This window comes from Pseudomonas sp. NPDC087804 (assembly GCF_044742965.1).
In the GTDB taxonomy this organism is placed as follows: domain Bacteria; phylum Pseudomonadota; class Gammaproteobacteria; order Pseudomonadales; family Pseudomonadaceae; genus Aquipseudomonas; species Aquipseudomonas rustica.
On the sequence record NZ_JBIUVN010000009.1, the window covers coordinates 112,007 to 169,677 of the forward strand.

Sequence of the window (57,671 nt, forward strand, 5' to 3'; positions counted from 1 at the left end):
GCTGTTCAGGCACGCGTGATCGCTGAAATGCTGCGCGATAAATGCCGTGCTGAATTCCCCGCTGATGAACTGCGGATGTTGCAGCAGGCTGACCAGCAACCGCTGATTGCTTTGCACACCCAGCAACACTGTGTCCTGCACCGCGCGCAGGAGTTTGCGTCGAGCCTCCTCGCGAGTAGCGCCGTGGGCGATCAGTTTGCCCAGCATCGGGTCATAGAACGGGCTGATCAATTGCCTTTCGCGCAGACCATGATCGATACGCGCGCCGTGTTGCAGCGCGGGCTCCCACGCCTCTACACAACCGGTTTGCGGCAAGAAATCCTGCGCAGGGTCTTCGGCGTAGAGGCGCACTTCCATCGCATGACCATTGAGTTGCACCTGATCCTGAGTCAGCGGTAACGGCTGACCTTCGGCGACCCATAATTGCCAGGCGACCAGATCCAGCCCGGTGATCAGCTCTGTCACCGGATGCTCGACCTGCAAGCGAGTGTTCATTTCCAAAAAGTAGAACTGCCCGCGTGCATCGAGCAAGAACTCCACGGTGCCAGCGCCGACATAATTCACCGCGCGCCCAGCCTTGAGAGCCGCTTCACCCATGGCCTGACGCAACTCGGCGGTCATCACCGGGCAGGGCGCTTCTTCGATGACTTTCTGATGGCGGCGCTGCACCGAGCAATCGCGCTCGCCGAGGTAGATCAGGTTGCCGTGTTGGTCGCCGAACAGTTGCACTTCGACATGCCGTGGTTCGATCAACGCCTGTTCAAGAATCAATTCGTCGCTGCCAAAACCGTTCAACGCTTCCGACCGCGCGGTACGCAGTTGCGCCGGTAAATCAGAGCCATCGTGTACCAGACGCATGCCGCGACCGCCGCCACCGGCGCTGGCCTTGATCATCAATGGATAGCCGATACGCTCGGCCTCGCGCAGCAGGGTCGCGTCGTCCTGCTCGGCGCCTTGGTAGCCGGCGATGCACGGTACACCGGCGTCGAGCATGGCGATTTTCGAGCGGCGTTTGCTGCCCATCAATTCGATGGCTGCGACGCTCGGGCCGATGAACGTCAGGCCGGCCTGTTCGCAGGCGCGAGCGAACTCGGCGTTTTCCGAGAGAAAACCATAGCCAGGATGGATGGCGTCGGCACCGCTGCGGCGGGCGGCGTCGATGATCGCCGGGATGTTCAGGTAGGACTGCTGCACGGCGGCGGGGCCGATGTGCACGGCTTGATCGGCGATTTGCACGTGCAGGGCGTCGGCGTCGGCGTCGCTGTAGACGGCGACGGTTCGGTAGCCGAGGGCTTGGGCGGTGCGCTGGATGCGGCAGGCGATTTCACCGCGGTTGGCGATCAGGATTTTGTTGAGGGTGGGCATGGTGGGTTTCCTGAGGTTTTTGCGGTGGGTTGGATGGCCTCTTCGCGAGCAAGCCCGCTCCCACATTTGGAATGCATTTCACCTTGTGGGAGCGGGCTTGCTCGCGAAGCTCTTTCAGGTGGCCCACCGCGGTTTACGCTTCTGCACAAAAGCCATGGTGCCCTCGATCCCTTCTTCTCCCGTCACCGCTTCGCTAAACCACTGCGCCGCCTCATCAAGCAATTCACTCGAAGGCTGCCCGGCACTCGCCAGCAACAATTTCTTGGTCACGGCATTCGCCTCCGGCGCACAACACAGCACGTGTTGCAGCACCTCATCCAGACGCTCAGCCAGCGCTTGCGGATCCTGCTCGACAAAATGCACCAGCCCCAAACGGCGTGCCTGATGCCCGTCAAAACGTGCGGCGGTCAGCGCCAGTCGCCGCGCCTCGGTCAGGCCAATGCGCTGCACCACAAACGGCGCGATCTGCGCCGGCAGCAGACCAAGGCTGGTTTCCGGCAAACCGAACTGCGCCTGATGATCGGCAATCGCAATGTCACTGACACACGCCAGCCCAAAACCACCGCCGAGCACCGCGCCTTGCAGCACCGTGATCAGCACTTGCGGCGCGTACTGCGCTTCTTCCAGCAAAGCCCCGAACGCGCGATTCAAATCACGGTAAGCATCGGCACCCTGAGCACGGGCACTGGCCATGTCCTTGATATCGCCACCGGCACAGAAATGCCCGCCGGCGCCGCTGAGCACCAGAGCGCGAACACTGCGGTCATCGCGTACCGACGCCAGCACCGCACGCAATTCGCTGACCATTTGCAGGCTCATTGCATTGCGGCTGTCCGGGCGATTGAGGGTGATGTGCAGCACGCCGCCATGCAGTTCCAGCAACAGCGTCTGGCATTCCGGCAGGCTGCTCATTTCTTTTTCCCCGGCAGGATGCCCATCAGTTTGCAGATGATCCCCAGCATGATTTCATCGGCGCCGCCGCCAATCGACACCAGCCGCACATCGCGATAAGCGCGGGCCACCGGGTTGTCCCACATGAAGCCCATGCCACCCCAATATTGCAGGCAACTGTCGCTGACTTCGCGCCCGAGGCGCCCGGCCTTGAGCTTGGCCATCGACGCCAGGCGCGTGACGTCCTGGCCTTTGATGTACTGCTCGGTGGCCTGATAGACCAGCGCGCGCAGGCATTCGATTTCGGTTTGCAGTTCGGCGAGGCGGAAGTGGATCACCTGGTTGTCGATCAGCGCATTGCCGAAGGTCTTGCGCTCCTTGCAGTACTCGATGGTGCTGTCGACGCAATATTCCAGGCCCTTGATCATGTTCGCCGCACCGAACAGGCGTTCTTCCTGAAACTGCAGCATCTGCATCATGAACCCGGCGCCTTCATGGCCGACGCGGTTGCGCTGCGGCACGCGCACGTCGTCGAAAAACACCTGCGCAGTTTCCGAGCTGCGCATGCCGAGCTTGTCGAGGTGCGAACTGAGACTGATGCCCGGGGTGGTCATCGGCACCATGATCAGCGACTTGTTGATGTGCGGTTTATCGTCGGAAGTGTTCGCCAGCAAACAGATGAAATCAGCACTCGGCGAGTTGGTGATCCACATCTTGCTGCCGTTGATCACGTAGTCGTCGCCGTCCTTGCGCGCGGTGGTTTTCAGCCCGGCGACGTCGGAGCCAGCGCCGACCTCGGAAACGCCGATGCAGCCAACCTGCTCGCCGGTGATCGCCGGACGCAGAAACTCTTCGCGCAATTCATCGGAGCCGAAACGGGCGAGGGCGGGCGTACACATGTCGGTCTGCACGCCGATCGACATCGGAATGCCGCCGCAATGAATGGTGCCGAACTCTTCAGCGGCGACAATCGAATAGCTGTAATCGAGACCCATGCCGCCGAATTTTTCCGGTTTGGAAATACCAAGCAAACCGAGGTCGCCGGCCTTGCGGAAAATCTCGTGGATGGGAAAGCGTCCGGCCTTTTCCCATTCATCGACGTGCGGATTGATCTCGTGCTCGACGAACTGGCGGACGGTACGGCGCAGGGCTTCGTGTTCCGGGGTGAAGATCATTTTTTATTGTTCTCCGTAAGATCCGTGGCGGTCAGAACCGGCTGACGCCGAAGCTGTTGGGTTGCAGCGTGCGAATGTCGGCTTCGTGGCAAATGTCCAGCAAGTAGCCGAGCAGCGTGCGCGTGTCGCGTGGATCGATCAGCCCGTCATCCCACAGGTTGGCGCTGCCGTAGAGCGCGGTGGATTGGCTGTCGAGTTTCTGCGCGGTGACCTGTTCGAGCATGTCGAGCATTTTCGGATCCGGCGTCAAACCGTCCTTGAGCTGTTTGGCTTCGGTAACGATGCGCAAGACTTTGCCGGCCTGCGCGCCGCCCATTACAGCGGTGCGGCTGTTCGGCCAGGCAAAGATAAAGCGCGGATCGAGACCGCGTCCGCACATCGCATAGTTACCGGCGCCGTAAGAGCCGCCGACGACGATGGTCAGTTTAGGCACCCGCGCGTTGGCCACCGCTTGAATCAGTTTCGAGCCGTGTTTGATCACGCCTTGCTGTTCCGATTCGGTACCGACCATGAAACCGGTGGTGTTGTGGAAAAACAGCAACGGCGTCTGGCTCTGATCGCACAGCTGAATGAACTGCGCCGCTTTGCTCGCCCCGTTCGGCGTGATCGGACCGTTGTTGCCGATGAAACCGCAGGCGCGACCCTGAATCTTCAATTGCCCGCAAAGGGTTTGCTGATCGAACTCGCCCTTGAATTCGAGAAAGCAGGATTCGTCGGCGATGCGCGCGATGATTTCACGCACGTCGTAGGGTTTTTTCGCATCGTCCGGGATTAGCCCGAGGAGTTCTTCGATGGGGTAGAGCGGTTCTTTGTATTGCGGCTCCGGCAGCCATGGCAGTTGTTCATTCCACGGCAGCATTCGCAGAACTTCACGCACCTGACGCACGCCGTCGGCATCGTTTTCCGCCAGGTATTCAGCCGTGCCGGCGACCTGCGCGTGCATCTCGGCGCCGCCGAGTTCTTCATCGGTGGCGACTTCGCCGGTGGCTGCTTTGAGCAAAGGCGGGCCGGCCAAAAACAGCTTGGCCTTGCCGCGCACCACCACCACGTAATCCGACAGCCCCGGCTGATAAGCGCCGCCCGCCGTGGCTGAGCCGTGCACCACGGTGATCTGTGGCAAACCCATCGCCGACATCCGCGCCTGGTTGGCAAAACTGCGCGCACCTTCGACAAAAATATCCGCCGCGTAATTGAGGTTGGCACCGCCGCTTTCGGCGAGGGTAATCACCGGCAGTTTGTTTTCCTGAGCGATCTGTTGCAGGCGCAGGGATTTTTTCAAACCGCTCGGTGAGATCGTGCCGCCCTTGATCGCACTGTTGTTGGCCACGACCATGGCGCGGATGCCGCAGACATAACCGATACCGGCGATTAGCCCGCCGCCTGCCGAGCTGCCGTCCTTGTCGTCATGCAACTTGTAGCCAGCGAGACTGGCAAGTTCGAGAAACGGCGCGCCGGGATCGAGCAACAGATTCAGGCGTTCGCGCGGCAATAGTTGCCCGCGTTTATCGAACTTCTCTTTCGCTTCGGCAGCTTTATTCAGCAAGTTTTGTTCGAGTTGCTGCACTTGCTCGATGGCCACGAGCATTGCCGCACGATTGCGCGCAAACGCCTCACTGTGCGGATCGAGTTGGGACTGGATCTGCGGCATGGCTTACTCCTTGTCCTTCAGCACGTCCGGAAGGTAGGCGCGATGGAAGCCATTGAACGACTCGCTGTAAGTCGCCTTGTGCAACGGCCAGGCACGGCTACCGAGGCTGGCCGCGCCATCGATTTTCAATGTGCTGCCACTGATGAATGCCGCCGCCGGGCTGAGCAGAAACACAATCGCCGCGCTGACTTCCGATTCGGTGCCGATGCGCTTGAGCGGCACATGCTCGCGCAGGGTCGGAATCACCGCTTTGAACGCGCCTTCGTAAGTGTCCATGCCGCTGGAGGCGATCCAGCCCGGCGCCACCGCATTGACCCGCACCCCGGCATAACCCCATTCAAACGCGGCGGTTTTGGTGAAGTTGTCCATGCCCGAACGCGCCGCGCCGGAGTGGCCCATGCCGGGCATGCCGCCCCACATGTCGGCGAGCATGTTGACGATGCTGCCGCCGTGCTTGCTCATCGACTGGTTGAACACTTCCCGCGCCATCAGAAAACCGCCGACCAGATTGGTACGCAGCACGGTTTCGAAACCTTTCTGATTGATCGAAGCCAGCGGCGACGGGTATTGGCCACCGGCATTGTTGACCAGACCATGGATCGGCCCGTGCTCGGCGATCAGTTCCTTGACCAGTTGTTTTACCGCTTCTTCATCACGAATATCGCAGACCTGCCAATGCGCGCGGCCGCCGTCCTCGGCAATTTCGGCGGCGACTTTTTCCAGTTTTTCCGGTTTGCGCCCGACCAGCAGCACGTTGGCGCCGAGCGCTGCCAGTTCATGCGCGGTGCAACGGCCGATGCCGCTGCCGCCACCGGTGACGATGATGGTCTGGCCGCTGAACAGCTCGGCATTGAAAATCGACGCGTAAGCCATGCACACCATCCTCTAGTCGAGCTGTTCGGCGATGCTCTGCGGCACCGGGATCTGGATTTCCAATAATTGCTGGGCGAAGGCTTTGCCTTGCGGGTCGATGCGCAGACTGGCCACGCCGCCACCGCCGAGAGCGTTTTCCAATAGAAAGTTGAGACTGTGGGTGCCGGGCAGATACCAGCGTTCGACGCGGCCGTGGATCGGGTCGAGCACGTGGCTCATCCAGTCGACGATCACTGCCGGAGTCAGCGCTTCGGCGATCCACGGCAAGTATTCGGGTTTGCGCGGCAGCACGCCGATGTTGCTGTGATTGCCCTTGTCACCGGAGCGCGCCACGGCCAGTTTCACCAGTGCCACGCTGGCATCGGCGCGGCCCTGAGGTTTCGGCGGTTGCTGGGCAATCGGCAAATCTTCACTGTCGAGGGCGACCAACGAGGGCAGGGCGCAAGGATGGCGTTCACCGGCAAGATCGATCTGCAAGGTGCAGGCGTTTTTATCGATCAGGAATGAAAACAAACGGATCAGCGGATACACGGTTGGCCGTCCGCCAACGATACCGGTCAGCCCGGGCGCCATGCCGGTCGCGGCCTGGGCGATTTCTCGGGAGAACAGAATCAGCGCCTGTTTGCTCGGGTGCCGCACGGCGAGTTTGATCACCACTTCGCGGCTGTCACGGCGTTGCCCGTGCGGGCCGTAAGTGGCTTCGCTGCCGAGCAGTTCGATGTGGGTTTCGCTGTAGGGCGCCCAGCCACGCTGGCTGAACATTTCCGCGGTCTTGTCGATGATTGCCTGACTGACGCGCTGCGCTTTTTCAACGGCATCGATACCGGCGATCAGGCAACTGGCGGTGCAGCGAAAGCCGTCCGGCCAGGTGGCGCTGACCTTGTATTTATCCGTCGGCGGCAGGCCTTTGGCGCCGTGTACGTGCACCGCGTTTTTGCCTTGCTGCTGAAGTTTGACCTCGGTGAAATCGCAGACGACGTCGGGCAATAGATAGGCCTGCGGATCGCCGATTTCGTAAAGCATTTGCTCGCCAACGGTCAGTGGCGTGACCAGTCCACCGGAACCTTCCGGTTTGCTGACGATAAATTGGCTGTCGGCGCTGACTTCGACGATTGGAAAACCGATGTGCTCGTAATCCGGCACGTCGCGCCAGTCGGTGAAATTGCCGCCGGTGCATTGCGCGCCACATTCGATGATGTGCCCGGCCAGTGCGGCTTGGGCGAGTTTGTCGTAGTCGTGCCACGACCAGCCGAATTCGTGCACCAGCGCGGCGCTGACCACGGCGCTGTCGACCACGCGGCCGGTGATGACGATATCGGCGCCCAGTCGCAACGCTTCGACAATGCCCGGCGCACCGAGGTAGGCATTGGTCGAGACGCACATTGGCGGCAACGGGGCGCCGCTGAACATTTCAGTGATGCCGCTGAGTTGTTTGAATTGCGGTTGCAGGTCATCGCCGAGCAACACGGCGATTTTCAGTGGGATGCCGGCCTTGTCGCAGGCCGCTTGCAGGGCAGCGGCGCAGGCTTGCGGGTTGACCCCGCCAGCGTTGCTGATGACGCGGATATTTTGCTCGGCCAGTTGTGGCAGCAGCGGTGTAAGGACTTCGATAAAGTCCCCGGCGAACCCGGCCTGCGGGTCTTTCATGCGCGCGCCGGCCATGATCGACATGGTGATTTCGGCCAGATAGTCGAAGACCAGATAATCCAGTTTGCCGCCGTCGACTAACTGCGCGGCGGCGGTCGACGTGTCTCCCCAGAATGCACTGGCGCATCCGATGCGAACGGTGGTGGGCATTTTTATCTCCGACTCAGCAACCTGCGACAGAAGTGTCTGGAGGCTACCAAGCAAGCGCTTGGTTTGTAAACAGCGAAACACTATCTTCTGCCCAAGCGCTTGCTTGGTTGCCGTTGGCGGCTTAAATTGCGCGCAACCCTGCGGTTTCAGGGGGCAACAGACTGATCGACTGTAGGAGAGAACGGGTGGACGAGCAAAAAGCCCTGAGGGTCATGCGCGAATTGGTCGACGACGGCCAGTTGACCGACCCGGACAGCGCGCGCGGCAAACTGCTGCAAGTGGCGGCTCACCTGTTCCGTAATAAAGGCTACGAACGCACCACGGTGCGCGATCTGGCCGGTGCGGTGGGGATTCAATCGGGGAGTATTTTTCATCACTTTAAAAGCAAGGACGAAATTCTCCGGGCGGTGATGGAAGAAACCATCCGTTACAACACGGCACTGATGCGCGCCGCGCTCGCCGATGCGAACAATGTGCGTGAGCGGGTGCTGGCGCTGATTCGCTGTGAATTGCAGTCGATCATGGGCGGCAGCGGCGAAGCGATGGCGGTGCTGGTGTATGAATGGCGTTCGTTGTCCGAAGACGGCCAGGCCAAAGTGCTGGCGTTGCGCGATGTCTACGAAGACCTTTGGCTAGAGGTGCTCGGCGAAGCAAAAAAGGCCGGATTTATTCGCGGCGACGTATTTGTCACTCGACGTTTTCTCACCGGTGCGTTGTCCTGGACGACCACCTGGTTCCGTGCCGGCGGCAGTCTGAGCCTCGATCAACTGGCGGATGAGGCGCTGATTCTGGTGCTTGAAGAGCGCTGAGACGCTTTCTATCAGGCGGTGAAACTGGCTAACTGGGCGAAACCGCCTAGCTTGAATGCATTGATCGGTATTTTTCGGGGAGTGGGGTGTTTTGAAGTCTTCGCCAATTCGGACGGCGTCGGGCGTGATGCTCGCAGCGCTGGCGGCATTCTGGTTGTTGCCTGCGCAAGCAGCGCAACTGGTTCGAGTGGGCGCCGCGCACTTTCCGCCGTACACCATCCGCCCGGAAAACGGTGCCGACACCGGTCTGCTGCCACAATTGGTCGAGTCGCTGAACCGCCTGCAAAAAGACTATCAATTCGTCCTCGTGCCGACTTCGATCCCGCGACGTTTCGGTGATTTCAAGCAAGGCCGGATCGACATGGCGATCTTCGAGAACCCTGATTGGGGCTGGAAGGAAATCCCTCACACCGACGTCGACATGGGCCTTGAAGACGCCGAGATTTTCGTCGCGCAACGTGAAGACGGTCGCCAGCAGAACTATTTCGCTGACCTTAAAGGCAAGCGTCTGGCGTTGTTCAGCGGCTATCACTATGAGTTCGCCAACTTCAACGCCGACCCGAAATTCCTCGCGCAGAATTTCAATGCAACGTTGACCTATTCCCACGACAGCAACCTGCTGATGGTGCTGCGCGGGCGCGCCGACATTGCTCTGGTGACGCGCTCCTATCTGAGCGATTACCTGCTGCGCAACGAGAAGGTTCGCGACGAGTTGCTGGTGTCGCAGCGCATTGATCAGGTTTACCACCACTACGCGATTCTGCGTCCCGCCGCGCCGATCACCGGCGAGGCGTTCGGCAAGCTGTTGCAAGGCCTGCGCGACAACGGCGAGATGCTGAAAATCTTCGATCCGTACAAGATTGCCGTGGTGCCAGTGCCGCATCACTGAGGCACTGATTTCTCTGCCAAGCCTAAATTTCCCCTGCCGGATCACGTCCCATCGTTGAACTGTCGACGATTATCGTGAGCCCGACCCATGTCCAATCTGAATGACCTGACTGCCTTGTCTTTGCCTTCGGGCAGCCAACTGGTAGCCGATGCCACCGAAAGCCGTCTGAGCCTGAGCCTGGACGGGCAACCATTAATTCGCCTGCGCCTCGATCGCGAGGCCAAAGGGCCGATCCAGATCGATGAGCGTTTCGCCTTGCCGCCGGGGCAAGCGCTGTGGGCAGCCTGTTATTGGCTATTCGCCCGCGATCCCGAATGCCAGCAATTGACCTGGCAACTCGATCAACCGCCGACCGAAGCCTTGCTCAGCGGTTTGCTGGTGAGCACCGAGGTGGCCGGTGAATATCGCTGCGAGCGCACGTTGTTCTGGCAACTGCCGCAACCGTGGCTCGGTACGTCGCTGACCGGCAGCTATCCGCAGCAAATGGTCATCAGCGCTGGCAAGCGCCATCCACTGCGACCGGTGAAACCGCGCGGTGAAGTCTATCGGCGTTTCGATGCGCGGCTGGGCGCGTGGATTTCCCTGCGCACCGTGGAAATCGAAGAGGATCTGCCGCGCTTCAACCGTTGGCAGAACAGCCCGCGTGTCGCCAGTTTCTGGCAGGAAGAGGGCAGCATCGAGAAGCATCGCGAATACCTGAGCAAACTCGACGCCGACCCGCACACACTGACCTTGATCGGCTGTTTTGATGATCAGCCGTTCGCCTATTTCGAAGCTTATTGGGCCAAGGAAGATCGTATCGCGCCGTTCTACGATGCCGACGATTACGACCGGGGCATTCACATGCTGGTGGGGGAGGAGGATCACCGTGGCCCGCACAAAGTCGCGAGCTGGTTATCGGCGCTGGTGCATTACTTGTTTCTGGATGATCCGCGCACCCAGCGCGTGGTCGCCGAACCGCGTGCCGATAACGCGAAGATGATTGGCCACATGCAGAACCAGTGCTTCCACTGCGAGAAGGAATTCGACTTCCCGCATAAGCGTGCGGCGCTGATGATTCTGGGGCGTGAGCGGTTTTTTGATCGGTGCAAGTTGGCTTGAGGTGATCTGAAAGCAAAAGATCGCAGCCTTCGGCAGCTCCTACATTTGGAATGCGTTCCCCTGTAGGAGCTGCCGAAGGCTGCGATCTTTTTCTATCTGTCGACCCGGTCTCAGCGACGCCCCGCAATCACCACATCCCGACGACTGCTCGACACTTTGCGGCAGTGCACCAGCGCATCGCGAATCATGAAGTTGACCAGGGTCGGCGAAACACCGAGTTCCTTGGCGATGTCCTTTTGCGGCACGCCGTGCAAGCGGTACATCTCGAACGCGTAGCGAGTGCGGCTGGGCAGCTCGGTCAGTGCGTCGGCGATGTGCTCCAGGGTGGAGAAGTTGATGTGCGAGGTTTCCGGCGAAGCACCTTGAATGACCACGTTCAGCCCTTCCTCTTCAGGGCCGGAGTATTTCTGCTCCAGCGCCTGTTTGCGGTAGTGATCGATGGCCAGGTTGCGCACGATCTGGAACAGATAACTCAGTTGTGCCTTGATCGACGACGTGATCGGTGGCGCCGATTGCAGTCGGAAAAACGCATCCTGCACCACGTCTTCGGCACGTGACCGGCAGCCGGTAATGCGGGCTGCAATCTTGACCAGAATCAGTCGATTGTCGACGAATGCCTGAAGTAGCGGTGAATCGCACCTGCTTGTGGATACTGGTTCCGTCATGGAAATCACCTTGCTGCCAAATAGGTTAGTGGGACGCCTCGGGGGGACGGGGCCGTCCTACACATCGAGCGACAAATTATGTTGAATGATAATGATTGTCAATTGAGAAAGAGAACTAATGATACAAATTGGTGCGTTGTGAGAACTGCGACACGCCGCCGCATCCCAGCCCCGTTGGCGATCCAGCCTGCCGACTAATTATTTCAAGACGTCATCCGTTCTCATTGGTGAATGGTTCCGGGTACCGAACCCCGACCAGACAGCATTCCGCAGCCTTGCGCGGTCGGCACAGACCGCGCCCTGCATGCCCTTGAGGGCGTGACGCAGCAACCCGATTCCACTCAGCAAGCCGACTTCAGGCAGGAAACCTCATGACCGACGCGTTCGACATCCCCAGCACTCTGGTCCAAGCCCTCCAGCGCCGCGCGGCCCTGACGCCGGATCAACTGGCCTTGCGTTTTCTTGCCGAAAACGAAGAACAGGCTGTGGTGCTCAGCTATCGCGAACTCGATCAACGCGCGCGCACGATTGCTGCCGCATTGCAGGCTGAGGCGGGATTTGGTGATCGCGCGGTGTTGTTGTTCCCCAGCGGCCCGGATTACGTCGCGGCGTTTTTTGGTTGCCTGTACGCGGGCGTGATCGCAGTGCCGGCGTATCCGCCGGAATCGGCGCGCCGTCACCATCAGGAACGTTTGCTGTCGATCATCGCCGACGCCGAACCGCGTCTGCTGCTGACCAGCGCCGACCTGTGCGACGCCTTGCAGCAGATCGAAGGCGCGCCGCCGCTGTTGTGCGTCGACACACTCGACAATGCGCTGGCCGAAAACTGGGTTGAACCGAACCTGCCGCCAGAGCACATCGCCTTCCTGCAATACACCTCCGGCTCGACCGCGTTACCCAAAGGCGTGCAGGTCAGCCACGGTAATCTGGTCGCCAACGAACTGTTGATCCGCCACGGTTTCGGCATCGATGTGAACCCGGATGATGTGATCGTCAGTTGGCTGCCGCTGTATCACGACATGGGGTTGATCGGCGGTCTGCTGCAACCGATCTTTAGCGGCGTGCCGTGCATTCTGATGTCGCCGGCGTACTTCCTCGGTCGGCCCCTTCGCTGGCTCGAAGCGATCAGCCAATACGGCGGCACCATCAGCGGCGGGCCGGATTTTGCCTATCGCTTGTGCAGCGAACGGGTCAGCGAATCGGCGCTGGAGCGTCTCGACCTGAGCCGCTGGCGCGTGGCTTATTCCGGTTCCGAACCGATCCGCCTCGACACCCTGGAACGCTTCGCCGACAAGTTCGCCGCGAGCGGTTTCAGCGATAACAGTTTCATGGCCTCGTACGGTCTGGCCGAGGCCACGCTGTTCGTCGCCGGCACCCCACGCGGCACCGGCATTCCTGCACTGCGCGTGGACGATCAAGCGCTGGCGCAAAATCGTGCCGAGCCGGGCGATGGTTCCCCGATCATGAGTTGCGGTATCAGCCAGCCTGAGCACGCGGTGCTGATCGTTGAGCCCAATACGCTCGTAGAACTCGCCGACAATGCCGTCGGCGAAGTCTGGGCGACCGGCCCGAGCATTGCCCTCGGTTACTGGCGCAACCCCGAAGCCAGCGCCAAAACCTTCGTGCAGCACGCTGGCCGCACCTGGCTGCGCACTGGCGACCTGGGTTTTATCCGCAACGGTGAACTGTTCATCACCGGTCGCCTGAAAGACATGCTCATCGTGCGCGGCCACAACCTCTATCCGCAGGACATCGAGCAAACCGTTGAACGTGAAGTGGAAGTGGTGCGCAAGGGCCGCGTTGCTGCATTCGCGATCAATCAGAATGGCGAAGAGGGTATTGGCATCGCTGCAGAAATCAGCCGCAGCGTGCAGAAAATCCTGCCGCCGGAAGCGTTGATCAAAGCCATTCGCCAAGCCGTGGCCGAGGCGTATCAAGAAGCGCCGAGCGTGGTCGTGTTGCTCAATCCCGGCGCACTGCCGAAAACCTCCAGCGGCAAATTGCAGCGCTCGGCGTGCCGCAATCGCTTGGCCGATGGCAGCCTCGACAGTTACGCGGTGTTCCCGTCGAGCGCCACTGAAACTCAAGAATCGATAGCCAGCGCCTCCGAACTTGAAACGCTGATCGGCAAAATCTGGGCTGAGCAACTCAACGTCAAACAGGTCAACGCCGACGATCACTTCTTCCTGCTTGGCGGCAACTCGATCGCCGCCACGCAAGTGATCGCCCGTGTTCGCGAAGTACTCGGTCTGGAGCTGAGCCTTCGCCTGCTGTTCGAAGCGCCGACCCTCTCCGCGTTTGCCGCCGCAGTCGCCCAGCAACAACAGGACGGCGGCAGCGCGCAAGGTGAAATCACCGCGCTGTCACGTTCCGAGCCGATGCCGCAATCGCTGGCGCAAAACCGCTTGTGGATCACCTGGCAACTCGACCCGCACAGCAGCGCCTATAACATTCCCGGCGGCCTGCGCTTGCGTGGCGAACTCGATGAAGACGCACTGCGCGCCAGCTTCCAGCAATTGATCGAGCGCCACGAATCCCTGCGCACGCGTTTCTTTGAACGTGACGGCGTAGCGCTGCAACATGTCGATGCGGCTGCCGATTTCAACCTGCAATTGATCGACATCAGTGACCTGCCAGCCGATGAACGCGAAGCCCGCGCGCAGCAGATCCGCGACGACGAAGCCCGCACTCAGTTCGATCTGGAGAAAGGCCCGCTGCTGTGGGTGACGCTGGTGCGCCTTAACGACGAAGATCACCAATTGCTGGTGACGATGCACCACATCATCGCTGACGGTTGGTCGCTGAACGTGTTGATCGACGAATTCTCGCGCCTGTACGCCGCTGCCTCGCAAGGCGCAACGGCCAACCTCGCGCCGCTGCCAACCCAATACGCTGACTACGGCAGCTGGCAGCGCCAATGGCTGGGGCAAGGAGAGGGCGAGCGGCAACTGGCTTACTGGAAAGCGCAGTTGGGCGACGAGCATCCAGTGCTGGAGCTGGCCACCGATCATCCGCGCTCGGCGCAACACAAACACAGCGCTGCACGTCACACCGTGCGTCTGGACGGCAGCCTCAGCGAGGCGATTCGCAACACGGCGCTAGCGCATCAATCGACACCGTTCATGCTGTTGCTCTCGGCGTTCCAGAGTTTGCTGCATCGCTACAGCGGTCAGCGTGATATTCGCATCGGCGTGCCCAACGCCAACCGTCCGCGCCTGGAAACTCAAGGCCTGATCGGCTTCTTCATCAACACCCAAGTGCTGCGCGCCGAGATCGATTCGCGCCTGCCATTCGTTGAGCTGCTGGCGCAAACCCGCCAAGCCACACTCGGCGCGCAGGCGAATCAGGATCTGCCGTTCGAACAACTGCTCGAAGCTTTCCCGCAGGCCCGCGAACAAGGTCTGTTCCAGATCATGTTCAACCACCAGCAGCGCGACCTCAGTGCGCTCAAACGCCTGCCGGGTTTGCTCGCCGAAGAGTTGCCGTGGCACAGCCGCGAAGCCAAGTTCGACCTGCAATTGCACAGCGAAGAAGACCGTAATGGTCGCCTGACGTTGTCCTTCGACTACGCCAACGAACTGTTCGACGCCGCGACTATCGCGCGACTGGCCGAGCATTTCAGCAACCTGCTGCGCGCCGTCTGTGAACGTCCAAAACAAGCCATCGGCGATCTGCAACTGCTCACCGTCGGCGAGCACGATCAGCAGACAAACTGGAGCGTCGCACCGTGCGCCCCGGCACAACAATGGCTGCCCGAACTGCTCGCCGAACAAGCGCGGCAAACCCCGCAACGCACCGCGCTGGTGTGGGAGGGCGGTAGCCTCGATTTTGCCGAACTGCACACGCAAGCCAACCGCCTCGCGCACTATCTGCGCGACAAAGGCGTCGGCCCGGACGTTTGCGTGGCCATCGCCGCCGAGCGTTCGCCACAACTGTTGATCGGCCTGTTGGCGATCATCAAGGCCGGCGGCGCTTACGTGCCGCTGGATCCGGAATACCCGGCTGATCGCCTGGCTTACATGCTCAGCGACAGCGGCGTCGAATTGCTCCTGACTCAAACCGAACTGCTCGGCCGTTTACCGGCCAGCGACGGCGTCAGCGTGATCGCCATGGACGCCCTGCACCTGGAAAACTGGCCGAGCCAGGCACCGGGTCTGCACTTGCACGGCGACAACCTTGCGTACGTGATCTACACCTCGGGCTCCACCGGCCAGCCGAAAGGCGTCGGCAATACGCATGCGGCACTGGCCGAACGTCTGCAATGGATGCAGAGCGCTTACGCGTTGAATGAAACCGATGTGCTGATGCAAAAGGCGCCGATCAGTTTCGACGTCTCGGTGTGGGAATGCTTCTGGCCGCTGATCACTGGCGCGCGCTTGCTGATTGCCGGCCCCGGTGAACACCGCGATCCGCGTCGCATCGCGCAACTGGTGCAAGAGCATGGCGTGACCACGTTGCACTTCGTACCGCCGCTGCTTTCGCTGTTCATCGACGAACCGCTGAGCGCCGAATGCACCAGCCTGCGCCGCGTTTTTTCCGGTGGTGAAGCGCTGGCTGCTGAACTGCGCAATCGCGTGTTGGCGCAACTGCCGGCGGTGCAATTGCACAACCGTTACGGCCCGACTGAAACTGCGATCAACGTCACGCACTGGCATTGCAGCACCGCCGATGGCGAGCGTTCGCCGATTGGCCGACCGCTGGGCAACGTGATTTGCCGCGTGCTCGACGCTGATCTCAATCCCGTACCGGCCGGTGTGCCGGGTGAGTTGTGCATCAGCGGCATTGGTCTGGCTCGCGGTTACCTCGGTCGTCCATCGTTGACCGCTGAACGCTTTGTGGTTGATCCATTGGGCGAGCGGGGCGCCCGTTTGTACCGCACCGGCGACCGTGCACGCTGGACATCTGACGGCGTGCTCGAATACCTCGGTCGCCTCGATCAGCAGGTCAAACTGCGTGGTTTCCGTGTCGAACCGGAAGAAATCGAAGCGCGGTTACTCGCTCAGGACGGCGTCGCTCAAGCCGTGGTGCTGGTGCGCGAAACCGCTGCCGGCGCGCAACTGATCGGCTACTTCACCGCGACCGATGCCAGTGAACATCACGACAAACAAATTGCTCGTCTGAAAACCGCACTCGCCGCCGAACTGCCGGAATACATGGTGCCGGCACAACTGATGCGCCTCGACGCTATGCCGCTCAGCCCCAGCGGCAAACTCGACCGCCGCGCCTTGCCCGAGCCGCAATGGCAAGTGCGTGAACACGTCGAACCGGTGACCGAACTGGAACAACGGATCGCCGCGATCTGGCGCGAAGTCCTTGGCCTCAGCCTGGTCGGTCTGCGCGACGACTTCTTCGCCCTCGGCGGCCACTCGCTGCTGGCCACGCAAATCATCTCGCGCACCCGTCAGGCCTGCGACGTCGAGCTGCCGTTGCGCGCGTTGTTCGAGCACAGCGAACTCGGTGATTTCGCCGAACAGATTCGCTTGATCCAAGTCAGCGGCCGCACCAACAAACAGCCGCCAATCGCCAAAGTCGACCGCAGTAAACCAGTGCCGCTGTCGTACTCGCAACAGCGCATGTGGTTCCTCTGGCAGATGGAACCGGACAGCCCGGCGTACAACGTCGGTGGCATGGCGCGCCTGCGTGGCGTGTTGCACGTCGAGCGTTTCGAGGCCGCATTGCAAGCGCTGATTCTGCGCCACGAAACCCTGCGCACGACGTTCCCGAGCGTCGATGGCATCGCCCGTCAACAGGTGCATGCCGAGACCGGCGTGCGCATGGGCTGGAAGGATTTCTCGAAAATTGCCGCCGATCAGCGCGAGCAACAGGTTCAGCAATTCGCCGATGAAGAAGCGCATCGGCCGTTCGATCTGGAAACTGGCCCGCTGCTGCGCGCCTGTCTGGTGAAGACCGCCGAGCACGAGCATTACTTCGTGCTGACCCTGCACCACATCGTCACCGAAGGCTGGGCGATGGACATCTTCGCCCGCGAACTCAGCGCACTGTACGAAGCGTTTGTCGATGATCGCGATTCGCCGCTGCAACCGCTGCCGGTGCAGTACCTCGACTACAGCGTCTGGCAGCGCAACTGGCTGGAATCCGGTGAGCGTCAACGCCAACTCGATTACTGGACGGCGCAACTCGGTCGCGAACATCCGCTGCTGGAATTGCCCGGCGACCGCCCGCGTCCGCCGGTGCAAAGCCACCAGGGCGAGCTGTTCCGTTTTGACCTCAGCGACGACCTCGCGACGCGGGTTCGTGCATTCAATGCGCAAAACGGTCTGACCCTGTTCATGACCATGACCGCCGCGCTCGCCACGCTGCTTTACCGCTACAGCGGGCAGACCGATCTGCGCATCGGCGCGCCGGTGGCCAACCGTATTCGTCCGGAAAGTGAAGGGCTGATCGGTGCGTTCCTCAACACCCAAGTGCTGCGTTGCCAGCTCGACGGCATGATGTCGGTCGGCGAATTGTTCGAGCAGGTTCGCCACACGGTGATCGAAGGGCAATCGCACCAGGATCTGCCGTTCGATCATCTGGTTGAAGCCTTGCAGCCGCCGCGCAGTGCCGCGTACAACCCGCTGTTCCAGGTGATGTGCAACGTGCAGCGCTGGGAATTTCAGCAGAGCCGCATGCTCGCCGGGATGACCGTCGAATATCTGGCCAACGATGCGCGGGCGACCAAGTTCGACCTCAACCTGGAAGTCACCGAACTCGACCATCGTCTCGGTTGCTGCCTGACGTACAGCACCGATTTGTTCGACGAACCGACCATCGCGCGCATGGCCAAACATTGGCGCAATTTGCTCGAAGCGCTGATCGCCGATCCGCAACAGCGCCTCAGTGAATTGCCGCTGCTTGACGCGCCCGAGCAACAGCAGCTGCGCGACAGCCTCGGCATCGAGCCGGGCGAGCATCGTCTCGACCAGTGTATTCATCACCTGTTCGCCGAACAGGCACTGGCGCGCAAAGACGCACCGGCCCTGACTTTCGCCGGGCAGACTTTGAGCTACGCCGAACTCGACGCCCGCGCCAATCGTCTGGCCTGGGCGTTGCGGGCGCGTGGCGTCGGCCCGCAAGTGCGGGTCGGTCTGGCGCTGGAGCGTTCGCTGGAAATGGTCATCGGCCTGCTGGCGATTCTCAAGGCCGGCGGCGCGTATGTGCCGCTGGATCCGGAATACCCGCTCGACCGTCTGCATTACATGATTGAAGACAGCCGCATTGGGCTGCTGCTCAGTGATCGCGCGATGTTTAAAGCGCTCGGCGATCTACCGTCGAGTGTGGCGCGTTGGTGCCTGGAAGACGACAGTGCAGCGCTCGCCGATTACCCGGCCACTGAGCTGCCGTTTATCAGCCTGCCGCAACATCAGGCTTACCTGATTTACACCTCGGGTTCGACCGGTAAGCCGAAGGGCGTGGTGGTTTCCCACGGCGAAATCGCCATGCACTGTCAGGCCGTGATTGAGCGGTTTGGCATGCGCCCGGACGACTGCGAACTGCACTTCTATTCGATCAACTTTGATGCGGCGACTGAGCGTTTGTTGGTGCCGCTGCTCAGCGGCGCGCAAGTGGTGTTGCGTGCGCAAGGTCAGTGGGACGCGGAAGAAATCTGCGGTTTGATCCGCACGCATAAAATCAACGTGCTCGGTTTCACCCCGAGCTACGGCAGCCAGTTGGCGCAGTTCCTCTCGACGCAAAACGAGATCCTGCCGGTGCGGATGATCATCACCGGCGGTGAAGCGCTGACCGGTGAACACCTGCAACGGATTCGTGCAGCGTTTAAACCGGCGATGTTTTTCAACGCTTACGGCCCGACGGAAACCGTGGTCATGCCACTGGCCAGTCTGGCGCCGGAGGTGCTGGAAGAGGGCGCCGGCAGCGTGCCGATCGGCAGCGTGATTGGCGCGCGTGTCGCGTACATTCTCGACGCCGATCTGGCGCTGGTGCCACAGGGCGCGACCGGTGAATTGTTCGTCGGCGGCGCGGGTCTGGCGCAGGCGTATCACGATCGTCCGGGCATCACTGCTGAGCGTTTTGTCGCGGATCCGTTTGCCGCTGACGGCGGACGCATGTACCGCACCGGCGACCTGGTACGCCAGCGTGGCGATGGCTTGGTTGAATACCTGGGCCGGATCGACCATCAAGTGAAAATTCGTGGTTTCCGCATCGAGTTGGGCGAAATCGAAACCCGTCTGCTTGATCACGCTTCGATCCGCGAAGCCGTGGTGCTCGCCCTTGATGCGCCAAGCGGCAAACAACTGGTGGGCTATCTGGTGACTGAAGTCGCCGAGCAAAGCGAAGCCAGACAGGCTGAACTGCGCGAAGCCCTCAAGTCGCACCTCAAGACACAACTGCCGGATTACATGGTGCCGACGCACCTGATTCTGCTGGCGAGCATGCCGCTGACCGCCAACGGCAAACTCGATCGTCGTGCTTTGCCGGCGCCGGATCCGGAGCTCAATCGCCAGGATTACGTGGCGCCGAGCAACGAATTGGAACAGACCCTGGCGCAGATCTGGTGCGCAGTGCTCAATGTCGAACAGGTCGGCCTCAACGACAATTTCTTCGAACTCGGTGGCGACTCGATTCTGTCGATTCAAGTGGTCAGCCGCGCGCGTCAGCAAGGCATTCATTTCAGCCCGCGTGATCTGTTCCAGCATCAAACCGTGCGAACCCTCGCCGCCGTGGCCAGTCGCAGCGAACAAGTGACAGCGGAGCAAGGCTTGGTGACCGGTGAATCGCGTCTGACGCCGATTCAGCATTGGTTCTTCGACACGGAAATTCCGGAGCGTCAGCACTGGAATCAGGCGCTGTTGCTGGAGCCAACCGTGGCGCTGCAACCGCATCGTCTGGAGCAAGCGCTGCTGGCGGTGATCGAGCAGCATGATGCCCTGCGTCTGCGCTTCACCGAGGCCAACGGCGTGTGGCAAGCGACGCACCAACCGGTGTCGGATGCGGCGGTGTTGTGGCAAGTGCGCGTGCCGTCGATGGAAAAGTGTGAAGCGCTGTTCGCCGATGCGCAGCGCAGCCTCGACCTTGCGCAAGGCCCGCTGCTGCGTGCCGTGCTGGTCGACGGCCCGGAAGCTCAGCAACGCCTGTTTATCGCGATTCATCACTTGGTGGTCGATGGCGTGTCGTGGCGCGTGATGCTCGACGATTTGCAAACCGTGTACCGCCAACTCGACGCCGAGCAAGCGGTGAAACTGCCAGCAAAAACCAGTGCCTTCAAAGACTGGACCGCACGCTTGCAGGCCTACGCCGGTAGCGAATCCCTGCGCGAAGAACTCAACTGGTGGCAAACCCAGTTGGCCGGTCAGAACGCCGATCTGCCTTGCGAAAACCCGCAGGGCGGCCAGCAGAATCGTCATGCACAAACCGTCAGCGTGCGCCTCGATGCCGAGCACACCAAACAGCTGCTGCAACAGGCGCCTAGCGCTTATCGCACGCAGGTCAACGATCTGCTGCTGACGGCACTGGCCCGCGTGCTGTGCCGCTGGAGCGGTCAGCCATCGGCGCTGATTCAACTGGAAGGCCACGGTCGCGAAACCCTGTTCGACGAAATCGACCTGACCCGTACCGTCGGCTGGTTCACCAGTGCTTACCCGCTGCGCCTGACCCCGCACAACATCGAAGAGGCCGCAGGGCAGGGCGCTTCGATCAAGGCAATCAAAGAGCAACTGCGCGCGATACCGCACAAAGGTCTGGGCTATGGCGTGCTGCGTTATCTGGCCGATGATTTCACTCAGCGCAGCATGGAGGCGCTGCCGCATGCACCGGTCACCTTCAACTACCTCGGCCAGTTCGACCAGAGCTTCACCAGCGATGCACTGTTCCGTCCGCTGGATGAGCCGGTTGGCGCTGCCCACGATCCGCAGGCGCCATTGCCGAATGAATTGAGCGTCGACAGTCAGGTGTATGGCGGTGAATTGCTCTTGCGCTGGACGTTCAGCGCCGAGCGTTACGACGCGCAAACCATCCACGATCTGGCCGATGCCTATCTCGGTGAGCTGCAAAGCCTGATCGGCCATTGCCTGCAAGACGAGGCCGGGGGCCTGACGCCGTCGGACTTCCCGCTGGCCAAACTGACTCAGGCGCAACTCGATGCCTTGCCGGTGCCAGTCGCGCACATCGAAGACGTCTATCCGTTGACGCCGATGCAGGAAGGCATGTTGCTGCACACCTTGCTCGAACCGGGCACCGGTCTGTACTACATGCAGGATCGCTACCGCATCAACAGCGAACTCGATGCCGAGTGTTTCGCTAATGCATGGCAAGCGGTGATCGCCCGTCACGAAGCGTTGCGCGCTTCGTTCTGCTGGAACGTTGGCGAAGACATGCTGCAAGTGATTCACACACCAGGTCGCACGCCAATCGAATATCTGGACTGGAGCGAAATCGCCGAAACCGAGCAGGAACCAAAGCTGCAAGCGCTGCTGAAAAACGAGCGTGAGGCCGGGTTCGATCTACTCAATCAGGCGCCATTCCATCTGCGCCTGATCAAGGTCGGCGCGGCGCGTTACTGGTTCATGATGAGCAATCACCACATCCTTATCGATGCCTGGTGCCGCTCGTTGCTGATGAACGATTTCTTCGAGATCTATACCGCTCTGGGTGAAGGTCGCGAAGCGCAATTGAGCACGCCGCCGCGTTATCGCGATTACATCGGCTGGCTGCAACGCCAGAGCCTCGCCGAAGCGCGGCAGTGGTGGCAGCAGAACCTGCAAGGGTTCGAGCGCACCACGCCGATCCCGAGCGACCGGCCGTTCCTGCGCGAACATGCCGGCGAAAGCGGCGGCATGATCGTCGGCGACCGCTACACCCGCCTCAATGTCGAGGACGGAGTGCGTCTGCGTGAACTGGCGCAGGCGCATCAGTTGACCATCAACACCTTCGCCCAAGCGGCGTGGGCCTTGGTGCTGCGACGCCTGAGTGGTGATCGCGACGTGCTCTTCGGCGTGACCGTGGCCGGGCGGCCGGTGGACATGCCGGAGATGCAACGCACCGTCGGTCTGTTCATCAACAGCATCGCGCTGCGGGTGCAGATGCCGGCAGACGATGAACGCAGCAGCGTGCGGCAGTGGCTCAGCGCTTTGCTCGACAGCAACATGCAACTGCGCGAGTACGAATATCTGCCGCTGGTGAACATTCAGGAACAAAGCGAATTGCCGAAAGGCCAGCCGCTGTTCGACAGCCTGTTCGTCTTCGAAAATGCCCCGGTGGAAGTCTCGGTGCTGGATCGCGCGCAGAGCCTGAACGCGACCTCGGACTCCGGACGAACCCACACTAACTTCCCGTTGACGGCGGTGTGCTACCCGGGCGATGACCTAGGTCTGCACCTGTCGTATGACCAGCGTTATTTCGACGAATTGACCATCGAGCGCATGCTCGGCGAGTTCAAGCGTCTGCTGCTGGCGCTGGTCGAGGGCTTCCATGGCGACATGGCTGATCTGCCGCTGTTGGGCGCTGAGGAGCAGGATTTCCTGCTGCACGGTTGCAACCAGAGTGCCCACGATTATCCGCTGGAGCAGAGCTATGTGGCGCTGTTCGAAACGCAGGTTACCGCGCATCCGCAACGCATCGCCGCGACGTGCCTTGATCAGCAACAGAGCTACGCCGAGCTGAACCACAACGCCAACCGTCTCGGCCATGCACTGGTCGCGGCGGGTGTGCATATGGATCAACCGGTGGCGTTGCTCGCCGAGCGCAATCTCGACCTGCTCGGCATGATCATCGGCAGTTTCAAGGCGGGCGCGGGTTATCTGCCGCTGGATCCGGGTCTGCCGAGTCAGCGTTTGCAACGCATCATCGAGCTGAGCCGCACGCCGCTGCTGGTGTGCAGCGAGGCGTGTCGCGAACAGGCGCAGACCTTGCTGGATGAATTCAGCTGCGCCAATCGTCCACGGCTTCTGGTTTGGGAAGAAGTGCAGGCTTTGGCGTTATCGTCAGCGAATCCTGGCATTTACAGCGGCCCGGACAACCTCGCTTACGTGATCTACACCTCGGGCTCCACCGGCCTGCCGAAAGGCGTGATGGTCGAACAGCGCGGCATGCTCAATAACCAGTTGAGCAAGGTGCCGTACCTGAATTTGAGTGACGCCGATGTGATCGCTCAGACCGCTTCGCAAAGCTTCGATATTTCGGTCTGGCAGTTCCTTGCCGCGCCGCTGTTCGGCGCGCGAGTGGACATTGTGCCGAATACGATTGCCCACGATCCGCAAGGTCTGCTGAAGCATGTGCAAGCGCAAGGCATCACCGTGCTGGAGAGCGTGCCGTCGCTGATTCAGGGCATGCTCGCCGCGGATCGCCTGAGTCTCGATGGCTTGCGCTGGATGTTGCCGACCGGTGAGGCGATGCCGCCGGAGCTGGCGCATCAGTGGTTGCTGCGTTATCCGCAGATTGGTCTGGTCAACGCGTATGGTCCGGCGGAATGTTCCGACGACGTGGCGTTCTTCCGGGTCGACATGGCTTCGACGCGCGGCAGTTATTTGCCAATCGGCACGCCGACCGACAACAACTTGCTGTATCTGCTCGATGGCGCGCTGGAACTGGTGCCGTTGGGTGCGGTGGGTGAGTTGTGTGTGGCGGGCACGGGCGTCGGTCGCGGCTATGTCAGCGATCCGCTGCGCACGGCGCCGGTGTTTGTACCGAACCCGTTCGGTGCGCCGGGCGAGCGTCTGTATCGCACCGGAGACCTGGCGCGGCGGCGTAGCGACGGGGTGTTGGAGTACATTGGCCGCGTCGACCATCAGGTGAAAATTCGTGGTTACCGGATTGAGCTGGGTGAGATCGAAGCGCGTCTGCATGAACAGCCGGAAGTGCGCGATGGCGCGGTCGGTGTGCAGGAGGGCGTCAACGGCAAGCATTTGGTTGGTTATCTGGTGGCGGCCGATTCGGCGTTGAATTCGAGCGAACGCCTTGAGCGGATCAAGCAGCGTCTGCGCGCCGAACTGCCGGAATACATGGTGCCGTTGCACTGGTTGTGGCTCGATCAACTGCCGCTGAATGCCAACGGCAAACTTGATCGCAAAGCCTTGCCGGCGCTGGAGATCGGTCAACTGCAGAGTCAGGATTACCTGGCGCCGCGCAATGAGCTGGAGCAGACGCTGGCGGACATTTGGGCCGAGGTGTTGAAGGTTGAGCAGGTCGGTGTGCGCGATAACTTCTTCGAACTGGGCGGGCATTCGTTGCTGGCCACGCAGATCGCTTCGCGTGTGCAGAAATCCTTGCAACGAGACGTGCCGCTGCGAGCGATGTTCGAGTGCAGCACGGTGGAGGAGTTGGCCGAGTACATTGACGGGCTGGCGGCGAGTGACATTACCGAGGAGAAGGTGGATCGGTTGAATGATCTGATGGCGGAGCTGGAGGGACTGTAAAGATCAAAAGATCGCAGCCTGCGGCAGCTCCTACAGAGAACATCGCGTTTCCTTGTAGGAGCTGCCGCAGGCTGCGATCTTTTTGCTTTCCGGCGTCAGCGACTTCAACACAAACCGCATCATTTCCCCGATTGACGACAACCAGCCGGCAGCTCAGTCTGCCGGTTCTGTTTTTTACCGCGCAGGTGAATCGATGCCCTTCTTTACGGTTGACGGACAAGCGCTGCATTACATTGATCAAGGCACCGGCCCGGCGGTACTGCTCGCCGGCAGTTATCTGTGGGATCAGGCCATGTGGGCGCCGCAGATCGCCGCGCTATCGCCACACTATCGGGTGATCGCCCTCGATCTGTGGGGCCACGGCGAGTCAGGCCGGCTACCGGAAGGCACCCCCTCCCTCGATGACATCGCCCGGCAGGCGCAGGCCTTGCTCGATCATCTACAGATTGGGCAGGTCACTCTCGTCGGATTGTCGGTCGGCGGAATGTGGGGCGCACGTCTCGCGCTGGCGGCACCGCAGCGGATCAACGGGCTGGTGCTGATGGACACCTACCTCGGCGTCGAACCGGAACCTACCCGCCAGTACTATTTCTCGCTGTTCAAGCAAATCGAAGACACCGGCGAAATCTCCGAGCAACTGCTCGACATCGTCGTACCGATCTTCTTCCGCCCGGGCATCGATCCGCAGTCGCCGCTGTATCAAGCATTTCGCGCGAAACTGGCGGCGTACAGCGCAGATCGCCTGCGCGAAAGCATCGTGCCGATGGGGCGCATCACCTTTGGCCGCGAAAATTTGTTGCCGCGTCTGAGCGAATTGGACGCTGCCAGCACGCTGGTGCTGTGCGGCGATCAGGACAAACCGCGACCACCGTCAGAGGCAAAGGAAATGGCCGAGTTGATTGGTTGCCCGTGGGCGCTGGTGCCGGAAGCGGGGCATATCTCCAATCTGGAGAATGCGCAGTTTGTGACGGAGGTGTTGTTTGCCTTTTTGTCTGAACAGAACCGTTCCGTCGCCTGAACCACCTTTCTGCATCCCGCGCTACTGTCAACTCTGACAGTAGCGCGGCTCTCTCGAACAGGCATCAAATGGCTTCGCCCGGTGTGGGCTGAATCGTGTGATCGCCGACAGGAGAGTCGTCATGTCAAATCAATCAGCAAATGATCCTGAACTTCCGGTTCCATTGGTAGTAGATGCGTCGTACAACTCGACTTTGTCCCCTGGCAAGGCGTTGAGCGGTACAACTGTACGAATTGATTTTCCGGGGCTCAGTACCGCACATACTGTCCGGCTCTTTTGGGCACGGCCCGGCCATATCGAGGAATTTACCACCCAGTCGAAGGGCGCTTCACTTCCCGCAGAGGTGTTTATTTCAGCGTCGCTCGTTGGTCTATCTGTCGGTAAAACCGTGCAGGTTTGGTATGAGGCAAGTTCGGGCGGGGACGTGATGCTTTCTCACAAACTCGATCTGACCGTAGAACACATTCCCCCCGCCGATTTGCCGGAACCGCGGTTACCCGATGTCGTCATGATCGAAGGTACTGTATTTCTGGACATGCGCAGGTTCTCAGGTAACGCGCGTGTGCAGCTTGCCCCTTGGTGGCTCATCGAACTGGGGCAGCAGATGTGGATCAGCGTAGTCGGGCAACGCAATTATCCTACCCATGAAACGCTGGAGTTGGTCACTGCGCGGCAAGTGACCTCCGAGGAGGTCAGCAACGGTCTGGAATTGACCATTGATCGAAGCTGGTTGAGTGGACTCGACGATAAATCGGCTTTGACGCTGAAGACGTTTGTTACGTACGACAAAGGCTCGAACATTGACACCGCGCATGAATTGCCACGCTGGACCAATATTTTGCTGAAGTCAGATACCGATTTACCGGCACCTACCGTCGAACAGACGTTGAACGGTGTGCTGAACCCGGAACTGGTCTCGGAAAAAGTGACCATCGTTATCAAGTACGACGGCATGCTTTCCAATGACAGGATCAAGCCGCTATGGCGTGGCACTTCTGGTGAAGGATCTCCTGAGCTGGACGTGGTTGATGGCAAAACTGCAGGAACTGTCGAAGTCGCCGTCAGCGCATCGGCAGTGGCCGCCAATGAGGGTAAGACAGTCGAAGTGAGCTACACGGTTGAGCGCGATGGCATCGAGCGACCGTCACCGATCACTCGAGTAACGGTGCAGAAGCAGCGCTATGTTCATGTAGAAAATTTTGATGATCAGGAAGTGAAACTTGTCAGTGCCGCTGACAATTACACTTTTACCCTTCCCACAATGTCGATCAAGTTGCTTGAGGGCGCAGGATCGGCAGGCATCATGCGTTTTGGTTACACCACTGTTGGGTTCATTGAAGAACTTTCTTTTGGCATGTGCATCAACTCGAGCATGACAGCGCCACCCCAACGTATTCAGTTTGACTTTCCGGCAGATTACGAGCGGATTTCGTTCACGTGGGCCCATCTGCACCATAAAGGTATCGTCGAATACTTCGATGCCAATGGTGCATCCCTAGGGAGGGATGAATACCACGGCGTCAATGAGGGTGGTGCCCTGCATCAATTGATCGACTTCGTCGCGCCTGCACAGTCACGTATCAAGTCCATGAGAGTGACGTGCGAGGACTTTAGCTTTCTCGACTTCTTCACAAAGTGCGGTTGATCGTTCCTGCCACAATCGAAGCCCGCTGTTTATAGTGGGCTTTTCTCATTACTTAGGCCCGAGAATCTGCGCCAATTTGTCCGGTGAAGGCGCACCTTGCTGTTGTTGCAGCTCGCCCTTGGCATCCATGTAGAAAATCGCCGGGGTGGCCTGCAAATCCAGGTCTTCCATCAACTGCATGTTCGCCGCCAGTTTGGTTTGCACGGCTGCGGGAATATCTTTCAAGGCTTTGAGCGAGCTGCCCTTGCCAGCCTTTTCGTGATCTTCCAGGGCTTTGGCCGGGTCTTTTGCGGCCAGCAGTGCAGCGGATTTACCCGGGCTGTCTTCGCGGATGATCCCGACCATGATGTGGCGCAATTGCACCTTGCCGGATTTCACCCAGGGCCGCGCCTGTTCCCAGAACATGTTGCAGTACGGGCAGTTCGGGTCGCTGAACAGATACACGGTACGCGGTGCATCTTTGTTGCCGTCCTGAATCCAGTTGCTCGCCTCGAACTTGGCCCAGACTTCCTTGGCCATTGGCGCATAGACCAGTTTCTGCAACGGTTCGCTGCTCAAGTCCTTGCCGTCGGCGTCGTACATATTGCCGAGAATCACGTGTTTGCCGTCCGCGGTCAGGTACAGCGCCATGCCGCGATTCTGGTATTGCGCTGCATAGCCGCGCAAACCGTCGGGGGCATCGAACTGGCCGACGATTTTCGCGCCTTTGGCTTCGATCTGTTTGATCGCGGCCGGCAGTTCTTCAGCGGCCTGCACGGTCGGCAGGTGCAACAGGGCAGTGCCCAGAGTCAGCGTCAGCAGGTGGCGGAGGCGGGGCATGGCAGTTTCCTTGCAGAGTTGACCGTCGCTGCGGCCGGATTGGGACTTGAAGGCGCGGTGTCGAAGTTTTCCAGCGCGCGCGCCAGGCTGGCATTGGACAATTCACCCAAGTGGCTGCCCAGCAGGCGGCCATCAGGGCTATAGAACAGCGTAGTCGGCAAAGCCATGGAACCCACGGCTTGGCCGAGTCGGCCGCCGCGATCGAACAACACGTTGTTCAAACTCAGGCCTTGGGTTTCGAGAAACGTCGCGACGCTTTGCATGCTTTCCGCCTGATTGACGAACAGGAAGGTCAGATCCGGGCGTTGCTGCTGAGCGTTTTCCAGCACCGGCATTTCCCGTCGGCACGGCGGGCACCAGGTCGCCCAGAGGTTGATCACCAGCGGGCCACCCTGATAATCGCTGAGTTTGACCGTCTCCCCGGCGGCATTGCGCAGGGCAATGTCCGGCAGGCGCGTGCCCTGTTCGTAAATGTTCAGCGACAGCGTCGCCAACAGCCAGAACACCACGCCACTGGCCACGCCAAAACCCAACGGTCGACGCAAGCCCGGACGACGCCAGCCGCGATACAGCGCTGCCAACAGCAAAACGATCACCCCCGGCCAGGCCAGAAAACCACCATCGCGCAGGTCGATGATTTGCCACGGGTCATTGCGGTAGTGCGACCAGTACATCAGCACAAACGCGATGCGCGCGGCCAACATGCCCAGCAGAAACAGACTGAACAGCGCCGACTCGGGGTTATCACCGCCGCGCTTGGCCACCCGCCAGCCGACAAACGTCGCCAGCGCCAAAGCACTGATCAGCAGCAGGTGGTTAAGCGCGATGGCAAAAGTGCCGAGGGTGAAAGTCAGCATTAATTGGCGTCCCGGGTGGTGGCCCAGCGTTGCAGGAAGGTGTCGGCATCGACTTCGCCGGTGATGCGCTGGCTGCGGCGTTCTTCGCCGTCAGTGCCGATCCAGACAAAACTCGGTGGCCCCGGCACTTTGTAACGGCTAAGCAGTTCGCGGCTGGCAGCGTTGTCGGCGGTGACATCGAGCCTGAGCAGACGCACATCACTCAGCGCCTGCATCACCTTGTCTTTGCCGAACACCTGTTTCTCCATGACTTTGCACGACACGCACCAATCGGCGTAGTAATCGAGCAGCACCCACTGGCCCTTGGCTTTCGCAGCATCCAGTTCGCTTTGCAAAGCGACAGGATCCTTGATGGTGGTGAACGCCTCATGACCATTCGGTGCGGCGCTTGCGGTGCGACCGGCACTGTAAACCTGCAGTGGTTGGTACGGATCATCACTGCCACCCGCCGCGCCGATCACCAGCAAACTGCCCCACAAACCCAACAGCAGTGCAGCGGCGCCGAACATCTGCGCAACTCGGCCAAAGCCTTCGGATTGTTTCCAGGCGCTGTAAGCGGCGATCAACAGCAGCGCACCGCACAGGCCCAGCCACAACGACGGATCCAGCACCGGACGCAGCATCAGCAACGCGGTAGCAAGAAAGAGGAAACCGAACACGCCTTTGAGCAGGTTCATCCACGCACCCGGTTTCGGCAGGAAGCGATTGCCGACAGTCACCAGCAGCAACAGCGGCACACCGATGCCGATGCCCAGCGAGAACAGAATCAAGCCACCGTGCAGTGCATTGCCACTCTGCGCGATATACAGCAGCGCTCCGGCCAGCGGCGCTGTCATGCACGGGCCGACCAGCAAACCGGACAACGCGCCAAGCACGCCGGCACCGATCAGGCTGCCACCACTGCGACTGCGTGAGGCGTGTTCAAGACGATCACGCAGCGCCACCGGCAGTTGCAGTTCAAAGAAGCCGAACATCGGCAACGCCAGCACCACGAAGATCGCGGCAAAGGTGCCGAGCAACCAGGGGTTCTGCAGCCACGCTTGCAGGTTGGCGCCGAGCAGCGCGGCAATCACGCCCATCGCGGCATACACCAGCGCCATGCAAATCACATAACTGCCGGCCAGCGCGAAACCTCGACGCGGAGTGGCGCCGCTGCCGACGACCATACCCGCCAGAATTGGCAACATCGGCAACGTGCAAGGGGTGAAGGCCAGCAACAGACCAAGGCCGAAGAACACCAGCAAGCTCCAGCCCAGCGCGCGCTGTTGCAGGCTGCTGGCCAAGGCTTGATCCGGTGCTTCGGTACTGGCGGCGACGGCGGCTTTGCCCCCCAGATCAATCACGCGGGTTTGCGGCGGGTAGCACAGGCCAGCATCGGCACAGCCCTGATAGCTGACTTTGATCTGGCCGCTGGCCGAGGCCGGGATTTTCACCTCCAGGCCTTGGCGGTAAACCGGTTGCTCACCGAAAAACTCATCGCTGTGGGATTCACCTGTTGGCAGCGCTGGTTGTTGTTCGGCGGTCAGCCCATCGAATTTCAGGCGTTTCTGATACAGGTAGTAGCCGTCAGTGATTTGCCAGAACAGCTGGGTTTCACCGGATTCCAGGCGTTCGGAGGTGAGCACGAACGCCTTGTCGACCGGCAAAAATTCCGGTTTTGATTCGAAAGGATTATTCCCGGCCTGGGCCAGGCTCGAAATCAGCAGTGCAAACAAAAGAAAAAAATGACGCATGGAGGAGCCTTGTCCCTGTGCAAGTGTGGCGAACAATGGGGGCTAGAGATTAACCGATGATTAACCTCGCCCGGTAACCCGCCAGACGCCGCATTTGCCCGGATCAGTCGCGTAACAGCCCTGGCCAATTGCCGTCGTTGACATCGATCGGACCGGCGAGAAGCCTGAATGTCATCAGGTTGTATCGCAGGTACTGATTACCTGTGAGGAAAATGTAGTAGTAACTGTCAGCCAGTGATCGGTCGTTTTGTACTGCAGTAATCATCCTGTGCTTATACGGTTCAAGTCCTGGCCAGGTGTCGTTAGTGATGTCTTTGTGAACTAAATGATGTTTAGGCGAAGTCAGATCCAGAGAGAGATAAGAGCCATCATTCAGCAGAAACTCAAAACCCCGAGGTCGCAGTGCAGTTTCACGCCAGGTGCCAGCGATAATGCGCTCGAAGTAGGGCGCCAGCATCGACCATGGCGATTTCGACAGGGGCATGAAACTGTTGACTCTGTCAGCGTCCTGATCGTATTTGCAGACCATGGGTTGCGCGCCGTCGAGGTAGAAAAACCACAGGATATCGGAGTCAAACCCCAGATATTCAGGGGTTTTAAAACCAGTGGTGGTAAATCCGAAGCGTAAATCCTTTGCGTGGGGATGGAAGTCATGCCAGTTGATGGCATTGGGCGTAGTGGGATGTCCATCAATAACCCGGTTGTCCTCGATGTCGAAGCGGGAGTAAGTATTGGTATCTTTGAAAAAGAAATAGATTTTGTCCTTGCCTGCGCGCCAGTCGACCGCTACAAAGTTTTTTAGTTGGGGCATGATTGTGTCCGGATTTAAAGTGATTAACAGAGAAGTTGCTGTTTTCGACAGTAATCCAGTTGTGATTAAAAGCACGGCAGTCTGTTATGCGTTTTGTTTCTGTAGCGGAATCAACCAGACGGTTTTAAGCAATTGCCGGCTGAAAAAGTACAATCAAACCGGGGGCTCCAGGCCCTATTTGCCTCTGCGCTTCTCGCCAGGCATAGCGCACGCCATAATTGCCACTTAATCTTTCTCTGTTCGAATCGCCTTTTTTGCTCACGGAGCTCCCATGCACGTACTGGTTTGCGAAGACGACGAGCTGATCGCCAGCGGGATCGTTGCCGGTCTCACGGCTCAGGGGCTGACCGTTGAGCACGTCAACACCGCGTCGAAGGCGCGGGCGATGCTCAAGGTCGCGGAATTTGACGTGATGGTGCTCGATCTCGGCCTGCCCGACGAAGATGGCCTCAAGTTGCTGCAACAATTGCGGCAAAGCGGCCTGGAGATTCCGGTGCTGATTCTGACCGCGCGCGATTCGGTCACAGACCGCGTCGACGGTTTGCAGGCCGGCGCCGACGATTACCTGCTCAAGCCCTTCGATCTGCGCGAACTGTTCGCGCGTCTGCAAACCCTGTTGCGCCGCGTCGCCGGTCGCAGCGTCAATCTGATCGAGCACGGCGCACTGACCTACGACCCGAGCAGCCGCGAAACCATGCTCGCCGGGCAGCCGGTCGATCTGTCGCGACGCGAACAATCATTGTTGCAAGCCCTGCTGCACAATCGCGGCCGGGTGCTCTCCACCGAGCAACTGAAAGACAGCGTCTACGGCTTCAACGACGAGTTGGAAAGCAACGCGCTCAACGTGCACATCCACCACCTGCGCAGCAAACTCGGCAAAGGCATCGTCGAAACCGTGCGCGGTCTGGGCTATCGCCTGGGCCCGGCGGATGGCGGAGATCAAGGCAAGTGATGAGTCTGCGACTGCGCCTGAGCCTGACCCTCGGCGCCGCGTTCACGCTGATCTGGGCGCTGGCCGCGGCCTGGATGCTCAGCGACCTGCGCAACCAGATGATGTTTTCCCTCGACCAACGCCTGGTGGCGTCGGCGCGCATGGTCGCCGGGTTGCTGGAGCAATTGCCGACACTGCCAAGCAAAGGCGAGGGCACTCACTTCAGCGCGGAACAACTGAACATTCCCGGCGGCATGGCGTGTCAGGTCAGTTCGTTACGCGGGGAAATTCTTGCCCGCAGCCACAATAATCCTGAGCAAGCGCTGGAAGCCGAAAAAATGGGCTTCCACGATCAGATGATCGACGGCGCGCCGTGGCGCAGTTTTACCCTCGCACGCGGCGATGTGCGCATCACCACGGCGGATCGGCAGATTGAGCGCGAAGCGCTGAACATGTCGATTCTGCTCGCCGCTTCAGTGCCCGTGGGCGTGGCGTTGCTGGGTTGCCTTTGCCTGCTGTGGCTGGGCATCGGTCAAGGATTGGCACCGCTCAATCGACTGCGCGAAGCGTTGATGCGGCGTAATGCCGACTCGCTGGAACCGTTGCAGTTGCAGTCATTTCCCAGCGAATTGAAACCGCTGCTGGATACGCAGAATCAGTTGTTCCAGCGCATTGGTAAAACCATCGAGCGCGAACGCCGTCTGACCGGTGATGCGGCCCATGAGCTGCGCAGTCCGCTGACGGCAATCAAGACTCACCTGCAAGTCGCGCGCATGACCGAGGGCAGCGCTCGCGATCAGTCACTGGCGCGGGCCGAGGAGGGCGCTGACCGATTGCATCGAACCCTTGAACAATTGCTGTTGCTGGCGCGGGTTGAGGGCAGTTTGTCGTTCGACGACGGCTCGCAATGCAGTGCCGAGCAAGTCGCCCGACTGGCTATTCAAGATGCCACTGGCGGTGAACGGCTGCGGATCAAACTGCAACTGCCTGCCCAACTGTCGGAGGCGCCGTTGCAAATGCCGGCGGTGCTGGCGATTGCCGCGTTGCGCAATTTGCTCGATAACGCGCTGCGCCATACGCCGGAAGATTGCGCGGTGGAGGTGAGCATGGAGACCACCGGCAACCGCGTGCGCTTTGTCGTACGCGACCATGGGCCGGGCATTGCGCCGGATGATTTGCAGCATCTGACCCAGCGTTTCTGGCGCAATGGTCAGAGCACCGGTTGCGGCCTCGGTCTGGCGATTGTTCAGGCGATCGTCCAGCGTTGTGATTGCGCCCTGCATTTCGACAGCCGCGCGGATGGTTTGCGCGTTGAACTGAGCATGCCGCTGCAACCTCTCTGATACCACTCCCCCTGTAGGAGCTGCCGAAGGCTGCGATCTTTTGATCTTGATCTTGAAGAGCAAAATCAACAGATCGCAGCCTTCGGCAGCTCCTACAGGGGTTACTCATTAAATGTAACTTCTTGGCGGTCGCTATCCGTTGGTGTGAGGGTTAAGGTCAGCCCCAGCTTTATCTCAATGGATTGAGGAAACTGCGCCATGGAAGCATCCATCTGCATTCGTCCCGCCACTCTGGCTGACGCCGGCATCATCGGCCGCGTCATCGAACGTTCTATCCGCATCGGTTGTGCACTCGATCATCGCAACGACCCCCGACGGGTAAGCGAATGGATTTCCCGGCAGTCAGCTGAAGACATCAGCGCCTGGTTCGCCAACTCGCAGCTCTACCTCAACATCGCCCTGCTCGACGACAAACCGATCGGCGTCGGCATGGCCACAGCGAATGGCGATATCACCTTCTGTTACGTGCAACCGGAGTGCTTTCGACGCGGTGCAGGCAGGGCGCTGATGACCGATCTCGAAGGCTGGCTACGCATTCGCGGGGCGATCCACATTCAACTCAACAGCACCCGCACCGGTGAGCCGTTTTATCGCCATCTGGGCTACCGCGAATCGGCGCCAGCCCTTAACGACAAAGGCCTGCAGACGCAGCCCATGAGCAAGCCGTTGGCAGACTCCAGCTGACAACTCGATCAAGGGTCTAAATCCTCGACACGCTGAAGCGTTTCCAGAACAGGAAAACCTGCAAGTGCGCCCCGCGACCGGAACGCGCACCTGCCCGGTGTGCTGTTTTGGTCACTATCCATAGCGTATTGAGGGTCGAGAGATGTCAGTCGCCACCAGCCTTATTGAAGAGTCGTCGGCCCGGGTCACTTCGGTGCCGGCGGAAACGCTGTACCAGTTCAACGAGTCGCCGCTACTCGCGCGTCAGGCGCAACAGGAGTCGAATGCTCGCAGCTATCCGCGGCGCATTCCGCTGGCGCTCAAGCGCGCCAAAGGTTTGTACGTCGAAGACGTTGAAGGGCGCACGTTCATCGATTGCCTGGCCGGTGCCGGCACGCTGGCGTTGGGGCATAACCACCCGGTGGTGATCGAAGCGATCCAGCAAGTGCTGGCCGATGAATTGCCGTTGCACACGCTGGATCTGACCACGCCGGTCAAGGATCAATTTGTTCAGGATCTGTTTGCTTTGCTGCCAGCGGCTTTGGCAGCAGAAGCGAAAATCCAGTTCTGCGGCCCCACCGGTACTGATGCCGTGGAAGCCGCATTGAAACTGGTGCGCACGGCCACCGGACGCAGCACCGTGCTGTCGTTTTCCGGCGGTTATCACGGCATGAGCCAAGGCGCGTTGAGCCTGATGGGCAGTCTGGGGCCGAAGAAACCGTTGGGCGCATTGCTCAGCAACGGCGTGCAGTTCATGCCGTTCCCGTATGACTACCGTTGCCCGTTCGGCCTCGGTGGCGCGGCGGGTGTGAAGGCCAATTTGAGCTATCTGGACAACCTGCTCAACGACCCCGAAGCCGGCGTGCAACTGCCCGCAGCAGTGATCGTCGAAGCAGTGCAGGGCGAGGGCGGGGTGATTCCGGCCGACATCGAGTGGCTGCGCGGTTTGCGCCGGATCACCGAGAAGGCCGGCGTCGCATTGATCGTCGACGAGATTCAAAGCGGATTCGCCCGCACCGGCAAGATGTTTGCGTTCGAACACGCTGGCATCGTGCCAGACGTGGTGGTGCTGTCCAAAGCCATCGGCGGCAGCCTGCCGCTGGCGGTGGTGGTCTATCGCGACTGGCTCGACACTTGGCAGCCGGGCGCGCACGCCGGCACGTTCCGTGGCAATCAAATGGCGATGGCCGCCGGGTCGGCGGTGATGCGTTATCTGGTCGAACACGAGGTTTGCGAACATGCCGCCGCCATGGGCGAACGCTTGAGCGAGCATCTGCGCATTCTGCAGCGCGACTTCCCGCAACTCGGCGATATTCGCGGTCGCGGTCTGATGCTCGGGGTTGAACTGGTTGACCCGAACGGTGCGGCGGATGCGCTCGGTCATCCGCCGGCCTTCGCGCGATTGGCACCGCTGGTGCAGCGTGAATGCCTTAAGCGCGGGTTGATTCTGGAGCTCGGCGGTCGGCATGGCGCCGTTGTGCGTTTCCTGCCGCCGCTGGTGATTACTGCGGCGGAGATCGACCGTGTTGCCGAAATCTTCGGCCGCGCGTTGGCCGCTGCCTCCGCCGCTGTGTAAATTTTTCGCCGCGCCGAACGTTCTTTCTTTATACCCGGCTGTACCCGTTGTGCAGCCCACCCTTACAACGATGGAGAACCAGCATGACGTCAGTATTCGACCGCGAGGACATCCTCTTTCAGGTCGTGGTCAACCACGAAGAGCAGTACTCGATCTGGCCGGACTACAAGGCCGTGCCGGAAGGCTGGCGCACCGTGGGCAAGAGCGGCCTGAAAAAGGAATGCCTGGCCTACATCGAAGAAGTCTGGACCGACATGCGTCCGCTGAGCTTGCGTCAGAAGATGGAAGCGCAGGTCGCGGCGCAGTAAGTCATCAGGCAAAAACAAACCCGCTAACCGGTGACGGTTAGCGGGTTTTTTTATGTCCTTAAAAGATCGCAGCCTTCGGCAGCTCCTACATTGGTAAGCGTAAATCCTGTAGGAACTGCCGAAGGCTGCGATCTTTTGATCTTCAGCCCTTCAATCCGTTAAGCACCAAATCCACATTCCCCTCCAGCTCCGCCACCGGATCCGCCGCATCGGTACTCAACACCACCAACCGACTCCCCGAGGCCGCCACCGCCGCTTTCACCGCCTCCGAAGGCTGGCGATGATGCAGCACCACCGCCACATCATTGTCCTTGAGTGTCGCCGTCAGTTTCTGCAGATCCTCAGCCGTCCATTCCGCATCCGGCCGTGGATCCTGGCCGACCAACTCCAGATTGAGGCTGCCAATCAAATAGCCAAAGTGATCACTCAAACTCATCACACTCAGATTATCCGCGCTGGCCAACTTCGCCTCGCTGTCGGCACTGAGTTTGAGCAAACGCTGTTTCAACGCCGCCAGATTCGCCTCGATTGCAGGCTTGGCGCTCGGTGCCAGACGCACCAGATCCGCCGCCATCACGTCGGCCATGCGCCCCATGTTGTTGCTCGCCAGCCACGGCTGACTGTTCAAACCGTCCACCTTCAGATCCGGCTGCACAGCGATGCCGGGCAGGGCGCCGTCCACCGGGCGCGCGGCGTCGACTTCAACGATACGGATATTGCTGCGCCGAGAAATCGGGTACAGCGGATCATCGGCCCACAGCGAGCGCACGCCGATCACCGCGTCGGCGTCGGTCGCCAGTTTGCTCAGCGCCGGCGCGCCGCGTCCGGTGAAATAAGCGGTCTGGCGACTGCCCGGCAGATTCGCCGGCGCCGCGCGTTCGAGCTTGACGTCAGTGCCTTTGAGCAACACTTCGCCCAAACCGTAAGTGATCGGCAACGAGGCCAGCACGTGCAGCGGCTTGGTGCTTTCAGCGGCGAACACAGGTGTGCTGACCACGCCGCACAGGGCCATGGCCAAGGTCAGTTTGCGCATTGAAAAAGTCATTTATCCAAGATTCCCTTTCAGACTCGGGACGACACCGCGCGCGATGGCGGCGAGGGCGAAGGCGATGCCGGCAACCAGAATGATCGCGGCGCCGGACGGAATCGGCAGATCGAAAACGATCGGCGCGAGAATCCCGCACAAGGTGCTCACAGTAGCGATCAACACTGAACACCAGAAAAAGCCCTTGAGCGACTGGCTAAGCAAGCGCGCCGCAGCGGCCGGAATCACCAGCAGCGCACCGACCAGAATCGCACCGATGACTTTTACCGCCGCTACAGTGATCAAGGTCACCAGAATCACGAACAGATAATCCAGGGTCTTCACCGCGACGCCGCGCACCGCCGCCAGTTGCGGGTTGAAACTGGCAAGCATGATGCGGTTGTACAGCGGCAGTGCCAGCGCCATGACCAGCGAGCCGACGATGGCCAGCACCGCCAGGTCATTGCCGTTGACGGTCAACACCGAACCGAACAGCACGTTCTCCAGAATGTGCACGTTGATCTTGCCGGCGAGAATCAGCAGCAGGCTCGCACCCAAGGCCAGCGACACCGAGAGGAACACGCCGATCAAGGTATCCGGCGCCAGACCGGTACGGTTGCGCAGGTAATTGAGCAGGATGCCGAACAACAGGCAGTAGCCGAACAGACTGCCGTACGGCCCGGTGTAGGGTTCGCCAAGCAGAATGCCAATGGCCACGCCGGTCAGCGCGGCGTGACCGACTGCTTCGGAGAAAAACGCGAAGCGCTTGACCACCACCAGCGTGCCGAGGCCGCCGAGTACCGGGCCGATCAACAGGCCGGCGAGCAGCGCATTGACCACAAAACCGTAGGCCAGCGCTTCCGGCAGATAACCGGACGAGGCCCAGCCTTGAACCATCAAACGAAAGGCTTCGTAACTCATCAGCTCGCGCTCCGTGGATAGGTCGAAAACAGTGTCAGCAGACGCTCCGGGGTCAACGCCTCGCGAGGTGTGGCGTCGAACAGCACGCGACGATTGAGGCCGGTGACGCGATCGGCCAGACGGCCGACGGCTTCCAGATCATGCTCGATCCACAACACCGTGATGCCGGCCGCGCGCCAATCGCCGAGCAGGCGTTCGAACACCTGAATCCCGGCTTCGTCGAGTGCGGACATCGGCTCATCGAGCACCAGCAATTGCGGCGCCGGAATCAAACCCTGTGCGAGCAAAACCCGCTGCCGCTCACCGCCGGACAGCGCGCCCATGCGCCGCTTGCGCTTGTCCTGCATGCCGACGCGTTCCAGCGCATCACCGATGGCGCCGGCGTAGTGTTTGCTCAAACCGAGGAACGCCGGACGACGCTGGCACATCGCGGCCATGAAATCGTCGACGGTCATCGGTAGACCGCGATCGAATTCCAGCGCTTGCGGCACATAACCGATGGTGCCGGGCTCGTCGGGCCATTGCAGGCTGAGCTGGCCTTGATGCGGCATCTGCCCGAGCAGGGTTTTGATCAACGAACTCTTGCCGCCACCGTTGGGTCCGACCAGTGCGTGTACGTTGCCGGGCAACACCTGAAAACTGACCTTGTCGAGAATCGTCGTCCGCCCCAGCGTCAGACAAACCTCAGCAAAATCCAGAGTCGGCCCCGAAACCTGTAGGAGTGAGCCTGCTCGCGATAGCGGAGTGTCATCCAACAATGATGCTGGCTGACTTGGCCCCATCGCGAGCAGACTCACTCCTACAGGGGATTCGGTGTTTTCGGGAGAGAGGGTTTCTTTTGAAGTCATGCCCCCGACTCCTGAATCGCCCGCACCACGGTGTTGAGGTTGCCGGTCATTTCCTTTTCGTACTTGTCGGCGGTGTATTCGCCGTAGGAGATGTGCGACAGCGGGTACAGCTTCACCCCGGATTCACGCTGAATGGTATCGACGTAACTGGACGGGAAATCCATCTCCGAGAAGATCACTTTCACGTCCAGTTCGCGCAGTTGATCGATGGTCTTCTTTAACTGGCTCGGGCTCGGCTCGATGCCGTGCGCCGGCTCAACCACTGCCGTCACTTCCAGACCGAATTCACGCAGCAGGTAGTCGTAAGCTGCGTGCACAGTGGCCACGCGCAGCTCGGCGTTCGGCGCCTCGGTCAGCTTGGCCAACGCATCGGCGCGCATCTGCCGCAGGCGTTTGCCGTAGGCGCGGGCGTTCTGCGTGTAGGTTTTGGCGTTGTCCGGGTCGAGTTTGCCCAGTTCGCGGGCGATGTTGTTGACCTGGGCGATCGAGGCGCTGATCGACAAGAAAGTGTGCGGGTTGACCACTTTGCCGGCCCCGCGCGCGGCGACCCCGGTGGCGGCCAAGAGTGGCACGTTTTCGTTGGCTTCGATGGTTTTGACGTTCGGCGTTTCGCTGGCGGCGATCATCCGGTCGGCAAAATCATCATGGCCGACACCGTTGAGCACGATCACGTCCAGCCCGCTGATGCGCTTGATGTCTTCGGCGCGCGGCTCGTAGGCGTGCGGGTTGAAACCGGCCGGAATCAGCGGCACCACTTCGGCTTTGTCGCCGACGATGTTCGCCACATAGCTGTAATACGGATGCAGGGTGATGCCGATGCGCAGGCGTTTGGCGGGATCGGCGCTGGCCAACGGGCTCAGCAGGCAGGCACAAAGACCGGCTAAAAACAGACGCAACAATGGACGGCGGGGCGATGAAATAGACATGGGCAAACGGTCTTCTCTCGGGTGAGGGCGAGGAATCAATGGCGATGTTCGCGGGTAACCCCGGCATCGTATTGCGCGACGATCTGTTTCCAGCCCGACGCGGACAGGGCGGCGTCGGTCAGTTCGGTCGGCACTTTGAGATCGGCATCGCGGTTGAGCCAGATGTCCGGTGCAGCGCTGTGATCGGCGCTCAACAGCATCAAGAACGAACCGGCGACGGCGGGTGCCTGGCTGTGGCCGAAATAGGCAGTGTCGGCCAGCAATTGCCAGGCATGACCGCCGCGACTGACCGAACTCGCATCCTGAGCAAACGGCGCAAAACCTTCTTCGGCCAGATTTTGCGGGGTCGGCAAGGTTTGCTGTTCTTCGCGCAGCAGACGGATTTCGTCGAGGGTCACCCGCAGATCGGCGTAGATGCCCTGCTCGGAAGCACTGAGATCGCGGCGCGCATCGAACTGATGACTGGCGACCGGTTCCGGCTCATGCGACACCCCGCGCCACGCCACCACCGAACCGGCGACCGCCAGAATCAGCAGGCACAACAGCAACACATTGAGGGTTTCATGGCCGGCACCGGCCGGACGGACGACTTGGGTGGTGGGCGTACTCATGGGGCCTCAATATCCGCTTGGTCGATTTCGACGACGTGGCCGGGACCCGCGTCGAACAGCACGTAGAATTCGGCGCCGGGCTTTTTGAAGGTCAGCGTCGAATCGCTGCCAAGCTTGCCCGGTACCAGAATGGTTTCGTCGTAACCGATCACGTCGAGGGTCACGCCGGGGGCGCCGCTGCCGTCGGAAAAACCGCCGGTGCATTTGATCTGGTCGGCGTCGATGGCTTTGCATTCGCACATCGGGTTATGCGCCAGAGCGCTGCCACTGAAACCGGCGCAGAGCACCAGCAACGCGGCGCTCAGCCGCAGGCGGGAAGGGCGTTGCGAGCGGGTCATGGTTTGGCTCCTTGTTGAGTCAGCCAGGCAATGGTGGCGGGGGAGGCCTGGCTCAGGGGAATCGAGGCCTGATGCATGCTGCCGTCCCAGCCTTCCATGGTGATCCACAGTTCGGCGTCGGCTTTGGTTTTCTCCGGCACCGGCAACTGCGCGCCCATGCGGTACGGCGCGCCGAAGAAAATCACCCCGGCGGCGCGCAGGCTGCGCGGTTTGCCGATGCGCAGATAAGTGGCTTTGACTTTGTCGATGCAAGCATCACAAAGCGCGGCGTTGAAGCCTTTCATGTAGCCGGCCGGGCCTTCCAGACGTGGCGCCTCGTTGCGCAATTCGGCGAGGCGCAGGCTCCACGGGCCGACTGCGATTTCGCCGACTTCGCGTTCACCGAGGCCGGCATCGCCGCGAAACAGCGCGACATCGGCGAAGTATTTCGGCATGAAACCCAGCGGGATCAGCAGCAACAGCACGTTGATATGGAAACGCCATTTGTGCCAGAACACGCTCAAGCGCGACGGTTGCGGCAAAGCTGCGGACTTGCTCATGGGTTGACCTCCGACGTTTCCCGGCGCATCGCCGGTTGCGCCTGCACGCGGTTTTTCTTCGATTCACGCTTGAGAGCATTGGCCGTGGCCAGCGCCGTGCGTTTGGTCCAGATCAGCAAACCGCTGAGCACCATCATGCTCAGCAGCAGGCCGAAGAAGAACCAGATCAACTTGATCCACAACCCGCCGAAGTCGCCGGTGTGCAGCGGGCGCATGGATTCGGTAACGAATTCCAGCGACGTGCGGTCGCTCAACAAACGTGAAGTGGCCAACTCACCGCTGTAAGGATCGAGCGTCGCGGTCTGGAACATCAACGGATACCAGCCGCGACCGCCGACGTTGAGGTGGGTATAGGCGTTGGCCGGGAGGCTGACGAAGCTGACTTCGAGGCCGGGGATTTTCTCTTGGGCGATTTCAATGGCGCGATCCAGACTGATGCGCGGCGGCGGGCTGCCGTCGGCCGAGATCGGCACCGCTTCACGGGACATCGCCGGAATGATCGGTTCGCTGGAGATGGAAATGTGGTTGTCGAACAGCAGCGCCTGAATCAGAAACCAGGTGCCGGTGATCGAGATCACGGCGATAAACCAGATCGACCAGATGCCACTGAGGCGGTGGAAATCGCCCCAGAAAATTCGCGCGCCGTGGCGAAAGCGCAGGGTCGGACTAAAGAATCCTTTCCAGAAGCGTTTATAAACCACCAGCCCGGTCACCAGCGAAGCCAGCAACGGCAGACCGAGGAACGACACCAGGTACCAGCCCCAACTGAAACCGTTGGTGAACGGCACCAGCCACCAGCCATGCAGGGCGCGGGTAAAGGCCTGGAAGTTGAAGTCGGGCGCGACTCCCTGAATCACCCCGGTGTACGGGTTGACGTAAACGGTCTGCTCGCGGCCATCCGGGTAGCTGACCTGCACGTCCAGGGCAAAATGCGACTCATCCGGGCGGCTGATGCTCTCGACCACGGTGCGTGGTTCGGCTTTTTTGATCGCCGCGAGTACCTGGTCGTAGCTGAGCAGCGGTGAGTCGTCGGTCGGTTGGCTGGCGCGCATTTGCGGGTTTGCCAGCCAGACGATTTCCTGGCTGACCACCGCCAGCGTGCCGGTGACACAGACGATCAGCACAAAGAACCAGATCGGTAACGCCAGCCAGCTATGAACGAGGAACCACAGTTTGGAGCGGGATTTCTTCGACATGATTGCGCGTCTTGATTTCGATGGAAGGGCGCGGCACCACGGGCTTCGCAGCACAGCAGTCCCCGAACGACCGGTCGTGGCTTTTGCCTACGCGAACGGCCTGCATCTCTATAAGACGAATGAGCGACGCAAATCCCGAAAGGCGATATGAAAGCAAATGTTTCGCAATCCGCCTTCACGCGGAAAACCTGTGGGAGCGGGCTTGCTCGCGAAGGCGGTGTGTCTGTTGCGTGGATGTTGGCTGGCACGACGCCTTCGCGAGCAAGCCCGCTCCCACAGGGGGTTTGTGGTGTTCGGGGGATTGAACACGTTTCATGATCTGCGCGATCACTGTCTGGCAATTGATGGGCGGCAGCGCCTGCCTATGATGGGAATCACTTGGATTGCTTGAGTGAATGCCCTGATGAGCCCCAGAACCCTTTACGACAAACACATCGATTCCCACACGGTCTGCCGTCTCGACGATCAGGGGCATGTGCTGCTGTATATCGACCGTCAGGTGATCAACGAATACACCAGCCCGCAAGCGTTCAGTGGCTTGCGCGCGGCTGGGCGCGAAGTGTGGCGGCCGGGCACGGCGCTGGCGGTGGTCGATCACGTCAACCCGACCACGCCGGTGCGCATCGCCGCGATGCCCGATGCCGGCGGTGCGCGGCAAGTGTCGTATCTGGCGGAGAACTGCCGGGACTTCGGCATCGAACTGCTGGACATCCTCGACAAGCGCCAAGGCATCGAACACGTGATCGCTCCGGAGCAAGGCTTCATCCTGCCGGGTATGGTCATCGCGGCCGGCGACAGCCACACCACGACCTACGGCGCACTCGGCGCGTTCGGGGTCGGCATCGGCACCTCTGAAATCGAGCACTTGCTGGCCTCGCAAACGCTGGTCTACAAACGCCTGAAAAGCCTGCGCGTCACGGTGGATGGCGAGTTGGCGCCGGGCCTGACCTCGAAGGATGTGATCATGGCGCTGATTGGCCAGATCGGCGCATCCGGGGCCACCGGTTACGCCATCGAGTTCTGCGGTTCGACCATTGATGCCTTGAGCGTCGAAGCGCGCATGACCATTTGCAACATGGCCGTCGAGGCCGGTGCGCGCGGGGCCTTTATGGCGCCGGACGAGAAAGTCTTCAGCTACTTGAAAGGCAAACCACGTGCGCCCCAAGGTGAGTTGTGGGATCGCGGCGTGGAAAAATGGCGCGAATTGCGCAGCGATCCCGGCGCGGTGTTCGATCGCGAAATACACCTCGACGCCAGTGGGCTGGAACCAATGGTGACCTGGGGCACCAGCCCGGATCAGGCCGCTGCCATCGGTGCGCGAGTGCCGGATCCGCAATTGATCAGCGACCCGATCCTGCGTCAGGACATGCGCCGCGCCCTCAACTATATGGGCCTCGAAGCGGGCATGGCGCTCAGCGACATCGTCATCAGCCACGCGTTTATCGGCTCATGCACCAACGCGCGGATCGAAGATTTGCGGGATGCCGCCAGCGTCGTGCGCGGGCAACGCGTCTCCGAGCACGTACGCGCGATGATCGTGCCCGGCTCCAGCGAAGTGCGTGCGCAAGCCGAAGCCGAAGGGCTGGCGCAGATTTTTCTCGACGCCGGTTTTGAGTGGCGCCAGTCCGGTTGCTCGATGTGCCTGGCGATGAACGACGACGTACTCGCTCCCGGCGACCGCTGCGCGTCCAGCACCAACCGCAATTTCGAAGGCCGCCAGGGCGCCGGCGCACGCACGCATTTGATGAGCCCGGCGATGGTCGCCGCTGCTGCGATCAGCGGTCGACTCACCGACATCCGCCACTTTGGAGAACGCCCATGAGCCTGCAACCCTTCACTCAAGTCAGCGGTCAGGCCGCGCCGTTTCTGGCGGCCAACGTCGACACCGACGTAATCATGCCGAAACAGTTTCTCAAGGGCATCGATCGTCAAGGGCTGGATCGCGGGGTGTTTTTCGATCTGCGATTTTTGCCGGATGGCAGGCCCAATCCTGATTTCGTGCTCAATCAAGCGGCATGGCGGGGTGCGAGTTTTTTGGTGGTCGGGCCGAATTTTGGCTGCGGTTCCAGTCGTGAGCACGCGGTGTGGGGGTTACAGCAGTTGGGCGTTCGCGCGTTGATCGGCAGCAGTTTCGCCGGAATCTTTTATGACAACTGCCAGCGTAACGGGGTGTTGTTGATCACCCTGGAAGAAGCGCAGGTGCAGCGGATCGGGCAGCTTGTGGGTCAGGCTGAAACGGCGCGGATCAGCATTGATCTGCAAGCGCAGCAGATTGGTTTGGCGGATGGCAGTGTGATCGATTTCCAGATCGATACCCTGCGCAAAACTTCGCTGTTGCTGGGGCTGGATGCGATCGGCAGCACCTTGCAACGCCGCGAACAGATCCACGAGTTCGAACGCCAACACCTGGCCAGTAATCCCTGGTTGTCCTGACCAAAAAGATCGCAGCCTGCGGCAGCTCCTACATGGAACACATTGCCCTGTAGGAGCTGCCGCAGGCTGCGATCTTTTGATCTTCTAAACAGACAACTCTTTGAAATGCCCCTGCAAAAACTCCACACACGCCCTCAACTTCCCAGAATTCGCTAACCGCGTCGGGTACACCGCCCAGACATTCGCGCTCTGCCCGTAATCCTCCAGCACCTGCACCAGCAACCCTTGCTCCAGCAACGGTTTCACATCCCACAGTGAACGCAGCAAAACCCCGCGCCCATCAAGTGCCCATTGCAGAACAATCTCGCCATTGTTCGACGACAACGGCCCGCTGACCCGCACACTTTCCTGCCCGCCCTCGCGATCCAGATTCCAGATGCCGAAGGCGTTGTCGCGTTCCTTGATCACCAGACAGTCGTGCTGCTGCAAGTCATCCAGCGTCAGCGGCGTGCCACGTCGTTGCAGATAATTCGGCGCTGCACACAGCACGCGCCGATTGCTCACCAGACGTCGACCGATGTGCTGCCCGGGAATGTCGTCGCCGACGCGGATCTCCAGGTCGAAACCTTCGTTGATGATGTCCACCACCCGATCAAACAGGTCGAGACGAATCTGCAGTTCCGGGTAGCGCTCGGCCAACAGCGACACCGCTGGCGCCACGTGATTGCGACCGAAACCGAAACTGCTGCAGATGTGCAAACGCCCACGCGGTCTGTCGTGGGCGTCGGAAAGTTCGTCGTGCAGTTGCTGGAAGTCATCAAGAATGCGCAACGCCCAGCGCTGCACACGCTCGCCATCCTCGGTCAGCGAGACGCGCCGACTGGTGCGATGCAGCAGGCGTGTGCCAAGGGTGGTTTCGAGAATCTGGATGCGTTTGCTGACATAGGCGGGCGACAGGCCCAACTCATCGGCCGCGGCGGCAAAGCCGTTTTTGCGGATCACGGTGAGCAGCACACGCAGGTCTTCGGGCAGGGGCACGGAGTCTTTCTTCTGGGACATGTCAAAACGCACGCTGGCGGCAGAAGCCGCCAGCATAGCACCGCGATTTACAAGCTCTGTTCAGCGCAGGAAGGCCAGCGCTTCGGCAAGCAACAGTTCGGGGGCTTCTTCGGCGATGTAATGGCCGGCGGGCAGGGCCTGGCCGGTGACGTTCGTCGCCACTTGCTGCCATTCCTTGAGCGGATCGAAACAGAGGCCGACGGTGCCTTCGGCGCCCCACAGCACCCGCAGCGGCAAACCCAAATGATGATTGGCGGCGATGTCGGCGCGGTCGTGTTCCAGATCGATGCCGGCGCTGGCGCGGTAGTCCTCGCAGATGCCGCGTGCGCTGCCGGGTTGTTGCAGGCAGCGGCGGTATTCGCTGAAGGCTTCGTCGGTGAACGGTTTGAGGCCGGCGCTGCGACTGCCCATCACGCTGCGCAGATAACCTTCCGGGTTGGCTTCGATCAGCGTTTCCGGCAGCGGCGCCGGGCGAATCAGGAAGAACCAGTGCCAGTAGGCGCGGGCGAAGGCTTCGTTGGTTTGGGTGTACATCGCCAGGGTCGGGGCGATGTCCAGCAGCATCATGCGTTGCACGGCGGCGGGGTGGTCGAGGGCGAGGCGATGAGCGACGCGCGCGCCACGGTCGTGGGCGAGGATCGAGAATTGCTCGAAGCCCAGCGCTTGCATTAAGTCGACGTTGTCGCGGGCCATTTCGCGTTTCGAGTAGCTGAGGTGCAACTCGTCAGCGTCGGGGCGACTGCTGTCGCCGTAACCGCGCAGGTCGGCGGCGACCACGGTGAAATGTTCGGCGAGTTGTTCGGCAATCTTGTGCCAGATCACATGGGTCTGCGGATGGCCGTGCAACAGCAACAGGCCCGGCCCGCTGCCGCCGACGCGGTAGGCAATGTCGACGCCATTGACGTGGCGCTGGTCTTTGAGGAATCCGGCAAACATCGGGCTGATCCTTGTTTCAGGGTTCTTGTGGCCTGCATCCTGAAAGCGTCCGGGGTTTGGGGCAAGGCGCAAAGCGTGATGGGCGGGTTCATGAAGTGTGATTTGTTTGTCAGTACCGGCCCCATCGCGAGCAGGCTCACTCCTACAATTGGAATGCAGTCCCCCTGTAGGAGTGAGCCTGCTCGCGATAGCGCCTATGCAAACACTGCAAAACCTAACCCTGGCTAAACATCTCCATCGCTCTTTGCCTGATCTGCTCCTCAGTCAAATCCTCCTTGCGCGAGGCCAGAAACCACAGATGCCCATACGGATCCTTCAACGTCCCGCTGCGATCGCCGTAAAACTGATCCTTGACCTCCGACACCGACGTCGCCCCGGCATCCAGCGCTCGCTGAAATGACTTGTCGACATCCGTCACATAAAGATGCAAACCAACCGACACCGCTTGATCCGGATTGCTCAACGGCCCTTGATCGCACGGCGAGCCGAGCATGATCGCGCTGTCACCGATGCGCAGTTCGGCGTGGCCAATGCCGCCGTCGGGCATGGACAGGCGCATGACTTCGGTGGCACCAAACGCTTTTTTGTAGAACTCGATGGCCTCGGCGGCTTTGTGAATGCCGAGGTACGGGGTGATGCTGTGATACCCCTCGGGAATGGGTTTGACGCTCATGACCTTCTCCCTGATTGTTGTTTTGCGAGGTGAAGAATCACTATAGAACTGTCGGCGCAGTGCAGATTTTTGCCCGACGAGCAGCACCAAAATTGAGCGATGGAAACCAGTCTTTGTGGCGAGGGGATTTATCCCCGTTGGGCTGCGAAGCAGACCCTAAGTCAGTCAATGAGGTATGTCTGAGGGAATAGGGAGGCAGGTTTTGGGTCTGCTCCGCAGCCCAGCGGGGATAAATCCCCTCGCCACAGGGGTTTTCCATCAATTTTTAGGGAAGTGCGGCCCTGGCCCTTGTTCACCCAATACATCGCCCTGATTGCGCAGCGGGCAGGCCTCCATTGAAAGGCAGCCACAGCCAATACAGCCATTCAAACGATCCCGCAGCAGCGTCAACTGCTCGATCCGTTCATCCAGTTCCCGCCGCCACTGCTCGGACAACACCCGCCAATCCGCCGCCGTCGGTGCACGGTCATCCGGCAAAATCTTCAGCGCTTCGCCAATTTCCGCCAACGGAATCCCCAGCCGTTGCGCGACCTTGATCAACGCCACCCGCCGCAGCACCTCACGCGGATAGCGCCGCTGATTGCCGGCATTACGCTGGCTCTTGATCAGTCCCTTCGATTCATAGAAGTGCAGCGCCGTCACCGCCACGCCACTGCGCGCCGCGACTTCGCCAACCGTTAGCTGCTTGTGCACATGTTCTTTGCTGATCATTGAAAACAGCTGTTGACCTTGACTTAACTAGAGGTTTTACCCTGCAGGCCTTCGAGTCGCAAGATTCGCCTTACAGCCAAGTGGGGACTTTCATGCAAGCAACAGCGAAAAATCGCAGTTTCACCCAGTTGATCGAATTCGAAATCGAACCACGTCAGCAGCCGGCATTGGTCAATGCGCTGTCGGTACAGACTGAACGTCTGGCCCAGCGCTACGCGGGATTTGTCAGTGCCAGCGTGCAGGCCAGCGACGATGGCCGGCGCGTATTGAGTTTTCTGCAATGGCAGACCCGCGAAGCGGGGGAGGCGGCGTTTCGCAGTTTCGAGAGCGGCGAGCAGGACTTTTGGCAGTTGATCCACACGCATCAAGCGAAAACCATCACCTTCAATTCCTTTCAGGTGCTAAGCAGCATCGCCCGCAGTCACGACGATGCGCTGCACTGCAATCTGGTCGGCTAGATCGACAGTTGAAGCAGGCGTTCGCCGTGCAGATTGGCGGGTGCCCGGCGCTTGTTCACTGCCAGTTCGCCGATCTTGATCAACCGTGTGCGCGTGACGTTGCGGCTCAAGCCGAGCAGGGCGGCGGTGTGCACCTGGTTGTAATGGCAAAAGCGGTAAGCCGCGCGCAGCAACGCGTCTTCGACTTTTTCGTGGAGGGCGCCGGCCTGTTGCGCGAAGAGTTTTTGGAAGGCCTGCTCCAGCAACGCTTCCGGTGAGTCGTCAGCGCTGTTGTGATGATCGTCCGGGCGCTCGATGCGCAGATTGGACAGGCGCAAATCATCACGTTCAATTACGCCGTTACGGCAGATCAACAAGGTGTGATGGATGACGTTTTCCAGTTCGCGGATGTTGCCCGGCCAACTGTAGCCGCGCAGTTTGTGCTCGGCGCCGAGGCTGATGCTGACTCGCCCGTAACCGAGACGCTGACTGTAGGCCTCAATGAAATGCCGAGTCAGCGGCAGGATGTCGCCGGGGCGATCGCGCAACGGACTGAGTTCCAGATTGACCACGTTGAGGCGGTAATACAGATCCTCACGGAAATTGCCGGCATTGATGGCTTTTTCCAGTTGCACGTTGGTCGCGGCCAAAACCCGCACATCGATCGGAATGCTTTTACGCGAACCGAGCCGCACCACTTCGCGCTCCTGCAACACGCGCAACAACTTGACCTGAATCGCCATCGGCAGATCGCCGATCTCATCGAGAAACAAGGTGCCGCCGTCCGCCTCTTCGAACCAGCCAGCCTTGGCGCTCAAGGCGCCAGTGAACGCGCCTTTTTCATGACCAAACAATTCGGCCTCGACCAGCGACTCGGAAAACGCGCCGCAATTGACCGCGATAAACGGCCGATGGCGACGGTTGCTCAGGTTATGAATATGCCGCGCCACCAACTCCTTGCCGGTACCGGTCTCGCCGATGATCAGCACGCTGGCCTCGCTCGGTGCAACCTGTTGCAAATGCGCGAGCAGGGCTTGGGACTTCGGATCTTCGAACACCTGCGCGGTGGCACGGATCGACGTGGCCAGCGCGGGTGAGGGCGGTAAGGTCAGCAGTTGCATGGGCTCGTCCTTCTTTTTAGTTCAAATGCAGACAGGTCAGGAATAGAAAGTCGGCACCGGCAGCGACTGGTTCAGCGCCCAGTCGCCCAGTTCATGGAGTTTGTAATCCAGCGGATCGTGCAGGGTTTGCGTGCGCAAGTTGCGCCAGTGCCGGTCGAGACGCAGCGAGGCGTGGGTCGAGCGCGCGCCGGTGACTTCGAACAGACGGCTGCAAATCTCCAGACCCTGACGACTGGCCGCGACTTTGGCCGTGGCAATCGCCGTGGCGACATGCCCGCGTTCTTCGGCGCTGAGGTTTGCGCCTTTCGCCCACGCTTCATCCAGCAACGCCGCCGCGCGTTCGACCAATAAACGAATGCCTTCGAGGGCCACCCAGAACTCGCCGAAATGCGCGAGCACATACGGGTCTTCACGCACCTCGCGCGCCGAGGATTTGTGCCAGAGCCGGGTTTCCTTGAGGGTGTACTGCCGCGCTTCTTCGAATGCGCCTTCGGCAATCCCGAGAAACATATGCGTGAAAGTCAGCTGCGCGATCAGTGGCCGCAGGCAGGCGAACGGCGTGCTCAGCGGGCCCGGATCAAGCAGCAGCTCCGACTCTTCGACACGCACCCGTTCAAACGTCGCGCTGCCGCTGTCGGTCTGACGCTGGCCGATATTGTTCCAGTCGTTGTGCAAAGTGATGCCGCTGCGGCCGCTGGGAATCGCCGCGATCAGCAACTTGCCGCCCGCACTTTCATCGACCGCCGAGGCAATCAGCATCTGCGAATCACTGGCGCCGGAGCAGAAGCTTTTCTTCCCGGAAAACTCACGCCAGCCACCGAGGTTTTTGACCACGGTGCGGGTGTCGAGCGGGTTCAGCGCGTTGCCCCAGAACCAGTTCTGCCGCGCGGTCTGTTCGAACCACGGCTGCCATTGTTCCGGTCGCGAGAACAGGCGCACTGTGGCGAGCATTAGATGATGAAAGCCGAAAACGTGAGCGATAGAGCTGTCGACCTTGGCGAACTCGCGGACGATCTGCAGGGTTTCACTCCACGTCGCGCCGAGGCCGCCGTAGCGGGTGGGAATGCTCAGGGCCAGCAGGCCGCTGTCGCGCAGAGCATCGCGCTCGGCTTTCGGCGTGCCACCGCGCTCGTCGCGTTCGACGGCGGTGAGGGCAAACTCGGCGGCCAGTTGGCGGGCGGTTTGCAGCGGGGATAACAGGGTACTTTGCGGTTTGGCAGTCACACCAACACTCCTGAATTCAATCTTCCTGTGTAGGAGCTGCCGCAGGCTGCGATCTTTTGCCTTTGATTTTTTAAAAAAAGATCAAAAGATCGCAGCCTGCGGCAGCTCCTACAGGGGATTTGTTTATGCCGTGGCTTTGGTGGGCAGCACATCATTGGCAATCATTTCGCCAAACGGCCCGGTAAGGTTGGTCACGCCACGCCCGGCCAGGCTCGCGTACGGCTCGGGCAGCAGCGGGAACACCAACTCGGCAAAGCGGTAAGCCTCTTCCAGATGCGGATAACCGGAGAAGATGAAGCTTTCGATGCCCAGATCCGCGTACTCCTTGATCCGCGCCGCCACTTGCTGCGGATCGCCAACCAGCGCCGTCCCCGCGCCACCGCGTACCAGACCGACACCGGCCCACAGGTTCGGGGCGATTTCCAGGTTGTCGCGACGGCCATCGTGCAACGCCGCCATGCGCCGCTGGCCTTCGGAGTCAAACCGCGAAAAGGATTTCTGCGCCGCTTCTATCGTCTCGTCGCTGATGTGCTCGATCAGCTTGTCTGCGGCTTTCCACGCCTCTTCGGCGGTCTCGCGGACGATCACGTGCAGACGAATACCGAACTTCACCGTGCGCCCGTGACGCGCCGCGCGTTCGCGCACATCAGCGATTTTTTCTGCGACCGCCGCCGGAGGTTCGCCCCAGGTCAGGTAGACATCAACCTGCTCGGCGGCCAGATCATGCGCCGCATCGGAGGAGCCGCCGAAGTACAGCGGCGGGTAAGGTTTCTGCACAGGCGGGTAGAGCGCTTTGGCGTTCTGCACTTTCAGGTGCTTGCCCTCGAAATCCACCGATTCGCCTTGCAGCACGCGGCGCCAGATTTTCAGGAATTCATCGGTGACTTCGTAGCGTTCACTGTGGCTGAGGAAGCTGCCGTCGCCACGGTTTTCATCCGGGTCGCCACCGGTCACCACGTTGATCAGCAAGCGGCCATTGGACAATCGATCCAGCGTCGCCGCCATCCGTGCCGAAACGGTCGGCGAGATGATCCCCGGTCGAATCGCCACCAGGTAACGCAGGCGTTCGGTCAACGGCACCAGTGCCGAGGCGATCACCCACGAGTCCTCGCAGGAACGCCCGGTCGGGATCAACACACCGTGATAACCGAGGCTGTCAGCGGCTTGCGCGACTTGTTTCAAATAGTTGAGCGTGACCGGGCGCGCACCTTGGGTGGTGCCCAGATAGTGGCCGTCGCCGTGGGTCGGCAGGAACCAGAAAACATCCATGAACAGCTCCTTAAGCGATCTTCAGCAACGGTTTGATTTGCGTGGCGAACAGCGGCGCAGCGCGCTCGGCGGCCAGACGGATGCGCGCTTTCAGCGGCTCGCTGGTGATCTGGTAGTCGGCGAAATCGGCCTCGGTGGCGTACACACCAATCGGCAAGGTCACGGCCTGGAAGAAACTGAACAGCGGGCGCAATTGGTGATCAAGCACCAGCGCATGCCGTTCGCTGCCACCGGTGGCAGCGAGCAGCACCGGGGTATCGATCAGCGCATTGAGGTCGATCAGGTCGAACAAATGCTTGAGCAGCCCCGGGTAAGAACCGCGATAAACCGGCGCTGCAACAATCAGCAAATCCGCTTGTTCGATGGCTTGCAGCTCGGCCTCGACTTCGGCGCTCAGCTCCTGACGCGAGAGGGCACCGCCGAGCGGACGGGCAATGTCACCGAGTTCGATCAGATGGCTGTCGATCGGCAAATGCCCGGCGAGTTCGGCCAGCAAGGCCTGGGTCAGCACCAACGTACGCGAGGGACGCCAGGTTCCGCCGGAGAGGGCGACGACTTTCAGAGGACGCGACATGATCAATTCCTTGTTTTCAACAGTTGCTCAGCGAGCAGTGGCTAAGTCACTGGGCTTGAGCAAACGCTGTACCAATTCCTGGAGGCCCGGTGTGGCGGGGCTTTGAGTGTTTTGCTAGCGGCCGTTTGTACGAATATGAGGTGGCTTTGTTGAACCGCTGTTGCCTGAGCAACAGTTGCTGGAGCAACACTGAAGCGCCTATGGGGAGAAGTTATAAAGGCTAGTTGTTATTCCGCAAAAGACCGTTAATCGATATTTATAGATCGTTAACGAATATGTCTGAGGCTCTGCGAAAATCCTGATAGCCACTATTGAGAGCGTTGATTTCTGCGCGAGCGAGCCCGGGCGTAGCCTTTGTCCATCGACTACCACTGCTCGCCAGGACGCTCCCATGAATCATTTACTGACTGTTTCGCTGCTGCTCGCTGTCTCCGTACTTGCTGGTTGTGCCGGTCACGTTTCGCCAGAATTGCGCCCTTACAGCGCAGAAGAATCACGCGAACTGGCGATGGAAGCGCTGAACCGCAGTGGTTTGTCCTTCGACGAATATCACGCGAAAAAAGCCCAACTGCTCGGCCAGCCACAGAAGACTTTCGGCTTCGATAAACAAGGTGAGATGAGCGCCGAGCGAGCTGTACAGCTGCACGGTCGCCCTAGCTGATAACAAACTGTACTGCTGGAAGTTTTACTCAACTGTCCGTGGGTTTGCGCGGTGGCGTGAGATAGGGTCAACACCTGAATGCCCCTGACGGATTGCCCACCATGACCCTCTCGCTTGATCTGCTGCTGGGCTTTGCCCTGTTTGCCCTTGTCACCTCGATTACGCCGGGGCCGAACAACACCATGTTGCTGGCATCGGGCGTGAACTTCGGCTTTAACCGCACCATTCCACACATGCTAGGCATTACCTGCGGATTTTTCGTCTTGGTGGTGGCGGTCGGTTTTGGGCTCGGCGCGGTGTTTCAAACCTATCCCATTCTTTATACGATCCTGCGCTACGTCGGCGCGGCGTATCTGCTGTATCTGGCGTGGAAAATCGCTCACTCGGGGCCGGTGGGCGACAACGTTCAGGGCGAGGCCAAACCGATCAGTTATCTCGGCGCTGCGGCGTTTCAGTGGGTCAATCCAAAGGCGTGGATCATGGCCATCGGCGCAATCAGCACCTACACGCCGATGCAGGGTTATTTCACCAATGTCGTGGTGATTGCCGCCGTTTTCGCCATCATCAATCTGCCGAGCGTCGGCGTTTGGGCTGCCTGTGGCACGCTGTTGCGCAATGTGTTGAAAGATCCGCGCTGGTTGCGTGTGTTCAACTGGGGCATGGCCGCGCTGCTGGTGATTTCGCTGTACCCGTTACTTCTCGAAAGCTTTCACTGACGCATAGCCTTCAACCCGCGGCCCGATGCCTGTTAAGCTCGCTTCAGGAGCGTTCCTACGCACTTTTAAATGAAGTTGTTCTTCTTTAACGGCATCCGATCAGGTATTGATGACGCTCTCGAACCGACGCGCAGCTCACAAGGCTGCGCGGTGCCGTTTGCAGACACGAGCCTCCTGATCCCGGAACACGCTCTGCGAGTCTTTTATGAACACACGTCCGTTGTATTTCGATTACGCCGCCACCACCCCGGTGGACGAGCGGGTCATCCAGGTGATGATCGAATGTCTGGGGTTTCACGGTAACTTCGGTAACCCGGCTTCCAGCTCCCACGCCTTCGGCCAGCAGGCCCGGCACACGGTCGAGCAGGCACGCCGGCAAGTCGCCGAACTGGTGGGCGCTCAAGCCGAACAGATTGTCTGGACGTCCGGTGCCACCGAGTCCAATAACCTCGCCCTTAAAGGCGTGGCGCAGGCGCGCGGCGTGTCCGGCGGCCACATCATCACCAGTCAGATCGAACACAAAGCCATTCTCGATACCGCCCGCCAATTGCAGGACGCCGGCATCGCCGTGACCTATCTGGTGCCGGACGCCGATGGCCTGATCACGCCGCAGGCGGTCAGTGAAGCGCTGCGCGAGGACACCTTTCTGGTGTCGCTGATGCTGGTCAACAATGAGTTGGGCACCGTCAACGACGTACAAGCGATTGGCGAAATCGTGCGCAATCGAGAAGCGCTGTTTCACGTCGATGCGGCGCAGGGGGCCGGCAAAGTGGCGATCGATCTGGCGCAGTGGCCGGTCGACCTGATGTCGTTTTCGGCGCACAAACTCTATGGCCCCAAAGGCATCGGCGCGTTATATGTCGGCCCACGGGCACAGCAAAAGCTGCAGGCACAAATTCACGGTGGCGGCCACGAAGGTGGCTTGCGTTCCGGGACGCTGGCAACTCATCAGATCGCCGGAATGGGCTCGGCGTTTGCGCTGGCGGCTGCCGCGTTTGATGACGAAAAAAGCACGATTGTCGCGTTGCGCGAACGCCTGCTCGAACAATTGCTGAGCCTGCCCGGCGTGCGCCTCAATGGCAGCGCCAGTCAGCGCATTCCGCACACCTTGAGCCTGACGTTCAGCGAAGGCGAATTCAACAGCGCCGCGTTGAGCCATTCGATCGCGTTTTCCGCGACTTCGGCGTGTAACTCCGCGAGTAACGCACCGTCTCACGTGCTGTTGGCGCTGGGGCATGACGCGCACCTGGCCGGGCGCACCATTCGCTTGAGCCTCGGCCGTTTCACCACCGCCGACGATATCGACAAGGCTTGCGAACTGATCAAGACCGCCTGCGCCAGTGCTCCGGCATTCTGGGCGACAGGGCTGTAAACCAGCCGACCTAACGGCTACGAACAATAACGATGAAGTGATTAGCAGGAGACATGATGAGTACCCAGACCTTGACCGAAGGATCGGTGCCCCAGCGCCTGGCGCACACCCGCGAGCTGATGCGTCGCGAAGGCATTCACGCACTCTTGGTGCCGTCTGCCGACCCGCATCTGTCGGAATATCTGCCGGGTTACTGGCAGGGCCGGCAGTGGCTGTCGGGTTTCCACGGTTCGGTGGGCACTTTGATTGTCACCAACGATTTCGCCGGCGTCTGGGCCGACAGCCGTTACTGGGAACAGGCAACTAAAGAACTCAACGGCAGCGGCATCGAACTGGTCAAGTTGCAGCCGGGTCAGCCGAGTCCGCTGGACTGGCTGGCTGAGCAAACGCCGGAAGGTGGCGTGGTCGCCGTCGATGGCGCAGTAATGGCTGTGGCCTCGGCGCGCACGTTGAGCAGCAAACTCGAAGCGCGTGGCGCGCGTCTGCGTACCGACATCGATTTGTTGCAGGAAGTCTGGAGCGATCGCCCGACGCTGCCGAATGCAGCGATCTATCAGCATCTGCCACCACAGGCGACCGTCAGCCGAGGCGAGAAACTCGCCAAACTGCGCGAAACCTTGCAGGCACGCGGCGCTGATTGGCACTTCATCGCCACCCTCGACGACATCGCCTGGCTGTTCAACCTGCGCGGCGGCGACGTGTCGTTCAACCCGGTGTTTGTGTCCTTTGCGTTGATCAATCAACAGCAAGCCACGTTGTTCGTGGCGCTGAGCAAGGTTGATGCGGATTTGCGCGCCGTGCTGGAAGCCGATGGTGTCACCCTGCGTGACTACCGTGAAGTCGCTGAAGCCTTGCGCGCCGTGCCGAGTGGTTCGAGTGTGCTGGTGGATCCGGCGCGGGTCACCAGTGGTCTGTTGGAAAACCTCGACAGCGGCGTATCACTGGTCGAAGGCCTGAACCCGACAACACTGGCCAAGTCGCAGAAAAGTGAAGCCGATGCTCAGCACATCCGCCAAGCGATGGAGCAGGACGGCGCGGCGCTGTGCGAATTCTTCGCCTGGCTGGAGTCGGCCTGGGGTCGTGAGCGGATTACCGAGCTGACCATCGACGAGAAACTCACGGCTGCCCGTGAACGTCGTCCGGATTATGTCTCGCTGAGTTTCAACACCATTGCCGCGTTCAACGCCAATGGCGCGATGCCGCACTATCACGCCACCGAAGAAGAGCACGCGGTGATCGAGGGTGATGGCCTGCTGCTGATCGACTCGGGTGGTCAGTACCTCGGCGGTACCACCGACATTACGCGGATGGTGCCGGTCGGTACGCCAACCGAAGAGCAGAAACGCGATTGCACGCGCGTGCTCAAAGGCGTGATTGCACTGTCGCGAGCGCAGTTCCCGAAAGGCATTCTGTCGCCGCTGCTCGACGCCATCGCCCGCGCGCCGATCTGGGCTGAGAGCGTCGACTACGGTCACGGCACCGGTCACGGCGTTGGCTATTTCCTCAACGTTCACGAAGGCCCACAGGTGATTGCCTACCAAGCCGCGCCAGCACCGCAAACCGCGATGTTGCCGGGCATGATCACCTCGATCGAGCCGGGTACCTATCGTCCGGGTCGTTGGGGTGTGCGCATCGAGAACCTGGCGATGAATCGCGAGGCGGGCAGCAGCGAATTCGGCGAATTCCTCAAGTTTGAAACCTTGACCCTGTGCCCGATCGACACTCGCTGCCTGGTGCCGGCGCTGCTGACTCAGGAAGAGAAACAGTGGTTCAACGCCTATCACGCTGAAGTGCGTGAGCGTTTGAGCCCGTTGCTGGAAGGTGCTGCGCTGGAGTGGTTGAACACGCGTACTGC

The 57,671-nt window shown here is 60.4% G+C and carries 45 protein-coding genes (2 of these 45 running past the window's edge); 18 read left to right on the top strand and 27 right to left on the bottom strand.

The window, feature by feature from the left end:
• From ACIOMO_RS14960 to ACIOMO_RS14985, 6 genes are all read right to left on the bottom strand, one after another.
• Window positions 1-1,365, bottom strand: the 5' portion of a protein-coding gene (locus ACIOMO_RS14960) for an acetyl/propionyl/methylcrotonyl-CoA carboxylase subunit alpha (protein ID WP_401241620.1). Its footprint begins 597 nt before the window's first position; only the first 1,365 of its 1,962 coding nucleotides appear in the window; the start codon lies at window positions 1,363-1,365; the stop codon falls past the left edge of the window.
• Window positions 1,366-1,479: 114 nt separating this feature from the next.
• Window positions 1,480-2,277 (bottom strand): enoyl-CoA hydratase/isomerase family protein, encoded by a 798-nt coding sequence (locus ACIOMO_RS14965; protein WP_401241623.1) that lies wholly within the window; start codon window positions 2,275-2,277, stop codon window positions 1,480-1,482.
• Window positions 2,274-3,431: a citronellyl-CoA dehydrogenase gene (gene atuD / locus ACIOMO_RS14970; RefSeq protein ID WP_401241626.1), complete on the bottom strand. Its 1,158-nt coding sequence runs from the start codon at window positions 3,429-3,431 to the stop codon at window positions 2,274-2,276. The genes ACIOMO_RS14965 and atuD overlap by 4 nt, the downstream gene beginning before the upstream one ends.
• A 31-nt stretch (window positions 3,432-3,462) precedes the next feature.
• Window positions 3,463-5,079 (bottom strand): geranyl-CoA carboxylase subunit beta, encoded by a 1,617-nt coding sequence (gene atuC / locus ACIOMO_RS14975; protein WP_401241629.1) that lies wholly within the window; start codon window positions 5,077-5,079, stop codon window positions 3,463-3,465.
• A 3-nt stretch (window positions 5,080-5,082) separates the two neighbouring features.
• On the bottom strand, window positions 5,083-5,952 hold the full coding sequence (locus ACIOMO_RS14980) for an SDR family oxidoreductase (RefSeq protein ID WP_401241631.1): 870 nt from the start codon (window positions 5,950-5,952) through the stop codon (window positions 5,083-5,085).
• Between the two features lie 12 nt (window positions 5,953-5,964).
• Window positions 5,965-7,749: an acyclic terpene utilization AtuA family protein gene (locus tag ACIOMO_RS14985; RefSeq protein WP_401241633.1), complete on the bottom strand. Its 1,785-nt coding sequence runs from the start codon at window positions 7,747-7,749 to the stop codon at window positions 5,965-5,967.
• Window positions 7,750-7,934: 185 nt separating this feature from the next.
• Here ACIOMO_RS14985 and ACIOMO_RS14990 point away from each other — a divergent pair, with 185 nt between their 5' ends.
• From ACIOMO_RS14990 to ACIOMO_RS15000, 3 genes are all read left to right on the top strand, one after another.
• A complete protein-coding gene (locus ACIOMO_RS14990) occupies window positions 7,935-8,558 on the top strand; it encodes a TetR/AcrR family transcriptional regulator (RefSeq protein ID WP_159815159.1) in 624 nt (207 codons plus the stop codon).
• A 91-nt stretch (window positions 8,559-8,649) separates the two neighbouring features.
• The gene (locus ACIOMO_RS14995; protein WP_053122232.1) at window positions 8,650-9,447 is read left to right on the top strand and encodes an ABC transporter substrate-binding protein; all 798 of its coding nucleotides are present in this window, start codon (window positions 8,650-8,652) and stop codon (window positions 9,445-9,447) included.
• Window positions 9,448-9,534: 87 nt separating this feature from the next.
• The gene (locus ACIOMO_RS15000) at window positions 9,535-10,548 is read left to right on the top strand and encodes a GNAT family N-acetyltransferase (RefSeq protein WP_282354232.1); all 1,014 of its coding nucleotides are present in this window, start codon (window positions 9,535-9,537) and stop codon (window positions 10,546-10,548) included.
• A gap of 110 nt (window positions 10,549-10,658) precedes the next feature.
• Here ACIOMO_RS15000 and ACIOMO_RS15005 read toward each other — a convergent pair whose 3' ends face one another.
• Window positions 10,659-11,213: an RNA polymerase factor sigma-70 gene (locus ACIOMO_RS15005; RefSeq protein WP_053122228.1), complete on the bottom strand. Its 555-nt coding sequence runs from the start codon at window positions 11,211-11,213 to the stop codon at window positions 10,659-10,661.
• A gap of 371 nt (window positions 11,214-11,584) precedes the next feature.
• Here ACIOMO_RS15005 and ACIOMO_RS15010 point away from each other — a divergent pair, with 371 nt between their 5' ends.
• From ACIOMO_RS15010 to ACIOMO_RS15020, 3 genes are all read left to right on the top strand, one after another.
• Window positions 11,585-24,583, top strand: coding sequence for a non-ribosomal peptide synthetase (locus tag ACIOMO_RS15010; protein ID WP_401241638.1), 12,999 nt, complete (start codon window positions 11,585-11,587; stop codon window positions 24,581-24,583).
• A 193-nt stretch (window positions 24,584-24,776) separates the two neighbouring features.
• The gene (locus ACIOMO_RS15015; protein WP_401241640.1) at window positions 24,777-25,601 is read left to right on the top strand and encodes an alpha/beta fold hydrolase; all 825 of its coding nucleotides are present in this window, start codon (window positions 24,777-24,779) and stop codon (window positions 25,599-25,601) included.
• A gap of 121 nt (window positions 25,602-25,722) precedes the next feature.
• The gene (locus tag ACIOMO_RS15020) at window positions 25,723-27,246 is read left to right on the top strand and encodes a hypothetical protein (RefSeq protein ID WP_401241643.1); all 1,524 of its coding nucleotides are present in this window, start codon (window positions 25,723-25,725) and stop codon (window positions 27,244-27,246) included.
• A 48-nt stretch (window positions 27,247-27,294) separates the two neighbouring features.
• Here ACIOMO_RS15020 and dsbG read toward each other — a convergent pair whose 3' ends face one another.
• The 4 genes from dsbG to ACIOMO_RS15040 all read right to left on the bottom strand — a co-directional run bounded on the left by dsbG (window position 27,295) and on the right by ACIOMO_RS15040 (window position 31,466).
• Entirely contained in the window at window positions 27,295-28,065 is a 771-nt protein-coding gene (gene dsbG / locus ACIOMO_RS15025; protein WP_401241646.1) for a thiol:disulfide interchange protein DsbG, read from the bottom strand.
• Window positions 28,041-28,922: a TlpA disulfide reductase family protein gene (locus ACIOMO_RS15030; protein ID WP_053122220.1), complete on the bottom strand. Its 882-nt coding sequence runs from the start codon at window positions 28,920-28,922 to the stop codon at window positions 28,041-28,043. Before ACIOMO_RS15030 ends, dsbG begins: the two co-directional genes overlap by 25 nt.
• Window positions 28,922-30,655, bottom strand: a complete 1,734-nt coding sequence (gene dsbD, locus ACIOMO_RS15035) for a protein-disulfide reductase DsbD (protein WP_400648352.1) — start codon at window positions 30,653-30,655, stop codon at window positions 28,922-28,924. Before dsbD ends, ACIOMO_RS15030 begins: the two co-directional genes overlap by 1 nt.
• A 103-nt stretch (window positions 30,656-30,758) precedes the next feature.
• Window positions 30,759-31,466, bottom strand: coding sequence for a hypothetical protein (locus tag ACIOMO_RS15040; protein WP_053122216.1), 708 nt, complete (start codon window positions 31,464-31,466; stop codon window positions 30,759-30,761).
• A gap of 271 nt (window positions 31,467-31,737) precedes the next feature.
• Between ACIOMO_RS15040 and ACIOMO_RS15045 the strand changes: the two genes are divergently transcribed.
• The 5 genes from ACIOMO_RS15045 to ACIOMO_RS15065 all read left to right on the top strand — a co-directional run bounded on the left by ACIOMO_RS15045 (window position 31,738) and on the right by ACIOMO_RS15065 (window position 36,287).
• Complete coding sequence (locus ACIOMO_RS15045) at window positions 31,738-32,418, top strand: response regulator (RefSeq protein WP_053122214.1); 681 nt, start codon at window positions 31,738-31,740, stop codon at window positions 32,416-32,418.
• The gene (locus tag ACIOMO_RS15050; RefSeq protein ID WP_401241651.1) at window positions 32,418-33,740 is read left to right on the top strand and encodes an ATP-binding protein; all 1,323 of its coding nucleotides are present in this window, start codon (window positions 32,418-32,420) and stop codon (window positions 33,738-33,740) included. The genes ACIOMO_RS15045 and ACIOMO_RS15050 overlap by 1 nt, the downstream gene beginning before the upstream one ends.
• A 198-nt stretch (window positions 33,741-33,938) precedes the next feature.
• Entirely contained in the window at window positions 33,939-34,424 is a 486-nt protein-coding gene (locus tag ACIOMO_RS15055; RefSeq protein ID WP_401241654.1) for a GNAT family N-acetyltransferase, read from the top strand.
• Window positions 34,425-34,566: 142 nt separating this feature from the next.
• Entirely contained in the window at window positions 34,567-35,979 is a 1,413-nt protein-coding gene (locus ACIOMO_RS15060) for an aspartate aminotransferase family protein (RefSeq protein ID WP_401241657.1), read from the top strand.
• Window positions 35,980-36,062: 83 nt separating this feature from the next.
• On the top strand, window positions 36,063-36,287 hold the full coding sequence (locus ACIOMO_RS15065; RefSeq protein ID WP_053122206.1) for an MbtH family protein: 225 nt from the start codon (window positions 36,063-36,065) through the stop codon (window positions 36,285-36,287).
• A gap of 142 nt (window positions 36,288-36,429) precedes the next feature.
• Here the strand turns inward: ACIOMO_RS15065 and ACIOMO_RS15070 are convergent, their stop codons facing one another.
• From ACIOMO_RS15070 to ACIOMO_RS15105, 8 genes are read right to left on the bottom strand one after another with little or no spacing between them, the layout of a single operon-like run.
• Window positions 36,430-37,332, bottom strand: a complete 903-nt coding sequence (locus tag ACIOMO_RS15070) for a metal ABC transporter substrate-binding protein (RefSeq protein ID WP_401241660.1) — start codon at window positions 37,330-37,332, stop codon at window positions 36,430-36,432.
• Complete coding sequence (locus ACIOMO_RS15075) at window positions 37,333-38,232, bottom strand: metal ABC transporter permease (protein ID WP_007917717.1); 900 nt, start codon at window positions 38,230-38,232, stop codon at window positions 37,333-37,335. It lies immediately after the preceding gene.
• Entirely contained in the window at window positions 38,232-39,080 is an 849-nt protein-coding gene (locus ACIOMO_RS15080) for a metal ABC transporter ATP-binding protein (protein WP_401241663.1), read from the bottom strand. The genes ACIOMO_RS15075 and ACIOMO_RS15080 overlap by 1 nt, the downstream gene beginning before the upstream one ends.
• Complete coding sequence (locus ACIOMO_RS15085; protein WP_401241666.1) at window positions 39,077-40,006, bottom strand: metal ABC transporter substrate-binding protein; 930 nt, start codon at window positions 40,004-40,006, stop codon at window positions 39,077-39,079. The genes ACIOMO_RS15080 and ACIOMO_RS15085 overlap by 4 nt, the downstream gene beginning before the upstream one ends.
• A gap of 35 nt (window positions 40,007-40,041) precedes the next feature.
• Window positions 40,042-40,617, bottom strand: coding sequence for a DUF6162 family protein (locus ACIOMO_RS15090; RefSeq protein ID WP_401241668.1), 576 nt, complete (start codon window positions 40,615-40,617; stop codon window positions 40,042-40,044).
• Window positions 40,614-40,955 (bottom strand): hypothetical protein, encoded by a 342-nt coding sequence (locus ACIOMO_RS15095; RefSeq protein ID WP_401241671.1) that lies wholly within the window; start codon window positions 40,953-40,955, stop codon window positions 40,614-40,616. Before ACIOMO_RS15095 ends, ACIOMO_RS15090 begins: the two co-directional genes overlap by 4 nt.
• On the bottom strand, window positions 40,952-41,494 hold the full coding sequence (locus ACIOMO_RS15100; protein ID WP_053122195.1) for a hypothetical protein: 543 nt from the start codon (window positions 41,492-41,494) through the stop codon (window positions 40,952-40,954). The genes ACIOMO_RS15095 and ACIOMO_RS15100 overlap by 4 nt, the downstream gene beginning before the upstream one ends.
• On the bottom strand, window positions 41,491-42,690 hold the full coding sequence (locus ACIOMO_RS15105) for a PepSY domain-containing protein (protein ID WP_159815143.1): 1,200 nt from the start codon (window positions 42,688-42,690) through the stop codon (window positions 41,491-41,493). The genes ACIOMO_RS15100 and ACIOMO_RS15105 overlap by 4 nt, the downstream gene beginning before the upstream one ends.
• A 403-nt stretch (window positions 42,691-43,093) precedes the next feature.
• Here ACIOMO_RS15105 and leuC point away from each other — a divergent pair, with 403 nt between their 5' ends.
• Window positions 43,094-44,512 carry a 3-isopropylmalate dehydratase large subunit gene (leuC, locus tag ACIOMO_RS15110; protein ID WP_401241674.1) on the top strand — a complete coding sequence of 473 codons (1,419 nt, stop codon included), beginning with the start codon at window positions 43,094-43,096 and terminating at the stop codon, window positions 44,510-44,512.
• Window positions 44,509-45,123: a 3-isopropylmalate dehydratase small subunit gene (gene leuD / locus ACIOMO_RS15115; RefSeq protein WP_401241677.1), complete on the top strand. Its 615-nt coding sequence runs from the start codon at window positions 44,509-44,511 to the stop codon at window positions 45,121-45,123. The genes leuC and leuD overlap by 4 nt, the downstream gene beginning before the upstream one ends.
• Window positions 45,124-45,207: 84 nt before the next feature.
• On the opposite strand, the gene ACIOMO_RS15120 is transcribed toward leuD, so the two are convergent.
• From ACIOMO_RS15120 to soxR, 4 genes are all read right to left on the bottom strand, one after another.
• Window positions 45,208-46,158 carry a LysR substrate-binding domain-containing protein gene (locus ACIOMO_RS15120; RefSeq protein ID WP_401241680.1) on the bottom strand — a complete coding sequence of 317 codons (951 nt, stop codon included), beginning with the start codon at window positions 46,156-46,158 and terminating at the stop codon, window positions 45,208-45,210.
• Between the two features lie 24 nt (window positions 46,159-46,182).
• Window positions 46,183-47,058, bottom strand: coding sequence for an alpha/beta fold hydrolase (locus ACIOMO_RS15125; protein WP_401241682.1), 876 nt, complete (start codon window positions 47,056-47,058; stop codon window positions 46,183-46,185).
• 214 nt (window positions 47,059-47,272) lie between these two features.
• The gene (locus ACIOMO_RS15130) at window positions 47,273-47,731 is read right to left on the bottom strand and encodes a VOC family protein (protein ID WP_401241685.1); all 459 of its coding nucleotides are present in this window, start codon (window positions 47,729-47,731) and stop codon (window positions 47,273-47,275) included.
• Between the two features lie 258 nt (window positions 47,732-47,989).
• The gene (soxR, locus tag ACIOMO_RS15135) at window positions 47,990-48,442 is read right to left on the bottom strand and encodes a redox-sensitive transcriptional activator SoxR (RefSeq protein WP_401241688.1); all 453 of its coding nucleotides are present in this window, start codon (window positions 48,440-48,442) and stop codon (window positions 47,990-47,992) included.
• Window positions 48,443-48,534: 92 nt separating this feature from the next.
• On the opposite strand from soxR, the gene ACIOMO_RS15140 reads away from it, so the two are divergent.
• Window positions 48,535-48,900, top strand: a complete 366-nt coding sequence (locus ACIOMO_RS15140) for an antibiotic biosynthesis monooxygenase (RefSeq protein WP_053122181.1) — start codon at window positions 48,535-48,537, stop codon at window positions 48,898-48,900.
• Here the strand turns inward: ACIOMO_RS15140 and ACIOMO_RS15145 are convergent.
• From ACIOMO_RS15145 to msuE, 4 genes are all read right to left on the bottom strand, one after another.
• Window positions 48,897-50,000 carry a sigma-54 interaction domain-containing protein gene (locus tag ACIOMO_RS15145; protein WP_401241691.1) on the bottom strand — a complete coding sequence of 368 codons (1,104 nt, stop codon included), beginning with the start codon at window positions 49,998-50,000 and terminating at the stop codon, window positions 48,897-48,899. The genes ACIOMO_RS15140 and ACIOMO_RS15145 overlap by 4 nt on opposite strands.
• A 36-nt stretch (window positions 50,001-50,036) precedes the next feature.
• Window positions 50,037-51,224 carry an acyl-CoA dehydrogenase family protein gene (locus tag ACIOMO_RS15150; protein WP_212549079.1) on the bottom strand — a complete coding sequence of 396 codons (1,188 nt, stop codon included), beginning with the start codon at window positions 51,222-51,224 and terminating at the stop codon, window positions 50,037-50,039.
• A 123-nt stretch (window positions 51,225-51,347) separates the two neighbouring features.
• Entirely contained in the window at window positions 51,348-52,493 is a 1,146-nt protein-coding gene (ssuD, locus tag ACIOMO_RS15155) for an FMNH2-dependent alkanesulfonate monooxygenase (protein WP_053122175.1), read from the bottom strand.
• A 10-nt stretch (window positions 52,494-52,503) separates the two neighbouring features.
• A complete protein-coding gene (gene msuE / locus ACIOMO_RS15160) occupies window positions 52,504-53,067 on the bottom strand; it encodes an FMN reductase (protein WP_053122173.1) in 564 nt (187 codons plus the stop codon).
• Window positions 53,068-53,458: 391 nt separating this feature from the next.
• On the opposite strand from msuE, the gene ACIOMO_RS15165 reads away from it, so the two are divergent.
• From ACIOMO_RS15165 to ACIOMO_RS15180, 4 genes are all read left to right on the top strand, one after another.
• Entirely contained in the window at window positions 53,459-53,728 is a 270-nt protein-coding gene (locus tag ACIOMO_RS15165) for a hypothetical protein (RefSeq protein WP_053122171.1), read from the top strand.
• 101 nt (window positions 53,729-53,829) lie between these two features.
• Window positions 53,830-54,444 carry a LysE family translocator gene (locus tag ACIOMO_RS15170; protein WP_053122169.1) on the top strand — a complete coding sequence of 205 codons (615 nt, stop codon included), beginning with the start codon at window positions 53,830-53,832 and terminating at the stop codon, window positions 54,442-54,444.
• 205 nt (window positions 54,445-54,649) lie between these two features.
• Complete coding sequence (locus ACIOMO_RS15175; RefSeq protein ID WP_212543659.1) at window positions 54,650-55,816, top strand: aminotransferase class V-fold PLP-dependent enzyme; 1,167 nt, start codon at window positions 54,650-54,652, stop codon at window positions 55,814-55,816.
• A gap of 56 nt (window positions 55,817-55,872) precedes the next feature.
• Window positions 55,873-57,671, top strand: partial view of an aminopeptidase P family protein gene (locus ACIOMO_RS15180; RefSeq protein ID WP_400751710.1) — the 5' portion only. 10 nt of this gene lie beyond the right edge of the window; the window shows 1,799 of its 1,809 coding nt (coding positions 1-1,799); its start codon is at window positions 55,873-55,875; the stop codon falls past the right edge of the window.

Coding starts and splice junctions, on each gene's coding strand:
- ACIOMO_RS15050 (WP_401241651.1), top strand. CDS start 32,418: ATGAGTCTGCGACTGCGCCTGAGCCTGACCCTCGGCGCCGCGTTCACG.
- ACIOMO_RS15130 (WP_401241685.1), bottom strand. CDS start 47,731: ATGAGCGTCAAACCCATTCCCGAGGGGTATCACAGCATCACCCCGTAC.
- ACIOMO_RS15175 (WP_212543659.1), top strand. CDS start 54,650: ATGAACACACGTCCGTTGTATTTCGATTACGCCGCCACCACCCCGGTG.
- leuD (WP_401241677.1), top strand. CDS start 44,509: ATGAGCCTGCAACCCTTCACTCAAGTCAGCGGTCAGGCCGCGCCGTTT.
- leuC (WP_401241674.1), top strand. CDS start 43,094: ATGAGCCCCAGAACCCTTTACGACAAACACATCGATTCCCACACGGTC.
- ACIOMO_RS15030 (WP_053122220.1), bottom strand. CDS start 28,922: ATGCTGACTTTCACCCTCGGCACTTTTGCCATCGCGCTTAACCACCTG.
- ACIOMO_RS15085 (WP_401241666.1), bottom strand. CDS start 40,006: ATGTCTATTTCATCGCCCCGCCGTCCATTGTTGCGTCTGTTTTTAGCC.
- ACIOMO_RS15080 (WP_401241663.1), bottom strand. CDS start 39,080: ATGACTTCAAAAGAAACCCTCTCTCCCGAAAACACCGAATCCCCTGTA.
- ACIOMO_RS15005 (WP_053122228.1), bottom strand. CDS start 11,213: ATGACGGAACCAGTATCCACAAGCAGGTGCGATTCACCGCTACTTCAG.
- ACIOMO_RS15145 (WP_401241691.1), bottom strand. CDS start 50,000: ATGCAACTGCTGACCTTACCGCCCTCACCCGCGCTGGCCACGTCGATC.
- dsbG (WP_401241646.1), bottom strand. CDS start 28,065: ATGCCCCGCCTCCGCCACCTGCTGACGCTGACTCTGGGCACTGCCCTG.
- ACIOMO_RS15125 (WP_401241682.1), bottom strand. CDS start 47,058: ATGTTTGCCGGATTCCTCAAAGACCAGCGCCACGTCAATGGCGTCGAC.
- ACIOMO_RS15055 (WP_401241654.1), top strand. CDS start 33,939: ATGGAAGCATCCATCTGCATTCGTCCCGCCACTCTGGCTGACGCCGGC.
- ACIOMO_RS15165 (WP_053122171.1), top strand. CDS start 53,459: ATGAATCATTTACTGACTGTTTCGCTGCTGCTCGCTGTCTCCGTACTT.
- ACIOMO_RS14980 (WP_401241631.1), bottom strand. CDS start 5,952: ATGGCTTACGCGTCGATTTTCAATGCCGAGCTGTTCAGCGGCCAGACC.
- ACIOMO_RS15070 (WP_401241660.1), bottom strand. CDS start 37,332: ATGACTTTTTCAATGCGCAAACTGACCTTGGCCATGGCCCTGTGCGGC.
- atuD (WP_401241626.1), bottom strand. CDS start 3,431: ATGATCTTCACCCCGGAACACGAAGCCCTGCGCCGTACCGTCCGCCAG.
- ACIOMO_RS15060 (WP_401241657.1), top strand. CDS start 34,567: ATGTCAGTCGCCACCAGCCTTATTGAAGAGTCGTCGGCCCGGGTCACT.
- atuC (WP_401241629.1), bottom strand. CDS start 5,079: ATGCCGCAGATCCAGTCCCAACTCGATCCGCACAGTGAGGCGTTTGCG.
- ACIOMO_RS15075 (WP_007917717.1), bottom strand. CDS start 38,232: ATGAGTTACGAAGCCTTTCGTTTGATGGTTCAAGGCTGGGCCTCGTCC.
- ssuD (WP_053122175.1), bottom strand. CDS start 52,493: ATGGATGTTTTCTGGTTCCTGCCGACCCACGGCGACGGCCACTATCTG.
- ACIOMO_RS14985 (WP_401241633.1), bottom strand. CDS start 7,749: ATGCCCACCACCGTTCGCATCGGATGCGCCAGTGCATTCTGGGGAGAC.
- ACIOMO_RS14965 (WP_401241623.1), bottom strand. CDS start 2,277: ATGAGCAGCCTGCCGGAATGCCAGACGCTGTTGCTGGAACTGCATGGC.
- ACIOMO_RS15020 (WP_401241643.1), top strand. CDS start 25,723: ATGTCAAATCAATCAGCAAATGATCCTGAACTTCCGGTTCCATTGGTA.
- ACIOMO_RS15120 (WP_401241680.1), bottom strand. CDS start 46,158: ATGCTGGCGGCTTCTGCCGCCAGCGTGCGTTTTGACATGTCCCAGAAG.
- ACIOMO_RS15090 (WP_401241668.1), bottom strand. CDS start 40,617: ATGAGTACGCCCACCACCCAAGTCGTCCGTCCGGCCGGTGCCGGCCAT.
- ACIOMO_RS15015 (WP_401241640.1), top strand. CDS start 24,777: ATGCCCTTCTTTACGGTTGACGGACAAGCGCTGCATTACATTGATCAA.
- ACIOMO_RS15170 (WP_053122169.1), top strand. CDS start 53,830: ATGACCCTCTCGCTTGATCTGCTGCTGGGCTTTGCCCTGTTTGCCCTT.
- ACIOMO_RS15065 (WP_053122206.1), top strand. CDS start 36,063: ATGACGTCAGTATTCGACCGCGAGGACATCCTCTTTCAGGTCGTGGTC.
- msuE (WP_053122173.1), bottom strand. CDS start 53,067: ATGTCGCGTCCTCTGAAAGTCGTCGCCCTCTCCGGCGGAACCTGGCGT.
- ACIOMO_RS15000 (WP_282354232.1), top strand. CDS start 9,535: ATGTCCAATCTGAATGACCTGACTGCCTTGTCTTTGCCTTCGGGCAGC.
- soxR (WP_401241688.1), bottom strand. CDS start 48,442: ATGATCAGCAAAGAACATGTGCACAAGCAGCTAACGGTTGGCGAAGTC.
- ACIOMO_RS15140 (WP_053122181.1), top strand. CDS start 48,535: ATGCAAGCAACAGCGAAAAATCGCAGTTTCACCCAGTTGATCGAATTC.
- ACIOMO_RS15095 (WP_401241671.1), bottom strand. CDS start 40,955: ATGACCCGCTCGCAACGCCCTTCCCGCCTGCGGCTGAGCGCCGCGTTG.
- ACIOMO_RS15040 (WP_053122216.1), bottom strand. CDS start 31,466: ATGCCCCAACTAAAAAACTTTGTAGCGGTCGACTGGCGCGCAGGCAAG.
- ACIOMO_RS15105 (WP_159815143.1), bottom strand. CDS start 42,690: ATGTCGAAGAAATCCCGCTCCAAACTGTGGTTCCTCGTTCATAGCTGG.
- dsbD (WP_400648352.1), bottom strand. CDS start 30,655: ATGCGTCATTTTTTTCTTTTGTTTGCACTGCTGATTTCGAGCCTGGCC.
- ACIOMO_RS15010 (WP_401241638.1), top strand. CDS start 11,585: ATGACCGACGCGTTCGACATCCCCAGCACTCTGGTCCAAGCCCTCCAG.
- ACIOMO_RS15100 (WP_053122195.1), bottom strand. CDS start 41,494: ATGAGCAAGTCCGCAGCTTTGCCGCAACCGTCGCGCTTGAGCGTGTTC.
- ACIOMO_RS15045 (WP_053122214.1), top strand. CDS start 31,738: ATGCACGTACTGGTTTGCGAAGACGACGAGCTGATCGCCAGCGGGATC.